The 55,705-nt window shown below is 62.6% G+C and carries 53 protein-coding genes, 1 tRNA gene and 1 pseudogene (2 of these 55 only partly in view); 32 read left to right on the top strand and 23 right to left on the bottom strand.

Translation table 11 applies throughout. The features are described from left to right. Positions 1-698, bottom strand: the 5' portion of a protein-coding gene (locus RR51_RS13100) for an AraC family transcriptional regulator (RefSeq protein ID WP_003258430.1). Its footprint begins 223 nt before the window's first position; the window shows 698 of its 921 coding nt (coding positions 1-698); the start codon lies at positions 696-698; its stop codon lies off the left edge, out of view. A 202-nt stretch (positions 699-900) separates the two neighbouring features. Between RR51_RS13100 and RR51_RS13095 the strand changes: the two genes are divergently transcribed. Further along, positions 901-1,194, top strand: a complete 294-nt coding sequence (locus RR51_RS13095; protein WP_003258431.1) for a putative quinol monooxygenase — start codon at positions 901-903, stop codon at positions 1,192-1,194. Positions 1,195-1,276: 82 nt separating this feature from the next. Further along, positions 1,277-1,510, top strand: a complete 234-nt coding sequence (locus tag RR51_RS13090; protein ID WP_039613762.1) for a hypothetical protein — start codon at positions 1,277-1,279, stop codon at positions 1,508-1,510. On the opposite strand, the gene RR51_RS13085 is transcribed toward RR51_RS13090, so the two are convergent. Together RR51_RS13085 and RR51_RS13080 are read right to left on the bottom strand one after the other, a co-directional pair. Next, on the bottom strand, positions 1,511-2,116 hold the full coding sequence (locus RR51_RS13085) for a flavin reductase family protein (protein ID WP_013974025.1): 606 nt from the start codon (positions 2,114-2,116) through the stop codon (positions 1,511-1,513). A 118-nt stretch (positions 2,117-2,234) separates the two neighbouring features. Further along, positions 2,235-2,639 (bottom strand): hypothetical protein, encoded by a 405-nt coding sequence (locus RR51_RS13080; protein ID WP_003258434.1) that lies wholly within the window; start codon positions 2,637-2,639, stop codon positions 2,235-2,237. Between the two features lie 344 nt (positions 2,640-2,983). Between RR51_RS13080 and RR51_RS13075 the strand changes: the two are divergent. Continuing rightward, a pseudogene (locus RR51_RS13075) lies at positions 2,984-3,497 on the top strand (hypothetical protein). A 267-nt stretch (positions 3,498-3,764) separates the two neighbouring features. On the opposite strand, the gene RR51_RS13070 reads toward RR51_RS13075, so the two are convergent. The 4 genes from RR51_RS13070 to bglX form a co-directional block, all read right to left on the bottom strand. Beyond that, positions 3,765-5,084 (bottom strand): MFS transporter, encoded by a 1,320-nt coding sequence (locus tag RR51_RS13070; protein ID WP_003258436.1) that lies wholly within the window; start codon positions 5,082-5,084, stop codon positions 3,765-3,767. A gap of 278 nt (positions 5,085-5,362) precedes the next feature. Next, positions 5,363-6,697: a sigma-54-dependent transcriptional regulator gene (locus RR51_RS13065; protein WP_039613761.1), complete on the bottom strand. Its 1,335-nt coding sequence runs from the start codon at positions 6,695-6,697 to the stop codon at positions 5,363-5,365. Continuing rightward, positions 6,691-8,448 carry a sensor histidine kinase gene (locus tag RR51_RS13060; protein ID WP_024087686.1) on the bottom strand — a complete coding sequence of 586 codons (1,758 nt, stop codon included), beginning with the start codon at positions 8,446-8,448 and terminating at the stop codon, positions 6,691-6,693. Before RR51_RS13060 ends, RR51_RS13065 begins: the two co-directional genes overlap by 7 nt. 148 nt (positions 8,449-8,596) lie before the next feature. Then, on the bottom strand, positions 8,597-10,888 hold the full coding sequence (gene bglX, locus RR51_RS13055) for a beta-glucosidase BglX (RefSeq protein WP_039613760.1): 2,292 nt from the start codon (positions 10,886-10,888) through the stop codon (positions 8,597-8,599). A gap of 186 nt (positions 10,889-11,074) precedes the next feature. Here bglX and RR51_RS13050 point away from each other — a divergent pair, with 186 nt between their 5' ends. Next, on the top strand, positions 11,075-11,692 hold the full coding sequence (locus RR51_RS13050; RefSeq protein ID WP_013974020.1) for a TPM domain-containing protein: 618 nt from the start codon (positions 11,075-11,077) through the stop codon (positions 11,690-11,692). Positions 11,693-11,947: 255 nt separating this feature from the next. Beyond that, positions 11,948-13,171: a class I SAM-dependent methyltransferase gene (locus RR51_RS13045; protein ID WP_039613759.1), complete on the top strand. Its 1,224-nt coding sequence runs from the start codon at positions 11,948-11,950 to the stop codon at positions 13,169-13,171. Positions 13,172-13,175: 4 nt separating this feature from the next. Here RR51_RS13045 and RR51_RS13040 read toward each other — a convergent pair whose 3' ends face one another. Then, positions 13,176-14,054 carry a response regulator transcription factor gene (locus tag RR51_RS13040; RefSeq protein ID WP_039613758.1) on the bottom strand — a complete coding sequence of 293 codons (879 nt, stop codon included), beginning with the start codon at positions 14,052-14,054 and terminating at the stop codon, positions 13,176-13,178. 449 nt (positions 14,055-14,503) lie between these two features. On the opposite strand from RR51_RS13040, the gene RR51_RS13035 reads away from it, so the two are divergent. The 14 genes from RR51_RS13035 (at position 14,504) to RR51_RS12970 (ending at position 27,311) form a co-directional block, all read left to right on the top strand. Next, positions 14,504-14,704: a Flp family type IVb pilin gene (locus RR51_RS13035; RefSeq protein WP_039613757.1), complete on the top strand. Its 201-nt coding sequence runs from the start codon at positions 14,504-14,506 to the stop codon at positions 14,702-14,704. Between the two features lie 33 nt (positions 14,705-14,737). Next, the gene (locus RR51_RS13030) at positions 14,738-15,253 is read left to right on the top strand and encodes an A24 family peptidase (RefSeq protein ID WP_039613756.1); all 516 of its coding nucleotides are present in this window, start codon (positions 14,738-14,740) and stop codon (positions 15,251-15,253) included. Positions 15,254-15,268: 15 nt separating this feature from the next. Beyond that, the gene (locus tag RR51_RS13025; protein WP_039613755.1) at positions 15,269-16,603 is read left to right on the top strand and encodes an ATPase AAA; all 1,335 of its coding nucleotides are present in this window, start codon (positions 15,269-15,271) and stop codon (positions 16,601-16,603) included. Positions 16,604-16,615: 12 nt separating this feature from the next. Continuing rightward, positions 16,616-17,428, top strand: coding sequence for a Flp pilus assembly protein CpaB (cpaB, locus tag RR51_RS13020; protein ID WP_039613754.1), 813 nt, complete (start codon positions 16,616-16,618; stop codon positions 17,426-17,428). A gap of 87 nt (positions 17,429-17,515) precedes the next feature. After that, on the top strand, positions 17,516-19,003 hold the full coding sequence (locus RR51_RS13015) for a type II and III secretion system protein family protein (protein WP_039613753.1): 1,488 nt from the start codon (positions 17,516-17,518) through the stop codon (positions 19,001-19,003). A gap of 15 nt (positions 19,004-19,018) precedes the next feature. Then, positions 19,019-19,294 carry a hypothetical protein gene (locus tag RR51_RS13010; RefSeq protein ID WP_039613752.1) on the top strand — a complete coding sequence of 92 codons (276 nt, stop codon included), beginning with the start codon at positions 19,019-19,021 and terminating at the stop codon, positions 19,292-19,294. 31 nt (positions 19,295-19,325) lie between these two features. Further along, positions 19,326-20,648 (top strand): TadE/TadG family type IV pilus assembly protein, encoded by a 1,323-nt coding sequence (locus RR51_RS13005; protein WP_082044693.1) that lies wholly within the window; start codon positions 19,326-19,328, stop codon positions 20,646-20,648. 9 nt (positions 20,649-20,657) lie between these two features. Then, positions 20,658-21,128, top strand: coding sequence for a TadE/TadG family type IV pilus assembly protein (locus RR51_RS13000; RefSeq protein ID WP_039613750.1), 471 nt, complete (start codon positions 20,658-20,660; stop codon positions 21,126-21,128). Beyond that, positions 21,128-21,631, top strand: coding sequence for a TadE/TadG family type IV pilus assembly protein (locus tag RR51_RS12995; RefSeq protein WP_015271620.1), 504 nt, complete (start codon positions 21,128-21,130; stop codon positions 21,629-21,631). The genes RR51_RS13000 and RR51_RS12995 overlap by 1 nt, the downstream gene beginning before the upstream one ends. Further along, a complete protein-coding gene (locus RR51_RS12990) occupies positions 21,625-22,842 on the top strand; it encodes an AAA family ATPase (protein ID WP_039613749.1) in 1,218 nt (405 codons plus the stop codon). The genes RR51_RS12995 and RR51_RS12990 overlap by 7 nt, the downstream gene beginning before the upstream one ends. Before the next feature lie 3 nt (positions 22,843-22,845). After that, positions 22,846-24,288, top strand: a complete 1,443-nt coding sequence (locus RR51_RS12985) for a CpaF family protein (protein ID WP_039613748.1) — start codon at positions 22,846-22,848, stop codon at positions 24,286-24,288. Next, positions 24,285-25,271 (top strand): type II secretion system F family protein, encoded by a 987-nt coding sequence (locus RR51_RS12980; protein WP_039613747.1) that lies wholly within the window; start codon positions 24,285-24,287, stop codon positions 25,269-25,271. The genes RR51_RS12985 and RR51_RS12980 overlap by 4 nt, the downstream gene beginning before the upstream one ends. Before the next feature lie 26 nt (positions 25,272-25,297). Beyond that, positions 25,298-26,266 carry a type II secretion system F family protein gene (locus tag RR51_RS12975; protein WP_039613746.1) on the top strand — a complete coding sequence of 323 codons (969 nt, stop codon included), beginning with the start codon at positions 25,298-25,300 and terminating at the stop codon, positions 26,264-26,266. Between the two features lies 1 nt (position 26,267). After that, positions 26,268-27,311 (top strand): tetratricopeptide repeat protein, encoded by a 1,044-nt coding sequence (locus RR51_RS12970; RefSeq protein ID WP_039613745.1) that lies wholly within the window; start codon positions 26,268-26,270, stop codon positions 27,309-27,311. Between the two features lie 77 nt (positions 27,312-27,388). Here the strand turns inward: RR51_RS12970 and RR51_RS12965 are convergent, their stop codons facing one another. The 6 genes from RR51_RS12965 to RR51_RS12940 all read right to left on the bottom strand — a co-directional run bounded on the left by RR51_RS12965 (position 27,389) and on the right by RR51_RS12940 (position 32,860). Then, complete coding sequence (locus RR51_RS12965; RefSeq protein ID WP_039613744.1) at positions 27,389-28,399, bottom strand: DUF4917 family protein; 1,011 nt, start codon at positions 28,397-28,399, stop codon at positions 27,389-27,391. Positions 28,400-28,614: 215 nt separating this feature from the next. Beyond that, a complete protein-coding gene (locus RR51_RS12960; protein ID WP_039613743.1) occupies positions 28,615-30,321 on the bottom strand; it encodes a SulP family inorganic anion transporter in 1,707 nt (568 codons plus the stop codon). A 165-nt stretch (positions 30,322-30,486) separates the two neighbouring features. Further along, positions 30,487-30,560, bottom strand: a tRNA-Gly gene (locus RR51_RS12955). A 110-nt stretch (positions 30,561-30,670) separates the two neighbouring features. Next, positions 30,671-31,558, bottom strand: a complete 888-nt coding sequence (gene phaG / locus RR51_RS12950) for a (R)-3-hydroxydecanoyl-ACP:CoA transacylase (RefSeq protein WP_039613742.1) — start codon at positions 31,556-31,558, stop codon at positions 30,671-30,673. 387 nt (positions 31,559-31,945) lie between these two features. Next, entirely contained in the window at positions 31,946-32,638 is a 693-nt protein-coding gene (locus tag RR51_RS12945; RefSeq protein ID WP_015271612.1) for a pseudouridine synthase, read from the bottom strand. Between the two features lie 9 nt (positions 32,639-32,647). After that, complete coding sequence (locus RR51_RS12940; RefSeq protein ID WP_039613741.1) at positions 32,648-32,860, bottom strand: cysteine-rich CWC family protein; 213 nt, start codon at positions 32,858-32,860, stop codon at positions 32,648-32,650. A 143-nt stretch (positions 32,861-33,003) separates the two neighbouring features. Here RR51_RS12940 and RR51_RS12935 point away from each other — a divergent pair, with 143 nt between their 5' ends. Next, a complete protein-coding gene (locus RR51_RS12935) occupies positions 33,004-33,456 on the top strand; it encodes a hypothetical protein (RefSeq protein ID WP_039613740.1) in 453 nt (150 codons plus the stop codon). A 147-nt stretch (positions 33,457-33,603) separates the two neighbouring features. On the opposite strand, the gene RR51_RS12930 is transcribed toward RR51_RS12935, so the two are convergent. Further along, positions 33,604-34,710 (bottom strand): enoyl-CoA hydratase/isomerase family protein, encoded by a 1,107-nt coding sequence (locus RR51_RS12930; RefSeq protein ID WP_039613739.1) that lies wholly within the window; start codon positions 34,708-34,710, stop codon positions 33,604-33,606. Between the two features lie 126 nt (positions 34,711-34,836). Between RR51_RS12930 and ung the strand changes: the two genes are divergently transcribed. Beyond that, positions 34,837-35,529 (top strand): uracil-DNA glycosylase, encoded by a 693-nt coding sequence (gene ung / locus RR51_RS12925; RefSeq protein ID WP_024087682.1) that lies wholly within the window; start codon positions 34,837-34,839, stop codon positions 35,527-35,529. Between the two features lie 120 nt (positions 35,530-35,649). On the opposite strand, the gene RR51_RS12920 is transcribed toward ung, so the two are convergent. The 5 genes from RR51_RS12920 to RR51_RS12900 form a co-directional block, all read right to left on the bottom strand. Continuing rightward, positions 35,650-36,681: an AbrB family transcriptional regulator gene (locus tag RR51_RS12920; RefSeq protein WP_039613738.1), complete on the bottom strand. Its 1,032-nt coding sequence runs from the start codon at positions 36,679-36,681 to the stop codon at positions 35,650-35,652. Continuing rightward, positions 36,674-38,188 carry a tripartite tricarboxylate transporter permease gene (locus tag RR51_RS12915; RefSeq protein ID WP_013974009.1) on the bottom strand — a complete coding sequence of 505 codons (1,515 nt, stop codon included), beginning with the start codon at positions 38,186-38,188 and terminating at the stop codon, positions 36,674-36,676. The genes RR51_RS12920 and RR51_RS12915 overlap by 8 nt, the downstream gene beginning before the upstream one ends. A 3-nt stretch (positions 38,189-38,191) precedes the next feature. Continuing rightward, positions 38,192-38,650 (bottom strand): tripartite tricarboxylate transporter TctB family protein, encoded by a 459-nt coding sequence (locus RR51_RS12910; RefSeq protein WP_015271606.1) that lies wholly within the window; start codon positions 38,648-38,650, stop codon positions 38,192-38,194. A gap of 137 nt (positions 38,651-38,787) precedes the next feature. Further along, positions 38,788-39,768, bottom strand: coding sequence for a Bug family tripartite tricarboxylate transporter substrate binding protein (locus RR51_RS12905; protein ID WP_039613737.1), 981 nt, complete (start codon positions 39,766-39,768; stop codon positions 38,788-38,790). Between the two features lie 46 nt (positions 39,769-39,814). Continuing rightward, positions 39,815-41,104, bottom strand: a complete 1,290-nt coding sequence (locus RR51_RS12900) for an OprD family porin (RefSeq protein ID WP_003258473.1) — start codon at positions 41,102-41,104, stop codon at positions 39,815-39,817. Positions 41,105-41,304: 200 nt separating this feature from the next. Here RR51_RS12900 and RR51_RS12895 point away from each other — a divergent pair, with 200 nt between their 5' ends. Both RR51_RS12895 and RR51_RS12890 read left to right on the top strand, forming a co-directional pair. Continuing rightward, complete coding sequence (locus RR51_RS12895) at positions 41,305-41,976, top strand: response regulator (protein WP_025340433.1); 672 nt, start codon at positions 41,305-41,307, stop codon at positions 41,974-41,976. After that, positions 41,969-43,348: a sensor histidine kinase gene (locus RR51_RS12890; protein WP_025340432.1), complete on the top strand. Its 1,380-nt coding sequence runs from the start codon at positions 41,969-41,971 to the stop codon at positions 43,346-43,348. Before RR51_RS12895 ends, RR51_RS12890 begins: the two co-directional genes overlap by 8 nt. Before the next feature lie 127 nt (positions 43,349-43,475). On the opposite strand, the gene RR51_RS12885 is transcribed toward RR51_RS12890, so the two are convergent. Next, complete coding sequence (locus tag RR51_RS12885; protein WP_015271603.1) at positions 43,476-44,282, bottom strand: HDOD domain-containing protein; 807 nt, start codon at positions 44,280-44,282, stop codon at positions 43,476-43,478. A gap of 55 nt (positions 44,283-44,337) precedes the next feature. Beyond that, positions 44,338-45,279, bottom strand: coding sequence for a CAF17-like 4Fe-4S cluster assembly/insertion protein YgfZ (gene ygfZ / locus RR51_RS12880; protein WP_039613736.1), 942 nt, complete (start codon positions 45,277-45,279; stop codon positions 44,338-44,340). Positions 45,280-45,412: 133 nt separating this feature from the next. Here ygfZ and RR51_RS12875 point away from each other — a divergent pair, with 133 nt between their 5' ends. Together RR51_RS12875 and RR51_RS12870 are read left to right on the top strand one after the other, a co-directional pair. Continuing rightward, positions 45,413-45,667: an FAD assembly factor SdhE gene (locus tag RR51_RS12875; RefSeq protein WP_003252043.1), complete on the top strand. Its 255-nt coding sequence runs from the start codon at positions 45,413-45,415 to the stop codon at positions 45,665-45,667. Continuing rightward, a complete protein-coding gene (locus RR51_RS12870; protein WP_039613735.1) occupies positions 45,651-46,115 on the top strand; it encodes a protein YgfX in 465 nt (154 codons plus the stop codon). The genes RR51_RS12875 and RR51_RS12870 overlap by 17 nt, the downstream gene beginning before the upstream one ends. A gap of 100 nt (positions 46,116-46,215) precedes the next feature. Here the strand turns inward: RR51_RS12870 and nadB are convergent, their stop codons facing one another. After that, on the bottom strand, positions 46,216-47,820 hold the full coding sequence (nadB, locus tag RR51_RS12865; RefSeq protein ID WP_013974000.1) for an L-aspartate oxidase: 1,605 nt from the start codon (positions 47,818-47,820) through the stop codon (positions 46,216-46,218). A gap of 434 nt (positions 47,821-48,254) precedes the next feature. Here nadB and rpoE point away from each other — a divergent pair, with 434 nt between their 5' ends. The 7 genes from rpoE to rnc form a co-directional block, all read left to right on the top strand. After that, positions 48,255-48,836, top strand: a complete 582-nt coding sequence (gene rpoE, locus RR51_RS12860) for an RNA polymerase sigma factor RpoE (protein WP_003252049.1) — start codon at positions 48,255-48,257, stop codon at positions 48,834-48,836. 31 nt (positions 48,837-48,867) lie between these two features. Further along, on the top strand, positions 48,868-49,455 hold the full coding sequence (locus RR51_RS12855) for a sigma-E factor negative regulatory protein (RefSeq protein WP_039613734.1): 588 nt from the start codon (positions 48,868-48,870) through the stop codon (positions 49,453-49,455). A gap of 12 nt (positions 49,456-49,467) precedes the next feature. Further along, positions 49,468-50,430 (top strand): MucB/RseB C-terminal domain-containing protein, encoded by a 963-nt coding sequence (locus RR51_RS12850; protein WP_039613733.1) that lies wholly within the window; start codon positions 49,468-49,470, stop codon positions 50,428-50,430. A gap of 222 nt (positions 50,431-50,652) precedes the next feature. After that, positions 50,653-52,053: a DegQ family serine endoprotease gene (locus RR51_RS12845; protein ID WP_370290353.1), complete on the top strand. Its 1,401-nt coding sequence runs from the start codon at positions 50,653-50,655 to the stop codon at positions 52,051-52,053. Between the two features lie 181 nt (positions 52,054-52,234). Further along, positions 52,235-54,034, top strand: coding sequence for a translation elongation factor 4 (lepA, locus tag RR51_RS12840; protein ID WP_013973995.1), 1,800 nt, complete (start codon positions 52,235-52,237; stop codon positions 54,032-54,034). Between the two features lie 5 nt (positions 54,035-54,039). Further along, a complete protein-coding gene (lepB, locus tag RR51_RS12835; RefSeq protein ID WP_003258486.1) occupies positions 54,040-54,894 on the top strand; it encodes a signal peptidase I in 855 nt (284 codons plus the stop codon). A gap of 161 nt (positions 54,895-55,055) precedes the next feature. Further along, positions 55,056-55,705, top strand: the 5' portion of a protein-coding gene (rnc, locus tag RR51_RS12830; RefSeq protein WP_003258487.1) for a ribonuclease III. It continues 40 nt past the right edge of the window; the window shows 650 of its 690 coding nt (coding positions 1-650); its start codon is at positions 55,056-55,058; its stop codon lies beyond the right edge, outside the window.

Genomic DNA, 55,705 nt, shown 5'->3' with positions numbered 1-55,705 from the left:
TGCAAGGTCGAGGTGCTGAGGTTGACTTCACGCGCCAGATCCTCGATGCGCAAAGGCCGCTGGTAGTTCTGGTTGAGCCAGGTGATGGCCTGACAAACCCGGTGGGTCTGGCTGTTGGCCAAGGCAATTTCGTACAACCGATAGCCCTGCGGCCCTCGCAGCAGACGGTACAGAATCTCCCGGCGGAACAGCGGCGCCAGCATCGCGATGTCGCGAGGGGTGTCCAGCAGGCGTATCAGCCGCAGCAAGGCGTCGAGCAACGCGGCATCGGTTCTTTCCACATACAAGCCACGACCGGAAGGCCGGTTGGGCACCAGCATCGGCCCGCTTTCGGCGATCAGCTGGCTGATTTCGGCTGGGTCCAGGTCCATGCGCAGGCCAAGGCTTGGGTGCTCGGGGCTGGCGTCGAGCTTTACGCCGCTAAGCGGCAAGGTTACCGAGACCACCATGTAGTGCAGCGGGTCGTAGGCGTACTGCTCGTCACCCAGGAACAGGCTTTTGCTGCCCTGGGCGAGGATGCACAGCGCGGGTTGCGCCAGCGTCGGTACCGAGCGCACGTTTTCGGTGTAGCGCACTAGGTACAGGTCATCGATGGCCGATGCCGGGCCGTGAGGCTCCCCGGCGTGGCGGCGGATCAGCTCGGCCAGTTCCTGGCGTTGCAGTTCCAGGCTTGGGTCGATGGACGTGGCGATGGTCATGATGGCTTTCCTCTGCTGACCGACGCAGCATAGGTTTGGGCAATGGCGGGCGCTAGTCAAAAGCTGCACGCCGATTGCCTGATCCTGCCGCGCTGCAGGATCAGGCAATTGGCGAGCAGTAATGGCCTAACGCGTCGCGCGGGCGAGGCCCTAACCTTGGCAGCCTGGCTTTTTCGTCCGCCTGCTTCAAGGAGATTGTGCAATGACCCCGACACAACCGGTCACCCACCTTGCTTTCATCCGTGCCAGCAGCGGGCGCTCGGCGGAGCTGGGCGCGCGCCTGCGTGACCTGCTCGAGCCCTCGTTGCGGGCACCGGGCTGCCTGAGTTTTTCGGTGCAGCGTTCGCAGGCTGATGCCGATTTATGGTTGCTCAGTGGCAGCTGGCAAGACCAGCAGGCGATGAGTGGCTATTTTGCTTCGCCGACACTGGAAGTGTTTGGTGAGTTGGTGCAAGAACAGGTGGTCAGCAGCCTGGATCTGCATACCTTTGATTGAGGTGTTGCCTGTACCGGCGATAGGGCCTGTACAGGCAAATAGGGTAAAATGCCGGCCCCCGATCAACGAAGCGGATAGCAATATGGCACGTAGGGAATTCCCGCATTTCGAAGCGGTTTCGGCGATGGTCCCGGTGGAAGGTGGCGGCTACAACGCGGCCATCGCGGTCAAGGCCCTGGGCATGGGCGGTGCGCCGCGCTTTCACAAGATTCTCGACGGCCAGGTGTTCCAGGGCGCTGTGGCCGCCGATGAAGCGGCCACGGCCGAGCTGCAACGCCTGCAGGGCGTCAGCGAAGAGGGTGAGCTGATCTGGTGATCAGGCCGGTGGGCGGGCCATCTTGAACAGGTTGCCCAGCTCGAAATAGTCTGCCGGGCCACCACCACGCAGGATCGGCTCGGCGGCAGCGGTATCGTAGATACCGTTCTTCAACAGGTGCTCGGCAATGTGCACCGCCACCACTTCACCCAGGATCAACCAGCTGGGCACCAGTTCCTGGTCGGCCCGCTTGAGCTGGACAATCTGGCTGACCTTGCACTCGAAAGCCACTGGGGTTTCGCCGACACGCGGCACATTGACGATGCTCGATGGCGTGGCGGTGAGGCCGCTCAATTCGAATTCGCTTACCTCGGCGGCAACCGGTGCGCAGCTCTGGTTCATCTGCTCGGCCAACGTGCGAGTGGCGAGGTTCCAGACGAACTCGCCGGTCTGCTCGATGTTGTTCAGGCTGTCTTTGCGCCCGACGCTGCAGAAACCGATGATTGGCGGGATGTAGTTGAAGGCGTTGAAGAAGCTGTAGGGCGCCAGGTTCAGGCGGCCTTCGCGGTCCTGTGAGGAGATCCAGCCGATAGGGCGGGGGCCGACGATGGCGTTGAACGGGTCGTGGGGCAGGCCGTGGCCTTTTGCGGGTTCGTAGTAATACATCTGTGCTGGGCTTGCTGGCCCTACCTCCTGGTGGACAAGGCGCCTAGTGTGCCAAGCCTGTGCCCGCCTGCAAATGATCAAGCCCGGCCGAAGCCGGGCTGGGTGCTCGCATCAGGGATCAGCTGATGCGGTGGGCGTTGGTGCGGTTGAAGCCGTCTTCGGCGAAACGCTGGCCACCAGTGCGGTCGAAGCCGTCTTCGGCGAAACGCTGGCCACCAGTGCGGTCGAAGCCGTCTTCGGCGAAGCGTTGACCACCAGTGCGGTCGAAGCCGTCTTCGGCGAAGCGTTGACCACCAGTGCGGTCGAAGCCGTCTTCGGCGAAGCGCTGGCCACCGGTGCGGTCGAAGCCATCTTCAGCGAAGCGCTGGCCGCCAGTGCGGTCGAAACCATCTTCAGCGTAGGCAGCGGATTGGCTCTGGGTCGCTGCGAAGGTGTGGGCGTTGGTGCGGTTGAAGCCATCTTCGGCGAAGGCGCCAGCAGCGAAAACCGAGAGGGCCAGGGTGAGGATCAGTTTGTTTTTCATGGTCGTTGCTCCAGGGGTTTTTGAGGTTGTTTTGTTTCTATGGGTTTAATCCTACGCCGATTAATTTGATTAAAAAGCGCAAATAGTAGTGCTTAAAAATCGAATTGTTTGATATGTATAGGCGTGCATCTTGTGGCTCGGGCAGCGGTTCTGGCTCAGGATGTGTCCGCCCATGCGCCGACGTTCTGCCAGCCATTTCAGCTTGAGGCGGTGGAATTAATGGGGCGTTAAGGATGAAAAATCTGTCATTGAAGGCTGCTGGACGCATTTTTCATACATCACCAACCGACTTTTCAAATGCTGCTCAGCACCATCGCCGCACCTCAAACCGGAGCGGCACAACAATGAACAAACTTCCGCAAATCACCTTGGCCTTCTGGGTCATGAAGATCTGCGCTACCACCCTTGGCGAAACGGCGGGGGATTTGCTGTCGATGACCCTGAACATCGGCTATGCCCTCAGTTCGTTGCTGCTTATCAGCGTGTTCCTGCTGACCTTGCTCGGCCAGCTGTACTCGCGCCGCTACCACTCGATGCTGTACTGGCTGGTGATCCTCTCCACCAGCACCGCCGGCACCACCATGCGCACTGTTGATCGGCAGTGCCATCGCCTTGGTAGTGGTGGCCCGCTACTGGACACGCATCCCTGGCGTGGTGTTGTTCTGGGTCGCGTTCGTGCTTACCCGCCCGTTCGGCGCCACCTTGGGCGACTTCCTCACCAAGCCCCACGAGAAGGGCGGTTTGGACTTCTGCACGGTCGGCTCTTCGGCGGTGCTGGGAGGGGTGTTGTTGATACTGGTGCTGATGGCCACCTGGTACCAGCGCCGTGAGCCGCGTCAGGCGTTGGAGATGTCCTGACCCTGCTTTCCGATACCAGTGAGCCGATTAATTGGGCTATTCGGCTCACATGGTGAGCCGAACAGGATTTCTAATCGGCTCATCAGAAGGCTTCGGAGGTATGGCTTGATGTTTGCGCTGTTGCTGAAATCGAGCGCCGTCCGCGCGGTGCGTCTCGCATGCGCTGGAGCCCTCAAACCGTACACCTGGATTGCATGACGCATTCGCATGTATGAAAAAAGGCGCCCCGATAACGGGGCGCCCTTCTTGATTACGGCAAGCTCACACTCACTCAGTGGTAATCCGCGAGTGCTGCTTGGTGTCCTTCATGGTTGCGTAAACCAGCAGCGAGCAGGCGATGCAGGCGGTCACGTACCAGTAGAAGCCACTCTCCATGCCGGCGCTCTTGAACCACAGGGCCACGTACTCGGCGGTGCCGCCGAAGATCGACACGGTCAGCGCGTACGGCAGGCCCACGCCCAGGGCGCGGATTTCGGTGGGGAACAGCTCGGCTTTGACCACGGCGTTGATCGAGGTGTAGCCGCTGACGATGATCAGCGCCGCCATGATCAGGAAGAACGCGCCCCACCAGGTCTGGATGGTGTGCAGGGTGCTGAGGATCGGTACGGTGAACAGGGTGCCGAGCACGCCGAAGGCGATCAGGATCGGGCGTCGACCGATCTTGTCGGACAGGCCGCCTATCACCGGTTGCAGGCACATGAACAGGAACAGCGTGGCGGCCGAGATGGTGGTCGAGTCGCTGATGCTCATGCCAACGGTGTTGACCAGGTACTTCTGCATGTAGGTGGTGTAGGTGTAGAAGGCCAGGGTGCCGCCCATGGTCAGCCCGACCACGGTCATCAGCTCCTTGGGGTGGCGCAGCAGGGTGCGCATCAGGCTTTCCTTGGCCTTTTCCTTCTTGGTGAAGGAGGCGGTTTCTTCCATGCCGCGACGCAGGTACAGCGCCACCACGGCGCACAGCGCACCGATCACGAACGGTACGCGCCAGCCCCAGGCATACAGCTGCTCGGTGGTCAGGGTCTGTTGCAGGACGATCAGTACCGCCAGGGCGATGAGCTGGCCGGAGATCAGGGTGACGTACTGGAAGCTGGAGAAGAAGCCACGGCGGTCCTTGCTGGCCATCTCGCTGAGGTAGGTGGCCGAGGTGCCGTATTCACCACCCACCGACAGGCCCTGCATCAGGCGTGCAATGACCAGCAGGATGGGTGCGGCGACTCCGATGGTTTCGTAACCCGGGGTCAGGGCGATGACCAGCGAGCCTGCGCACATCAGCAGTACCGAGGCCATCAATGCGGCCTTGCGGCCTTTGCGGTCGGCGTACAGGCCCATCAACCAGCCACCGATCGGGCGCATGAGGAAGCCCACGGCGAAGATCGCGGCGGTATTGAGCAATTGTGCGGTGGAGTCGCCGGCCGGGAAGAAGGCCTTGGCGAAGTACAGCGAGAATGCGGCGTAGACGTACCAGTCGTACCATTCGACCATGTTGCCGATGGACCCGCTGAAGATCGACTTCAGGCGGCTGGCGGTGGTTTTTTCTGTGGCAGGCGCGGTGGACGCCCCGGCTGGCAGGGAGGTGGCATTATCCATCAGGGATACCTTCTCGTTGTTTTTGTGGAGCGCGCCGTGGCGCAGCTTGCACAGGTGATTGCAGAAGGTGTGCCAAATGGGTGCATTGGGCTTCAAATGGGGGCGCTGCGCGCCCCTTCGCGGGCACGCCCGCTCCCACAGAAGCCGCGTTATTCCTGACGTGGAGCATTTCCTTGTGGGAGCGGGCGTGCCCGCGAAGGGCTGCAAAGCAGCCCCGGAAAATCAGATTAATGAGCGGTTTTTTGCTTGCTGATCGAGCGAGATAAGCGGATTTCCGCTCATTCCCGCCCGATGAAGTCCTCGCGCACCAACCCATGCCGCTGCATCTTTTCGTTCAGCGTGCGCCGCGGCAGCTGCAAGGCCTCCATCACCGCCTTGATTTCGCCCCCGTGCTGGCGCAGCGCCGCGCGCAGGCATTGCGCCTCGAACGCTTCCATCTGTTCGCTCAACGACTGCCCGGCAGGCGTCACCTCGATGTTCGGCGAGCCCAACCCCAATGCATGCCGTTCCGCCGCGTTGGCCAGCTCACGCACGTTGCCCGGCCAGTCATGCGACAGCAGCTGCGCCAGTTGCGCGCCCGACAGTGGCGGGGCTGCGCGACCAAGCTTTTCGCCGGCGGCACGGGCAAAGTGCTCGAACAGCAGTGGAATGTCCTCACGCCGTTCACGCAACGGCGCCAGGCGCAACTCGGCCACGTTCAGGCGATAGGCAAGGTCTTCGCGAAAGCGCCCGGCGCGGGCTTCTTCGAGCAGGTCGGGCTTGGTCGCGGCAATGATGCGCAGGTCGACGCTGATGCTCTGGTTGGCCCCCAGGCGTTCCAGCTTCTGTTCCTGGATCACCCGCAGCAGCTTGGCCTGTTGGGCCAGTGGCATGCTTTCGATTTCGTCGAGGAACACCGTGCCACCGTTGGCGTACTCAAGCTTGCCGATGCGCTTGCCCTGGGCGCCGGTAAAGGCGCCGCTTTCATGGCCGAACAGCTCGGCCTCGAACAGCGACTCGGGGATGGCTGCACAGTTGAGGGCGACGAACGGCTTGTCGGCGCGCGGGCCAAAATCGTGCAGGCAGCGGGCCACGCGCTCTTTGCCACTGCCGGTTTCGCCGCGGATCAGCACATTGACCGGCAGGCTGGCCAGGTCCAGCACTTGCCGACGCAGCTGTTGCAGGCCCTGGGACATACCCAGCAGTGTGCCTTCCAGGCGTGACTTGAGATCGGCCTGCTCGTGCAGCCGGCGGTTTTCCAAGACCAGCTGGCGCTTTTCCAGGGCCCTGCGAAGGCTGCCCAGCAGGTGCTGCGGTGTAAAGGGTTTTTCCAGGAAGTCGTAGGCCCCGCTGCGCATGGCTTCCACTGCCATGGGCACATCGCCGTGGCCGGTCAGCAGGATTACCGGCAAGTCGGGGTCGTCCGCCTGCAGGCGTTCGAGCAACTGCAGGCCATCCATGCCCGGCATGCGTACATCGCTGATGATCACCCCGGGAAAGTGCCGTGGCAGGTGTGCCAGGCATTCTTCGGCGCGGGCGAACAGTTGCACGCTGAAGCCCGACAGGCTCAGCCATTGCTCGACCGCGGTGCGGATACTGGCTTCATCATCGACGACGATCACTGAATTCAACATGCAGGCTCCAGGTCACGGGGGAGGGTAAGGCTCAGGCGCGCGCCGCCAGGCAGGTTTTCGGCCTGCAGCTTGCCGCCGGCCTCGTGGACGATGCCGTAGGAAATGGCTAGCCCCAGCCCAAGGCCTTCACCCACCGGCTTTGTGGTGAAGAATGGGTCGAAGACCTTGGCCAGGTTGGCCTCGGCAATGCCGCCCCCCGAATCCAGCACGCTCAGGCGCCATAGCTCGCCGTCGGGCTCGATGCGGATCTCCAGGCGTTTGTAGCGCTTGTCGGCCATGGCGTCGAGGGCATTGCGCAGCAGGTTGATCAGCACCTGCTCCAGGCGAATGGCATCGCCGCGCACCCAGGCCGGGCGCGCCAGGTACAGGGCTACCTCCACTTCTTCGCTGCGAATACGCGCCTCCAGCAGGTGCAGTGCCTGGTCGACCACGGTGGCCAGGTCGAGGCGTTCGCGCAGGCCGACCGGGCTGTTGCGGGCGAAGGTTTTCAGGTGACTGGTGAGCGCGGCCATGCGAGTGAGCATCTGCTCCAGCGGCTCCAGTGCCTGGCGTGCTTCGTCATATCGGCCATGGTCGAGCAGCAGACGCAGGGTTTCCAGCTGCATGCGCTGGGTGGTCAGCGGCTGGTTGATTTCATGGGCCATGGCCGCCGACATCTGCCCAAGCGCCGCCAGCTTGGCCGATTGCACCAGCCCCTCCTGGGCGGTGCGCAGCTCACGGGTGCGTTCCTCGACCTGGCGCTTGAGCTCCTCCCGGCTACGCTGGCGCAGGCGGGCAAGGCGCAGGCGCTGGCTGACGAACAGCGCAGCGAACACCAGGCTCAGCCACACGGCGGCGGCGCCGAGGGCGGCATTGCGACCGTCGGCGGCCACCTGCGGCTTGCGCAGCAGATGCAAGGTCCAGTTTTCACTTTCCAGCGGCAGGCTTTCCCACAGGTACTCGGCGCTACCCTCCGGGCCTTGCACGCGGCTGAGGGTGCTGTTGGCGGCAAAGCGGGTCAGCACCTGGTGCTGCAGCGGCACCAGCGGTTGCTTGTCGTACTGACGGGTTTCGGCCAGTTCGGCACGGTCGGCACCATTGAGCGGCTGCAGCTCACGGTAGCGCCAGCCGTCCTGGTTGGCGATGAAGGTGATGCCACGGGCATCGCTGACCAGCAGGATGTCGCTGCCCTGGCGCCACTCGCGCTCCAGTTCGGGGAACTCCAGCTTCACCACCATGGCGCCGAGGAAGCGGCCATGCTCGTCGTTCACCGCGCTGGCGAGGAAATAGCCCGGCACGCCACTGGTCACACCCACTGCGTAGAAGCGGCCACTGCCTTGGCTTCGGGTTTGCTTGAAGTAGGGGCGGAAACCGTAGTTGGAGCCCACATAGCTGCTAGGCAGCCGCCAGTTGCTGGCGGCGATGGCCAGGCCGGTGCGGTCGAGCAGTTCGAGGGTGGAGGAGTTGGCAGCGCCGTTGATGCGTTCGAGCTTGCGGTTCAGGGCGTCCTGCATCGGTTCGCTGACCGGGCCGCGCAGGGCGGCGATCAGTTCCGGGTCCAGCGCCAGCACGGCGGGCAGGGCGCGGTAGCGGTCGATCAGCGTGTGCAGGGCATTGGCGTACAGGCCCAACTGCTGGCTGGCACGCTGGGCGTCGGCTTCCATGGCCTGGCGCTTGGCCTGGTGCATGGCCCAGCCGGCGCTGAGGGCGGTGCCCAGCACGATCAGCAGGGAGATCAGCCCCAGACGCAGGGCGCGAACGGAAAAGGGCATGGGGCGGATCCGGATGAATGGGGTATCAGGGCTGGCCTATTCGCGGGCTTGCCCGCTCCCACAGAAGATTCACAGCCCGATGGACCTGTGCATTACCTGTGAGAGCGGGCAAGCCCGCGAGGGGGCCGGTACAGGCATAACCTGTCAGTTACAGCAGTTCGAAGCTCTGCTGTTGCACCGCCTGGGAATCCAGCCCGACCTGGACATTGAATTCCCCTGGCTCGGCAACCCGTTGCAGTTGGCCATTGTAGAACTTCAGGTCTTCTTCGCTGATGCGGAAGCTCAACGTGCGCGACTCGCCAGGCTTGAGCATCAGCTTCTGGAAGTTCTTCAGTTCCTTCACCGGGCGGCTCATCGATGCCGATACATCCTGCAGGTACAACTGCACCACGGTCTCGCCTGCCACCTTGCCGGTGTTCTTCACTGTCACCTTGGCCTCCAGCGTGTCGCCACGCTTGAGGTCCTTGTTCGACAGCTTCAGCCCCGACAGCTCGAAGCTGCTGTAGCTCAGGCCATAGCCGAACGGGTACAGCGGGCCATTGGGCTCTTCGAAGTACTGCGAGGTGTAGTTGCCCGGCTTGCCCGGTGTGAAGGGCCGGCCAATACGGGTGTGGTTGTAGTACATCGGGATCTGCCCGACCGAACGCGGGAAGGTGATGGCCAGCTTGCCGGACGGGTTGTAATCGCCGAACAGTACGTCGGCGATCGCGTTGCCGCCTTCGGTACCGGCGAACCAGGTTTCCAGAATGGCGTCGGCCTGCTCGCGTTCCCAGGCAATCGACAGTGGGCGGCCGTTCATCAGCACCAGCACCAGCGGCTTGCCGGTGGCCTTCAGGGCCTTGATCAGCTCCCGCTGGCTGGCCGGGATTTCCAGGGTGGTACGGCTCGACGACTCGTGGGACATGCCGCGGGATTCGCCGACCACTGCCACCACCACATCGGACTGCTTCGCCGCCTTCACCGCCTCGTCGATCAGCACCGCGGGCGGGCGCGGGTCGTCGACGATTTCCGGGGCATCGAAGTTGAGGAAGTTCAGGTAATCGAACATCGCCTTGTCGCCGGTGACATTGGAGCCTTTGGCGTAGACCAGCTTGGCCTTGCCCTCCACGGCGCGGCGCAGGCCTTCGCGCACGGTCACCGAGTGCACCGGTTTGCCGTCGGCAGCCCAGCTGCCCATCATGTCGATCGGGGCATCGGCCAGCGGGCCGACCAGGGCAATGGTGCCGGCCTTTTTCAGCGGCAGGGTCTGGTTGTGGTTTTCCAGCAGTACCAGGCTGCGGCGCGCCACGTCACGCGCGGCGTCGCGGTGCAGGCGGTCGTTGCCGTAGTAGTCCTTCAGGTCGGTTTCGGCCTTGCCGATGCGCACGTACGGGTCCTTGAACAGGCCCATGTCGTACTTGGCACCCAGCACTTCGCGCACTGCCTGGTCCAGTTCGGCCTGGGTCACTTCGCCAGACTTCAGCAGGCCTGGCAGCTCTTCGCCGTACAGGGTGTCGTTCATGCTCATGTCGATGCCGGCCTTGATCGCCAGCTTGGCGGCTTCGCGCCCGTCGCGGGCGACGCCATGGCGGATCAGCTCCTGGATGGCGCCGTGGTCGCTGATGGTCACGCCTTTGAAGCCCCACTCCTTGCGCAGCAGGTCGTTCATCAGCCAGGTATTGGAGGTGGCCGGCACGCCGTTGATCGAGTTCAGCGCCACCATAACCCCGCCGGCACCAGCGTCGAGCGCGGCGCGGTAGGGTGGCAGGTAGTCGTTGTACATTTTCGGCAGGCTCATATCGACCGTGTTGTAGTCGCGCCCGCCTTCCACCGCGCCGTACAGGGCGAAGTGCTTGACGATGGCCATGATGCTGTCGGGGTTGGCCGGGCTGCTGCCCTGGAACGAGCGGACCATCACCTGGCCGATCTTCGAGGTCAGGTAGGTATCCTCGCCGAAGCCTTCACTGGTGCGGCCCCAGCGCGGGTCGCGGGCGATGTCGACCATCGGTGCGAAGGTCATGTCCAGGGCGTCGGCCGCGGCTTCGATGGCGGCGGTGCGGCCGACCTTGGCGACGGCGTCCATGTCCCAGGTCGCGGCCATGCCCAGGCCGATCGGGAAAATGGTGCGTTCGCCGTGGACGGTGTCGTAGGCGAAGAACATCGGAATCTTCAGCCGGCTACGCATCGCCGCGTCCTGCATGGGGCGGTTCTCGGGGGCCGTGCGTGAGTTGAAGGTACCGCCGATGCGCCCGGCGGCAATTTCCTCGCGGATCTTATCCTTGGGCATTTCCGGCCCGATACTGATCAGGCGCAGTTGGCCGATCTTCTCGGCTTCGGTCATCTGGCTGATCAGATGGTCGATGAACGCCTGCTTGTCCTGCAGGGGCGGGGCGGAGGGGGCGGCGAGTGCCGCCTGACTGGCAAGGCCCATGGCCAGGCCCAGCAAAGACAGTTTCATCATCAATTCCGTTGTGAGGCCTGTGCCGTATCCACGGTGATACGCGCGCGGCCGAAGTTTTCAGGCGGCTATTGTTGTACGATTTGCAGGCATTTCTTCCAGCGGCGGATTATGCCTGAATATGTCGCCTGCGGATGAAGCCCCGAATGCCGGGACAACAACTATAAGAACGCTCAAGAGACCGACGGCATGACCCCCCTCGACGAATACCATCAGCGCCAGATCGCCGAAGCCATTGCCCGTGCCGAACGGCGCACCGATGCCGAACTGGTGACGGTGCTGGCCCGCCGGGCCGACGATTATGCCTACTGGCCGTTGTTCTGGGCCGCCGTGCTGGCGCTGGCCGTGCCGGCCCTGTTGCACTGGCTGCTGGGTTGGCCCGGAGTGCGTGGCTTGCTGGTGGCCAATGTGCTGCTGTTCGTAGGCTTGTGCCTGCTGCTGCGCAGCCCGCGCCTGGCCGGCTGGCTGATCCCCCGAGCCCTGCGCCGCTGGCGTGCTTCGCGCCTGGCCCGCCAGCAGTTTCGCGAACAGAACCTGCAGCGCACTGCTGGTGCCACGGGCGTACTGATCTTCGTCAGCGAGGCGGAGCGGCATGTGGAGATCCTGGTCGACCGCGGTATCGAGCGCCATCTGGATGCCACCGCCCGCGCGGCCATCGTCGCCCGCCTTGCCGAACAGGTACGCCAGGGCCGCACCTTGCAGGGGTTTGTGGAGTGCATAGAAGCGTGCGGCGAACTGCTCAGCGAACATGTGCCGCCTACCCATGCGCGTAACGAGTTGCCCAACCGGTTGGTGATTCTCGATTGAGCCGAACCCGATGGCTTGACGCGCCCCCTGTAGGAGCGGCTTTAGCCGCGAACACCGGCGCAGCCGGTGCCATACCGCGTTGGACTCTTCGCGGCTAAAGCCGCTCCCACAGGGTACGCGTACCGCTTGCGAATTCGGTTCCCTACGCGACAGCGCAGCCCAAAGGACTGGGCGATCTCCCACAGGAAGTTAGCCACCCTGTAGAATGCGTGCATTGCGCCATGCGCTCCCCGCTACCCGAGGCACCGTTTTTCCATGTCCGCCAGTTCTTCTGCCCCATCCGCGCCGGATGCGCGCACCCAGTTTCTCGACCTGCTGAACGCCGCCCTGCATGGCAATACCCTGGTCAAACTGGTATTGGCGCGCCATGTCGGTGCCGACCAGACCCTGCAACGGATCATTGCCAAGCCGCTGCAGGTCAAGGGCCAGCCGTGCCTGTCGCTGGTCTATCGCCACCAGACCCGCGACATCACCCGCAATCTGGCGCTGGAGCAGGCACAGGCGCTGGTCGCCGAGCTGCTACCGGACAGCTTCCGCAACGCGCACTTGTTCGATGCCGACGGTGAAGTGCAGTTGACCTTCAGCAAGAAGGGCAAGCCCATGCTCCAGCGCCACGGCGCACAGGCGCCACGCGAAGCTTCCAGTAGCAGCGGCCATGACCGCGAGAAGAAGCGCTATCTGGAGCTTTCACGGCCGTTCCTGCGTGACCTCGGCGTTACTGACGCACAAGGCGCGCTGATCCCGTCGATGTCGCGCAAGTGGAAGCAGATCAACAAGTTCATCGAAGTCTTCGACCACGCCCTGGCCAGTGCACCGGTGCCGGCGGAGCAGGCGCTACGGGTGGCCGACTTCGGCTCAGGCAAGGGCTACCTGACCTTTGCCATGCACGACTACCTGCGCAATAGCCTGGGCCGCGAAGCACAGGTAACGGGCGTCGAGCTGCGCCAGGACATGGTCGACCTGTGCAACGCCGCCGCCTTGCGTCTGGAGCACCCGGGCCTGGAGTTCCAGTGTGGTGACGTGCGTAGCGTGGTGCCCGAGGCCATCGAAGTGATGATTGCCCTGCATGCCTGCGACATTGCTACTGACTACGCGATCCACACCGGCATCCGCTGCAACGCCGCGATCATCATGTGCTCGCCGTGCTGCCACAAGCAGATCCGCCCGCAATTGCACAGCCCGGGGTTGTTGCAACCGATGCTGCAGTACGGCCTGCACATGGGCCAGCAGGCCGAAATGCTGACCGACAGCCTGCGCGCGCTGTACCTCGAAGCCTGCGGGTACGAGACCAAGGTGTTCGAGTTCATTTCGCTGGAGCACACCAACAAGAACAAGATGATTCTTGCGGTGAAGCGGCGCCAGGCAGGGGACAACGGCGCGTTGCTGGAGAAGATCGGGCAGCTCAAGGCGTTCTATGGGGTGAAGGAGCATTGCCTGGAGACGCTGTTGCGTGCGGATGGGTTGCTGCCTGGCGTGTGATTCTTCAGCGGCTCTTGTGAAATGTCGCACTCGGTAACACGTTATCCATCAGTGGCGCCTCTGGACCTTTCAGAGCCTCGGTTTCGCTGACCGACGCTCCGAGCTGGCGGGCATGTCGGTATTCGCTGGGTGTGCAGTTGCTGACCTGCTTGAAGGCACGGGCGAAGTAGGATGGGTCCTTGAAGCCGGCCTCATAGCCGATGCTGGTAATCGGCATCTGGCTGTTGACGAGCAGGTCCATGGCCAGGTTCATGCGCTTGCTCAGGATGTAATCCAGAAACCCAACGCCGTTGACTTCCTTGAACAGGCGGCTGAAGCGGGCCGTGGTCATGCCGCAGCGCTGTGCGATGTCCTTTTGGTCGATGCATTCGCGAAAATGCTGGTCGATGTATGGCATGACCTTGCTGAGCGCCTGGTGCTTGTGGTGTTCACCGGTCAGGCGAATGCTGTCCGGCAAAGAGGGAAGGTGGTCGATGCGCTGCGCATTGCCTGAGGTCTTGCTGGCGCGGCGTATGTCGCAAAGCTGCTTCAGGACATCGATGTAGCGACTTTTCTCACCGCTTGTCAGCGGCAATACCAGATACTCCCAGACCCGCGAACGCATGGCCCAGACAGCCAGCTCTTCGGAGTGCTGCACGGTGAACATGGTGATCGGTATGGACGGTGAGTTGCGTTTCACTTCCAGCAGCAGGTTGAGGTTGAGGGTGTCGGGGCGATCGAAATGCATGCAGATCATGTCTGCCTGCTGGCGTTCGGAATGCGCCACGGCCTTCGCCAGTTTGCAATCGCAGACATGACTGAACTGTGCCATCAGCGCTTCGGTGGAATGATCGCGTGTCAGATCGAACCACAACAGCAGCGGCTTTGTGCCCGGGTTAGACATCGTGACTTAACCTTATGCTGGGGAGTTTCCCTACGAGCAGCAGTATTGCCAAAACACTATTAACTCGCCGAGCAATTTGGTTATTACCTTAGATCTTTTTTGATTACGGCGATCTAAGCATTTCGTAAAACCCTGATGTTAGACAGGTTCCGTTTTTCGTCACGTTCTGATGTATGACGACCGTTTGTCGGCTTTGGACTAACGTGCCGGAACTTTTTCCTGGGTCGGCTGCAAATGCGTACGAAAGTGCTTCTCATATTCGGGATTCTTGCCTGTTTTCCTGGTGGCCGCGTCCCCTTTTTGATGCTGGCTAATGGCCGCAAAAAAGTCCTAGCGATTCGCAAAAATCTCCTAACCACTGGTGTCACCCTCTGACTAGCATTCGCAACAGGTAGTGCAAAACACCACTGCCTGGGAAGAAAAATAAAGTCCTTAGCGAGGTGAGCGAAATGACACTGCAAACTATCAAGACTTCGGTAATGAATTTCGTCAAAGACGAAGATGGTCTGACCATTGTGGAATATGCGGTGGCTGGTGGGCTGGTGGCTCTTGCCGTAGTTACTGCATTCACTGACTTGGGGGATGCAGTTGGCGATAGGATCAATGAGCTGAAAGACGCTATTAGCGGCACGGCTGCTCCTGCTCCTTAATTAATAATTGGGCACGCACTAGGGGAAGCAGCAATGTTCGAAGAATATATGTTCGCCATTGTCGTGCTGCTTGTGCTGCTGGGGACCGCGGTGGTGGGCGATCTTCGTCGCCATCGCATTCCCAACATACTAATTTTGCTGGGGCTGGGTTTGGGCTTGGCGGGCCAGGCCTCCTCAGGACTCGCCGGGTTGGGGTATGGCGTTCTGAGCATCTTCACAGGCTTTGTCGTTTTCCTTCCGATGTACACACTGGGAGGAATGGCCGCGGGTGATGTTAAGTTGATGGCTATGGTTGGTGCCTTTCTAACACCGCTGGATACGCTTTCAGCTGCACTTTCAAGTCTTATAGCCGGTGGCATTTTCGGTATCCTGATAATGCTTGTGCGCCGTCAGTTGCATATTACTTTAGAGCGCTACTGGTTGATGTTAAGAGCACGGGCCTATTTGGCTCCCGCGACAGATGAAGTTGCAGCCAAGCCTTTTCCTTATTCAGTCGCAATTTTGTCCGGAACACTTGTCAGCCTTTTCGGGCTACCGCTTGGCCTATAGCCTGGGAGGCTAACCATGTACGCACTAAGAGACAGTGGTGCCTGCGCCTGTGACAAGGACGCAGTGCAGAGCCTGGCACCTCAGCCACGTACAGTTCGTGAGACTGGCCTGGCGGAAAGCTTTCTCGGTGATTTGCTGTGCAAGCACCTGCACGACGCCGGTACGCTGGACCTGTCGCGCCTGGTCGAGCGCCTGGCACTGACCGGTGCGGTGGTAGAAGAAGTGCTGGCCTTTCTGCGCAAGGATGGTCGCGTTGAAGTGCTGGGCCAGGTCGGTGTGCAAACGGGGGGGCAGGTGCTGCGATACGGCTTGACCGAGCGCGGCCGCGGTACCGCCCGGGATGCACTGGCGCGCAGCGGCTACATCGGCGCGGCACCCTTCCCGGTAAGTGCCTACCGTGACCTGCTCAAGCTGCAGACCATTCACCATGGCCGCATCAGTACGCAGGACATGCACGCGGCGTTCGCTGGCGTAGTGCTCTCGGAGAGCATGCTCGATCAACTGGGCGTAGCGTTGAACTCCGGGCGCGCCATCATGATTTACGGCCCTGCAGGCACCGGCAAGACCTACGTCAGCAGCCGGTTGATTCGACTGTTCGCCGAGTCCATCTGGGTACCCCATGCCATCGAGATCAACGAGTCGGTCATCGAGGTGTATGACCCCCAGGTGCATCAACGCCTGGAGGAGGAGAGTCAACCCACCAGCCTGTTGCTGAACGAAGGCATCGATCGCCGGCTGGTGCGCTGCAAACGCCCGGTTGTGATCACTGGCGGTGAGTTGGGCATGGAGCAACTGGACGTCCGCTTCGATCCCAGTACCCGTCAATATCAGGCCTCCCTGCAACTCAAGGCCAGCAACGGCCTGTTCATCATCGACGACATGGGGCGCCAGCGCATGGCCCCGGCCGAACTGCTCAACCGCTGGATCGTGCCGATGGAAGAGAAGCGCGACTTCCTCAACCTGGGTGGCGGGCGCCATTGCGAACTGCCGTTCGATCTGGTGCTGGTGTTCTCCACCAACCTCAATCCCCTGGAGCTGGCCGATGAAGCCTTCTTGCGGCGCATCGGCTACAAGCTGCAGTTCAGCTACCTGAAGGTCGATGAATACGAACGTATCTGGCGCCAGGAGTGCGAGCGCCTGGGCCTGGCTTACGACCCGTCGCTGTTGCGCCATGCGCTACAGGCGCTGTACGAGGCCGAAGGCGTGCCGCTGGTGCCCTGCCACCCGCGCGACCTGCTGAGCATGGCGCTCGACCGCCAGCGCTATCTGGGGGGCGAGGGGGCGCTGTCGCCGCAGGAGCTGGATTGGGCCTGGCGTAGCTACTTCGTCCAGATCGACTTCCTAGGATAAGGAGATGCAGACATGAGTGCCCGTACGCTGATCCTCATTGCCGTTTCCCTGACCCTGGGGCTCGGTGCCGCCTTGATGGCCAACAACTGGCTTGATGGCCGGCTCAACGCGGCCCCGGATGACAAGATGAAGAACGTAGTGGTGGCCACAGTGGAAATCCCGTTCGGGCAGATGATCGAGGCCCAGCAGGTCGCCATTGTGCGCATGCCCAAGGATGCGGTGCCTGACGATGCCTTCGACAGCAATGAAAAGGTGATTGGCAAGATCGCCACCTTCGCCCTGCTGCGCGGCGACGTGCTGCGCAGCGCTCGCGTGGCTGAGCACCTGGGGGGCAGTACCCTGGCTTCGCTGATCGCCCCGGAAAAACGAGCCATTTCGGTGCGTGTGGATGACGTGGTCGGGGTGGGGGGGTTCCTGTTGCCGGGCAATCGGGTTGATGTACTGGCGACCAAGCGCAGCGACGGTAGCAGTAATGACTCAGAGTCCAGGACCATTCTCCAGGACTTGCGCGTACTGGCCGTGGACCAGACGGCAGGGACGGACAAGACACAACCTGTAGTGGTGCGTGCCGTGACCCTGGAAATGTCGGCCAAAGAGGCCGAGGTACTGGTCAAGGCGCAATCGGAAGGGAAGTTGCAACTGGCCCTGCGTAACCCGCTGGATGCTCAGAAGCAACCGCAAGCCGTTGCCGCTGCCGCACCGGTCCAGGCCGCGCCGCCAGTAGCCAAACCCCAACCAAAACCGGTGGCAAAGGGTAACGGTGGAGTAGGCGCGGTCACCATTATCCGGGGGACTGAAGTTGAAGTAGCGAAAGCAAGGTTTTAAGGCGGCAGGCGTCCGAATGGCTAACGTTCGGCAGGAACAAGAATACCTAGCAAGGAGTTATGTATGAATACTTTGCAGAGACTAGGGATGTACCTGTTGTGCGGGCTGGGTACGCAGCTGCTGTTCGTCGGCGTGACGCAGGCTGCAGAACCGGGATCGGGATACAGCGCCATGCCGGCGGCCAACGCCAACATGGTCCAGGTGCCCATCTACAAGTCGCGGACGATCAGCGCTCGTACGCCGGTGAGGAAAATTTCGGTCGGCAACCCGGATATCGCCGATATCCTGATCACCAGCCCGACCCAGCTCTACCTGCTCGGCCGTTCCCTCGGCACTACCAACGTATTGCTGTGGGACAGCAATAACCGCTTGATCGAGACCATGGATGTGGAGGTCGTGCATGACCTCACCGGGCTCAAGACCAAACTGCACCAGTTGCTGCCCGAGGAGAACATCGAGGTGTTCAGCGCACAAGGCGCGTTGGTACTGCGTGGCCAGGTGCGCAGCGCCGCAACCATGGACACAGCGATGAAAGTGGCCAAGACCTATGCCGCACAAACCTCGAGTGTGGTGCAAGGCAAGGGTGAAGCCGCCGAGGCGGCACCAGCCCAGTCGCTGGAGGTGATCAACCTGCTCAGCGTCGGTGGCAGCCAGCAGGTGATGCTGGAAGTGAAAGTGGCAGAGATGCAGCGCAGCCTGATCAAGAACCTCAACGTGCGCTTCAATGCCCTTGGCTCATCCGGCAACTGGAGCGGTGGCGGGTTCAACAATGGTCAAGGACTGGGCCTGACTCCAGGCGGCGGGTCGATCCTTTCGCCAGGTTCGCTGATTGGTGGCGGCAAAGGCTTGTTCGCCCAGTTCCTGTCCGACGATTTCCTCTTCAATGTGGTGCTGGAAGCGTCCAAGGACAATGGTTCGGCCAAGGTGCTGGCCGAGCCCACCCTCACCACTCTTACCGGCCAGCAGGCGGAGTTCATTTCCGGTGGCGAGTTCCCGATCCCGATCACCGAGGATGATGGCATCACCATCGAATACAAGGAATTCGGTGTCGGCGTGAAGTTCCTGCCGGTGGTGCTCGACTCCGGGCGTATCAACCTCAACCTGAATGTCTCGGTGAGCGAGCTTTCCAACGTCAACTCGCTGGTACTCGACACTGGCCTGAACAGCATTCTGGGCGATGGTGTTACCCAGGTCATTCCTTCGCTGACCAAGCGCAGCGCCGAGTCCACGGTCGAACTTGGCAATGGCCAGACCATCGCCATTGCCGGTCTTATCAGCGAAAACACCCGCGATTTCGTCAGCCGTTTCCCTGGGCTGGGGGACCTGCCGATACTCGGACACCTGTTCCGCAGCCAGTCGTTCATCAACGGTGAAACCGAACTGGTGATCCTGGTGACGCCGCACCTCGCCAAGCCGGTGGATGCCAAGGCGGTGCGCCTGCCCACCGAGAAGTTCGTCGAGCCCAGCGACCTGGACTTCTACCTGCTCGGCAAGACCAAGGGCAGCGAGCCGGGGCGCGCGGTGCCCGTCAGCCTAGGGGTCAGCGGTGGCAACTTTGGCCATGACCTGAACTGATCGGAGAGAACCAGCATGAGAACCATGATCGTGTGTTGCGCGCTGCTGTCGGGGTTGTCGGGTTGCATGTCGTACGACGAAGGGCGCGTTGGCCCGCTGGGCTACAGCGTCTACCAGACCACCTACCAGCAGATTGCCGATAAGCAAGTGGCCGCCAACCCAGGCACTGAGCTGCCGCCCGCAGGCCCTGATGGGCCGCTGCTGGAGAAGGTGATCAATGGTTATCGGGGGGCGACCGGCGATGCCCAGCAGGTCGGTCAGCCGATTCAGATCCAACTGAGTAATGATTGAGGGCGTGACCATGACTCCTCGAGCTCAACGGATGTTCACCGCGCCGCCAGGTCAACAGCGGGGGGCAGTGACTGTCATCATCGTGATCGCTCTGGTTGCGATTTTGATGATGGCCGCGTTGGTGCTCGATGGCGGTCACATGTTGTTGAACAAGACCCGGCTGCAGAATGCCGTGGACGCCGCTGCCCTCAGTGGCGCAAAAACCCTTAGTCAGGTGATGGGCACTGGCAATGCTGCCAGTACCACGCGTGATGCCGCGCTCTCCACTCTGCAAAAAAATGCCAGTGCCACCGGCAACCAGGAGCTGGCGGCGGCAATCGGCGGCAACCCTGGCGGATTCGCGGTGGTGGAGTTGGCAGATAATGTTTATGGGCCCTTCTCCTACCCGGGACCGGCCAATGCCACCTACGTACGGGTCTCGGTGGCGAATTATTCACTGGCGGGATTTTTCTGGAACTTTGCCCAATCATTCACCGAGGGCGCCGCTACTACCAAGAGTGTGACGGCAATTGCCACCGCCGGGCCGAGCCCGACCAGCCCCTGTGATCTTGCACCACTGCTGGTCTGTGGCAACCCGGCTCAATACAACCCGGATACAGGCATGTTCTGGGGGTATCGCTTTGGTGACCTGGAGGTCTTGAAATCGGCTGCCAAGAACAGCGACCCGATTGGCCCGGGCAACTTCCAGCTGCTCGATTTCGGCGCTGGTGGCAAGACCGTTGGCGACCTGATGGCCGGCGGCGGTTCGGTTTGCCGCAATGTCGGTGACAACGTGGACACCAAGCCTGGCAACACGGTTGGCCCGTCCGTCAAAGGTCTGAATACCCGATTCGGCGAGTACTCCGGGTCGTTGAAGAGTTCGGATTATCCACCCGACCTGGTGACGACCTATAGCAACCCGGTGATGAAGTACAACGACAAGACCACGCCTCACCAGGTGGAGCAGCAGGGGCAAGTCGTCACTTCGAGCAATGGCAACCTGTCTGCTGGCGGTACACCGCTGTTCGACTACAACGACTATGCCGCGCAGACCGCCGCATGTGTCGCCGGCGGGGGGGCGGGGTGCCAGTCGAACGGGGTTTTCGAGCGGCGCATGTTGAAGATCGTGGTGGGGGACTGCTCCGGCAAGAACTCGGGAGCCTCGTCGATTCCGGTCATCGGTTTCGGTTGTTTCTTCGTGGTGCAGCCGGCCGACAACTCGGGTGGGGATTCGCAGATATTCGGCCAGTTCGTCAAGCAATGTGAAGGCGACGGTGTGCCCGGGCCTACGCCGCAGGACGATTCCGGCCCGCAGATCATCCAGCTGTACAAAACCTTTATCAGTGGCAGTGGCACACCGAGCACCGACTCCTAGGAGCGCGTCATGGAACTCTATCGGCTCAAGCGTGCGCAGCGTCAGCAAGGGGTGGCAATCGTCGAATTCACCATCACCCTGCCGCTGTTGCTCCTGACCTTGCTGGCCTTCGGCGAATTCGGCCGAATGCTTTACCAGTACAACAGCCTGCTGCAGGGCAGCCGTGATGCCGCGCGCTTCGTCGCCAGCCAGGCCTGGAACTCGACCCTTGGCAAGGTCGAGGTTAGCGCCGACCTCGAGTGCATGACCAAGAAAGTGGCAGTGTACGGTGCACCTTCCGCACCGCCCTGCAGCCTGACCGGGATGCCGGCCAATACCACCGTGCAGGTTGCCAAGGTGGCGGGTACCAACGACCACGTGCAGGTGACCATCAGCGCGGTCTTTTCCCCGCTGATCGCCAACGGCATTCCGGCCTTTATCGGCAACGGCACCGCGTTGAACTTCCCGTTGGTCGCTACCACCGTGATGAGGGCACTGTGATGAAGCGCAGAAGCATGCAGGGCGTTTACGTGGTGGAGTTCGCCATTGTCAGTGCGTTGATGTTCACGCTGCTGTTCGGGGTGCTGGAAATAGGCCGGCTGTACTACACCGTGAACGTCTTGAATGAGTCCGTGCGGCGTGGCGCACGCCTGGCTGCGGTGTGCAATATCAGCGATCCAGTGGTGCTGCGCAGGGCCATATTCAACAGTGCGGGCGACAGTGGTGCCAGCACCCTGCTGGCCGGCCTGGACACCTCGGACCTGACCCTGCGTTACCTGGACAAGAACGGTGCACAGGTCGCCAACCCCGGTGATCTGGTAAGTGCCACCGGGTTTGCCGCCGTCCGCTATGTGCAGCTGACGCTGCAGAACTTTCAATTCAGCCTGTTTATTCCAGGTTTTGGGGTGCCCATTACCCTGCCAGTATTCAAGGCGACCTTACCTCGAGAGAGCCTCGGGCGTCATACCGAGGCGGATGTCGTACCGGAGATCACGCCATGCTGAATCTTAGGGAATCTTCCGTATCCGCTACCTCCATCAAACCCGGGATGCGTCTGTTGATCAGCAGCTCCGACGCCTTGGCCTTGCGCCAGCTGCAAGAAATTTGTCAGCGCATCGCCGGTCTGGAGGTGAATGTTCGTCAGGTGAGCAATGGGCATTGCGACCCGCTTTATGGGTTGGATCGGATGCCCGATTTCCTGCTGCTGCGCGTTGGCCAGCTGTGGCGTGAGGAACTGGCGGCCCTGTTGCAACGCCCGGCCCATGAGCGCCCGCCGCTGTTGGTGTGTGGCCTGCTGGATGATCGGGAAGGCATGCGCCTGGCGATGCAGGCCGGTGCGCGCGATTTTCTGCCGGAGCCTATCGTTGCCACGGAGCTTATCGCTGCCTTGAACCGTATGGTCATGGAAACCCAGACCAACAGCACGGCAACAGGCAAACTGGTTGCGGTGATGAATGCCAAGGGTGGCTCCGGCGGCACGGTGCTGGCCTGTAACCTGGCGCATCAGCTCAGCCTCAAGGGCAACGCGCTGCTGCTTGACCTGGACCTGCAGTTTGGCAGCGTGTCGCATCATCTGGATGTGGCGCAGTCGCACAGCCAACTGGACGTGTTGCAGCAGATAAAGGAAATGGATGGTGTTGCACTGCGCGGCTTCTGCAGCCATTTCAGCCCGTCCTTGCATGTGCTTGGCAGCCGCGCCAATGAGCTGTGCCTGCCGCAGGATGTCCAGGCTGAACAGCTCGATGCGCTGCTGCAGCTGGCGCGGGCCAACTATCACTGGGTGGTGGCGGACTTGCCGCGGCAGATCGATCACATCACCGCCTCGGTGCTGGAGCAGGCCGACCGGGTGTACGTCGTGATGCAGCAGAGCGTCAACCACCTGCGCGACGCCAGTTCCCTGGCGCGCATTCTGCGCGATGACCTGGGCGTGCGCGGCAATCAGCTGGAGGTGGTGGTCAACCGCTACGACAAGGCGGCGCCGGTCAGCCTCAAGGATATCGGCGAGGCGCTGCGTTGCACCAATATCGTGAAACTGCCGAATGACTTCAGCGTTATCAATCAGAGCCAGAACACAGGTGTGCCATTAGGCCTGCAAGCACCTCGCTCGGCGATCACCCAAGCGCTGCGTGGGCTGGCCGAGGAATTGGTGGGCAAGCAGGTGGCCACAGACAGCGGACTGTTCAAACGCGCCTTCAAACGTGTTTTTCGGGGGTGAACCATGCTTAGCGATTTCCGTAACCGTTTGCGCAAACAGGCAGTCACCCCCGAGGCATCGACGCCGTCGAAGCAGGGTGGCGGCGCTAAGGACCCGGCAGAGGCGCTGATGGCGTGGGAACATTCGGCACCGGATGTTCTGTTTGAAACGAAAAGCCAGGTTACATCGGTGGAAGCCGAGTGGCGGGAAAAAACCTATGCGCAACTGCTCAAGGTCATGGACCTGTCCTTGCTCGACTCGCTCGAGCAGGCCGAGGCCGTGCGGCAGATCCGCGATATCTGCCAGCGTCTGCTTGACGAGCATTCGGCGCCGGTGAGCTCTGCCAGCCGCCAGTTGATCATCAAGCAGATCACTGACGAAGTGCTTGGCCTTGGCCCGCTGGAGCCGCTGCTGGCCGACCATACGGTGTCCGACATTCTGGTCAACGGCCATGACTCGGTGTACGTCGAACGGTTCGGCAAGTTGCAGCGCACCGATGTGCGTTTTCGCGATGATCAGCACCTGCTGAACATCATCGACCGCATCGTCTCCAGCCTCGGCCGGCGTATCGACGAGTCTTCGCCGTTGGTCGATGCACGCCTCAAGGACGGTTCACGGGTCAATGCGATCATCCCGCCGCTTGCCATCGACGGGCCAAGTATCTCGATACGCCGCTTTGCGGTGGACCTGCTCAACGTCGACAGCCTGATCCAGGCGGGCGCCCTGACCCCGGCCATCGCGTTGCTGCTCAAGGCGATCGTGCGGGGGCGGCTGAACGTGCTGATCTCCGGCGGCACCGGCTGCGGCAAGACCACCATGCTCAATGTGCTGTCCAGTTTCATTCCCCACAACGAGCGCATCGTCACCATCGAGGACTCGGCCGAGCTGCAGTTGCAGCAGCCGCATGTGGTGCGATTGGAAACAAGGCCTGCGAACATCGAGGGGCGCGGCGAGGTGGGCCAGCGTGAGCTGGTGCGCAACAGCCTGCGGATGCGCCCAGACCGTATCGTGATCGGTGAGGTGCGTGGCGCCGAGGCGCTGGACATGCTGACGGCGATGAACACCGGACACGATGGCTCACTGACTACCATCCACGCCAACACCGCGCGCGATGCGTTGGGCCGGGTCGAGAACATGGTCTTGATGTCTGGCGCTACATTCCCGATCAAGGCCATGCGCCAGCAGATCGCCTCGGCCATCGATGTGGTGATCCAGCTGGAACGGCAGGAAGACGGCAAGCGGCGGTTGGTCAGTGTGCAGGAGATCAACGGCATGGAGGGTGAAATCATCACCATGACCGAGATCTTCTCTTTTGTTCGCAGTGGTGTGGGCGAGCAGGGCCAGGTGCTTGGTGACTTTCGGCCAAGTGGCATGGTCCCGGCCTTTCGCGATGCCTTGGCCAAGCGCGGGATCGAGTTGCCTTTGTCGATGTTCAGGCCTGAATGGATGGAGGCTCGTCAATCATGAGCCAGATACCTGGTGAATACATCCTGATATTTCTTGGCATGGTGTTCGTTGCCGTGTTTCTTCTCAGCCAAGGCCTGGTGGTCCCGGTGTTCGGCGAGGCGGGCAAGGTACGCAAGCGTATCCGCAGCCGACTTGTGCTCCTGGAGCGGGCAAGCCATCTGCCGAACATGCAGACCGTGCTGCGGCAGAAATACCTGACGCGCTTGTCGCCGCTGGAGGCGCGGCTCGAGCAATTGCCCTTCATGGCGACGCTGACGCAACTGATCGAGCAGGCCGGCCATGAGTACCGGGCCTATCGGGTACTGCTGCTGGGGTTGGCTCTGGCAGCGGCTGCCGGGATGCTGGCCTGGATGTTCTTCCCTTACTGGTGGCTGGCGCTGGCGGCAGCGTTCGTGGCGTTCTGGCTGCCACTGCTGAAAATCTCCCATGACCGTGGCAGGCGTTTCGCCAAGTTCGAGGAGGGCTTGCCCGATGCGCTGGAAGCCATGTGCCGGGCGTTGCGCGCCGGGCACCCCTTCAATGAAACCCTGCGTTTGGTGGCAGATGAACACAAGGGACCTGTTGCGCATGAATTCGGTCTGACTTTCGCCGATATCAACTACGGTAATGATGTACGCAGGGCCATGCTTGGCCTTCTGGAGCGGATGCCAAGCATGACGGTGATGATGCTGGTCACCTCGATCCTCATTCACCGTGAGACTGGCGGCAACCTGACGGAAGTACTGGAACGGCTGAGCAATTTGATACGCGGGCGTTTCCGGTTTCAGCGCAAGATCAAGACAATGTCGGCTGAAGGGCGAATGTCGGCTTGGGTGTTGGTGGCCATACCCTTCCTGTTGGCGGCAGCGATCATTATTACCAGCCCGGACTATCTGACGTTGCTGATCAAGGATCCCACTGGGCAAATGTTGGTCATGGGGGCTTTTGGCTCCATGTTGGTGGGGATTTTCTGGATTCGTAAAATCATTCGTATCCAGATCTAGGCAGTTCTCGCACGGGGGCGTCGGTCATGGACTATTTGCTCGGTTTGTTGAGTGGGGTGACGGACAGTGAGGCATTGGCACGCCTGCTGATCGTTGGTGCGATCGGGATGAGCACGGTCATTGCGGTTATTACCGTGACGTTGCTGGTGCTGGGGCTGCAGAGCCCACTGCAACGCCGTCTTGCATTGATCAAGCGTGACCACTCCAGCGCCGCGGCCGGTCGGGAGCCGCCAGGAAGCCTGCAGCTTCTACTGGAGCGTGTAGGTCGGCGCGTTACCCCGTCTACGGAGGGGCAAGTGTCAGCCACCCGAGCCCTGTTGACCCATGCTGGATATGGCTCGGCTTCAGCGGTACAGGTGTACTGGGCGGTGCGTTTGCTGCTGCCGTTGATGCTGATGGGTATCTCGTTGTTGATACTGCCGCTGATTCCCAATCTTTCCCCGCTCAAGATCATGGGACTGGTAGCCATGGGCGCTGCTGTCGGATGGCTGCTGCCGGCCGTGTACATCGACAAGCGCAAGAATGCTCGGCAGGGCCGGTTGCGCGCGGCCTTTCCTGATGCCCTGGACTTGATGGTGGTTTGCGTGGAATCGGGCCTGGCGTTGCCCCAGGCTATCGAACGAGTGGCCGAAGAAATGGCGGTCAGCCAAGCCGAACTGGCCGAGGAGCTGGCGTTGGTCAATGCGCAGATCCGCGCCGGCATTTCCAGTACCGAAGCGCTCAGGCAACTGGCAGATCGCACTGGCCTGGAAGACATTCAGGGCCTGGTCAGCCTGTTGGCCCAAAGCATCCGCTTCGGCACCAGTGTAGCGGCTACCTTGCGCATCTATGCCGAGGAGTTTCGTGACCGGCGCATGCAGGCCGCAGAAGAAATGGGCGCGAAAATCGGAACGAAGCTGGTTTTTCCGCTAATTTTCTGTTTGTGGCCAAGCTTTTTTCTGGTTGCCATCGGCCCGGTGATCATCGGGATACTTAGAACGTTCGGGAATCCATGACATGAACAGGATCAGTTTGCTGTTGACCATGATAGCCGTGCTTTCGGGATGCCAGAGCACTGGGCCTGACCTGAATGGGGTGCGTTCTGTCTACTCCGGTGGCAATTCGGTGCTCTACCAGGTGCAGTCGCAGAGCAACTCGCCCGACCAGGCAATGCAGATGGCCGCGATGGCTTACCAGGCCGGTGACCTGGACCAGGCACTGTACCAGTACCTGCGCGTCCTTGAGCTGGAGCCCGAACGTTATGAAGCCCTGGTCTGGGTTGGCCGTATTCACCGCGAGCGCGGCAATAACCAGCTTGCCGAGATGGCCTTCACCGAGGTACTGGGCAAGGCGCCTGATAACCCCGATGCCCTGACGGAAATGGGCCTGCTGAACCTGTCCATGCGTAAACATGAGCAGGCCAAGGCAATGCTGTTGAAAGCAGTTGCCGTGGATCAGAAACGCTTCGTCAAGGACCCGGCCAACAGCCAGACAGGGGCGGCTGCGCTCAGGGTCGACGGCAAGTCACCGCTCAAGGCCTATAACGGGCTGGGGGTGTTGGCGGATCTGGCCGACAACTTCGCCGAGGCGCAAACCTATTACCGCCTGGCCGAACTCATCGATCCACGTTCGGCGTTGGTGCAGAACAGCCTGGGGTATTCCTACTACATGGCCGGGCAATGGTCTGAAGCCGAACTCAGGTACAAGCGTGGGGTGAGCTACGACGGCACCTACAAGCCGCTGTGGCGCAACTATGGACTGCTGCTGGCTCGCATGGGGCGCTATGAGGAGGCTGTGTCTGCCTTCGAACAGGTCGAAAAGCGTGCCGAGGCCAGCAATGATGTCGGCTATGTCTGCCTGGTGGAAGGCAAGCTGGATGTGGCCGAGCAGTTTTTCCGCAGCGCGATCGAGTTGTCGCCGGGGCACTACCCCGTCGCCTGGGAAAACCTGAACAGGGTCCAGCAGATTCGGCAAATCCGCCAGCTGGGCGGCGATGTAGCGATGCCCGAGCCGGTTGCAGTTGGCCCGGCCGTGCAGGTGACAACCGCGTCGGCGCCTTGATGGGGTTCCGCGGGCAAGCGCTGTTGCCTGTCAGATAGCGTAAACGGGGCCGCAACGCGGCCCCCAACTGGTCCACTTCACCTGTGGGTGAGCGGTGCTTCAATAGCCAACGCTGCTTGCCCCAACGGATGCGTACTGGCATCAAAGAAGTGCAGCACTGTCCCCGGCATATCCCCGAACCTGTCGACAAAATGCTGCTTCTGGTTGATCACCGATGCCTCGCTCAATGGCCGTATGGCAATCGACAGATGCTTTGGCCGGGCCTGTCGGATGGCTTCGAGCAGATGCTGGTCACTGCTGTCCAGGTGCAGCCCGAACAGGCATAGCCCCTGGCTTTCCCGCGCCAGTTGCCCCAGGCACCAGCCTAGGTAGTCAGAGTTGCGGATGGCGCGCAGCTTCTCGTCGCTGCGGTCTTCGTTGACGAACAGCGGCACTTCGCCCGGGATGTTCACGGCAAAACCATCGAGCAGTTCGGCGCTGTCGGCGCTGCGTTGGCGGGTGGTGCCGTCGGGCAGCTTGAGCAGGTGCAGGCCGCCATGCAGGTGCAGTACCCGCGTGCCTTCGCCGTTGGTGCGGCGCACGTCGAAGAAGCCTTGCTCGTCGAACAGTTCGGCGAAACCCTGCGGGGCGTGTTGCACGGCCCACGGTAGCAGCAGGTCGTAGTTGCTGGTGTAGACGCTGCGGTAGCCGCGCAGGGCCTGGTTGAGGGTTGCCAGGGTCGTGGCCGGCATGAGTGGCCACGGCAGATGCACTGTGCGTACGGCGTGGATCAGCGCTTCCTTGATCGAGTAGTAGCGGTTCAGCGGCGCGGTGGAGTTGATGGCCAGCGCGGCGTTGGTGCGCACGGTGGTGTTGAGGGCGCTGAGCACCGGCTCGAACAGTTCCGTACCCAGTGACTTGAACAGTGCCTGGTCGCTGACGGCCAAGCCTTTCTTGCGCCCGGCACGTTGCGCTTCCTCGAACAGCGAGAAGTAGCCGAACGGCTTCCACAGCACGCGGCTGGCGCCGTTGCCCAGCAGCAGGGCGTCGCAAGGGTGGCGGGCGGCGAGTTCCGGCCAGGGGGTGAGGGTGGCGTCTAGTGCGGGCATGCTGGGGTCCGTTGGGTGGAGCGGGAACGGGGGCGACTTTAGCATGTCATGCAAAGTGTGCGAGGGTTGGTGTCCAGGCAACTGCTTTGTGCAGCCTGTACTGGCCCTATCGCCGGCAAGCCAGCTCCCACGGTTCGCCACAGGCCTTGAGAGCAGTGCAGTACTTGTCGGAGCCGGCTTGCTGGCGATATGGCCAGTAGCAACGACGCAATGCTTCAACCTTGTTCAGCCCGTTGCTCAACGCGACTCCTGTTACGCCAAACCCGATAGGCGCGAATGCCCGCCCGCACCGAGCCGAACAGCAGTTTGTCTTCCATCTCCCGGGCCATCCCCGAGCGCACCAGCATGCGCAGGAAGGTGCCGCGGGCGCGGGCGATGGCGAAGAAGATGCCCTGGGCGGCCAGGGTGTCGCGCACTTCGCGCAGGGCGGCGATGCCGCTGACGTCGATGCTGGTCACCGCCTCGGCATCGAACAGCACGGCCTTGGGCTGTTCCTGGCTTTGTACCGCTTCGAGCAGGCGCATCTTGAAGTAGTCGGCGTTGAAGAACAGGATCGCGTCGTCGAAGCGGTACACCACCAGGCCTAGCACGGTGCGGGCATCCTTGTGTTTGCGGATGTCCACCTGGCCTTCGGTGCCGGGCAGCCAGCCCAGCACTGCGTCGGTGGGCTGATAGATGCTGTACAGCAGGCGCAGGATCGCCAGGGTCACGGCAAACACGATGCCGGGCAGCACACCCAGGCTCAGCACACCGACCGTGGTCAGCAGGCACAGCCAGAACTCGAAGCGGCTCAGGCGGCGGATATGCTTCAGCGACTTGATGTCGATCAGCCCCCAGCCTGCCATCAGCAGCACGGCACCCAGCGCGGCCTGCGGGATCCACGCCATCGGCGCGGTGAAGAACAACAGGATCAGGGCGATGACCAGTGCTGCGATGATGCCCACCAGTTGGCTCTTGCCACCGACCATGTCGTTGACCGCAGTGCGCGAGTCTGCACCGCTGATGGCAAAGCCCTGGGAAACCCCGGCAGCCAGGTTGCTTACGCCCAAGGCGACGAATTCGTGGTTGGCGTTGATCGCGTAGCCGTGCCGGGCGGCAAAGCTGCGTGCGGTGAGCATGGCGCTGCAGAAGCTGACGGTGGCGATACCCAGGGCGTCGCGCAGCAGGCTTTTCATTTCTGCCAGGTTACTGTGTGGCCAGGCCAGCTGGGGGATGCCGGCAGGTACCGGGCCGAGAATGGCGACGCCAAAGCGGTCAAGGCCGAGCAGGCCGACCAGCAGCATGAACAGCACCACTACAGTTAGCGCCGCAGGCAGGTGGGGGTAGCGTCGTGGCAACCAGATCAGCAGGCCCAGTGCGGCGATGCCGATGAGCAGCGTCACCCAGTGGATTTCGCCCAGGCGCTGGAAGAAGTTGATCAGGCTGAGGATGAAACCGTCGCCCTCGATCTTGAACCCCACCACCTTGGACAACTGCCCAGCGATCAGGCTCAGGCCGATACCGTTGAGATAACCGATCAGGATCGGCCGCGAGAAGAAGCTGGCGATGAACCCGGCCCGGGCCACCCCAGCCGCGATCAGCATTACCCCGACCAGCAAGGTGACGATCACCGACAGCTCGGCAATCCGGTGCGGCTCGCCCATGGCCAACGGCGCCACGGCGCCGGCGATCATCGCGCAGGTAGCGGCGTCTGGGCCGACCATCAGCTGTCGCGAGCTTCCGATCAGGGCATAGACCATCATCGGCAGCACACAGGCATACAGGCCGTACTGCGGCGGCAGGCCGACGATCTGCGCGTAGGCGATGGCAATGGGAATCTGGATCGCCGCCACCGAGAGGCCGGCCTGCAGGTCGGCGTGGAACCACTCGCGGCGGTAGTGCAGCAGGTTGGCAAGGCCCGGTAGCCAGCGGGAGAGAAACATGCGTCGTCCTTTCGAAATGCTTCACGAATCCATCCACGCATTGAAGCGGATCGGCAGGCAAATGGCCATGGGGCAGGTCAAAGGGAGGGGGGAGAAACGAAAAAAGGAGCCTGGGCTCCTTTTGACAGCGATGACGTTGCTGGAACGCCATGCGGGAATGCGATGTGGAGCGGGTAGAGGGAATCGAACCCTCAACTAAAGCTTGGGAAGCTTTCGTTTTGCCACTAAACTATACCCGCGTTTGCGCAGCACTTTTTACCAGAACCCTCAACGAATTAGAAGCTCAAGTTATTAAAAAGCTTGTCGGCGCCCCATGGTTGCGGGTTTGAGCCACAGGACGCCGAGTTGCTCAGATGGCCAATGCATGCTGCCCCTGTTTTACAGGCTGGTAACGTTGACGAGGTTCACGCACGGTTGGCTTCAGGAACCCCAGCATGACACTGCGAGTGTCCTCGCAAGCGGCCTTGTTTTCCATATCCAGGAAGTGGCCTGCATCGCGGATCACGCTGAAGTGGCTTCGGCCCACGTGCTTGCTGAACTGCCGTGCATCTTCGACCGTGGTGTACTCGTCGCGGTCACCATTGATGAAAAGTACCGGGATGTCGATATTGCGTGCACCATCCAGCGCCCGCCCCAGGTCATGTTGCAGCACCTCGTTGATGTGGAAGTGCATCTGCGCATACTCGTGGCTGTCCAGGCTGCTGACATGGCGGTAGTTGAAGCGCTTGAACAGTGACGGCAGGTGCTTGCCGATGGTGTCGTTGATCAAGTTGCCGACCTGATAACGGTCGCAGGCGGCCAGGTACTGGCAACCACGGTCCAGGTAGTCGCGCATCGGTTCGTTGATCACCGGTGAGAACGAACTCACCACTGCCTTCTTCACGCCCCGCGGCTGGTGCGCCAGCGCCAGCAGCGTACTTGCGCCACCCCACGAGAACGACATCACGTGGTCTGCCTGGAAGTGTTCGATCAGCTCGAGGAGAATATGCGCTTCGGTCTCCTTGCTGATAAAGCGTTCCTGGCGATTGTGCGGCTTGGATTTGCCAGCGTATGGCTGGTCGAACAGTACAACGTTGAACTGCGGGTGCAGGTTACGTACCGTCTGGGCGAACGAGGCCGTGGTGGCAAGCGAGCCATTGATCAGGATGATCGTATTCTCGGCCGCATCCGCGCGATAGAACTCCGTGTAAACCCGATACTGACCTTGGATATCAAGTACAGCGATTTCTGGCCTCATGTCATCGACTCCTGGCGCAAAAAGGGTATTCGCGTCACCTAGGGTGCACGTTCTTTATGACAGGTAGGCATTTGCCTGAAGAGAAACCGGGGGGCCCTGTGTCGATCCTTGGCACGTGCGTCGACGGTATTGTTTTTGGCGGGCAATTCGCCGTGCCCCAAGGCATCGAGGCCTTGGGTGGCCGGCAAAAAGTGTCTTCGCCTGCGGGCGTGACTTGGTAGTCACATGCAGACTGACGATTTGGATTCAAGCAGTGGGTCGGGAATCCCGCAAGTGCCGTTCGGGGGAAAATGTGACTTTTGTCGCTGAGCGGTCGTATGACGACCCCTGATCTGTCTGCTCCGGCCTCTTCGCGGGCTCGCCCGCGAAGAGGCCGGTACAGGCTGATTAGACCGTCGCTATTTCATCCGCCGTCAGCTCACGAAACGCCCCAGGCGCCAACCCCGGGTCCAGCCGGATCGCCCCCATGCTCTCCCGATGCAACCCCACCACCTTGTTGTCGAAATGGCCGAACATGCGCTTCACCTGGTGATAGCGCCCTTCGACGATCGACAGCCGTGCCTGGCGCGGCCCGAGGATGTCCAGCTGGGCGGGCAGGGTGGTGAGGTCTTCGAAAGCGAAGTAGAAGCCCTCGAGGAACTTGGCCACATAGTGCTCGCCAATCTCGTCCTCGGTTTGCACCAGGTAGTGCTTGGGCAGCTTGGTCGCGGGCTGGGTAAGCCGGCGTGACCATTGGCCATCGTTGGTCAGGATCATCAAGCCCGTGGTGTTGAAGTCCAGCCGCCCGGCAATGTGCAGGTCCTCACGCAAACCGGCTGGCAGCAGGTCGAGCACGGTGCGGTGTTGCGGGTCCTGGGTGGCGCTGACGCAGCCTGCCGGCTTGTGCAACATCAGGTAGCGTGCCGGGCGGCCAGCCTGCAGCAGCTGATCATCCAGCTCCACGCGGCTGAATTCGCGCACTTCGGCCAGTGGGTCGCTGACCACTTGGCCATCCACCCGCACACGGCGTTGCGCCAGCATCAGACGGACTTGCTGGCGGTTGTGGCTGGGCAGGTTGGCGAGGAAACGGTCGAGGCGCATGGCAAACGGTCAGTCGGAAGCGGGGGAGCGAAGTTGTTCTTCGACGGCGGCGCAGCGCGGGCACAGGCAGGCTTTGTCGCGCAGCTCGGCGGGCAGGGCCTTGAGCACGGCAGGGTCGATGGTCACGCTGTAACACCAGCAGGCCTGGGTGGCCCGGCGCGGGTCGGCCAAGCTGCACTGGTTGAGGGCGCCACAAGCGGGGCAGTGCTGGTTGTCGGGCATGGCTGCCACTCACCTGTATCAAATTGTTGCAGAAATGGCACTGCACCTTGGCGGCACTGTCTTATTCAGTGTCGATGATCGCATTTCGCATCGACGCTCGCCAGCGCCGCTGTTCGGGCACTCCAGCGGTCCAGGAGGCCGCCATGTCCTATCGAATCCTGTTGATCGCCCTGCTGGGGCTGATGACTTCCGCCTGCGTTCCGTACTACGAGAGCGGGGGCTATTACCGATCGGACCACTACTACTCCGACCGTTATGTGTCACCGGATTATTACCGCTATGACCGCTATTACGTAGCGCCGCAGCCCCGTTATTACTATCAGCCTGCACCACGTTACTACTACCGCTCGGCGCCCGCGCCTCACTACCGGTCTCATCCGCAGCCGGGGATGAAGCAATGGTATGGCAACCCACGCAACGACTATGGCAACCGCCAGCGGTATGACTATGGGCGCGACCGGGATCGTCATGATTATCGCGATGGCAGCCAGCGCTATCAGCAGAAGGACCGTTGGCACTCCAACGGGCGGGGGGATGGTGACCGGCGCGGGGACGGGCGGCGTGGGCACGGGCAAGGGGGGAACTGGCAGCGGTAGGTGAATTGAAAACCGGGGGCGCGTTGCGCCCCTTTCGCGACGCAAGGCCGCTCCCACAGGTACGGCGCAGCATTGGAAACCATCGCTGTACCTGTGGGAGCGGCCTTGTGTCGCGATGGGCTGCAATGCAGCCCCAACTTCTCGAAGCTACCCGAGATCCGCCAGCGGATGCCGCCCCTCCCACACCTTGGCAAAATGCGCCTCCACCACCGCCGCCGGCACTTGCGCCACATCGGGCCAGTGCCAGTGCGGCTGGTTGTCCTTGTCCAGCAGGCGCGCACGCACGCCTTCGCTGAATTCCGGGTGGCGGCAGCAGTTCAGGCTCATGTTGTATTCCATCTGGAATACCTGCGCCAACGACAGGTGCCGTGCCCGACGGATCTGTTCCCACACCAGGTGTGCGGTCAGCGGGCAACCTTCATGCAACCGTTGGCCGGCATATGCCAGCAGCGGGTCGTCGTGGTGCTTGAGCCCCTCCAGCGCACGCCAGGCGGCAGCTGCGTCGGCCACGTCGAGCAACTGATCGATCACCTGTCGCCTTGGTAGCCACTGGGCCTCGGGCAACTCGGCGCAGACGCGGTGCTGTTCGGCCTTGAGCAGGCTGTTCAGTTGCAGGGCGGTCTGTTCCTGCCAGTTCAGTTGCAGCAGTTCCTCGATCAGTGCCTCTTGCTGGTACTCGCCCAGAAATCGGTCGGCCAGGCCCAGGTCCAGGGCGTCGTGGGCATTGATCGGCGCACCCGTCAGGCCGAGGAACAACCCCAGCTTGCCCGGCAGGCGGGCAAGGAACCAGCTGGCGCCCACATCCGGATACAGGCCGATGCTGATTTCCGGCATGGCCAGCCGACTGCTGGGGGTGACAATACGCACATTGGCGCCCTGCAGCAGGCCCATGCCACCACCCAGCACATGCCCGTGCCCCCAGCACAGCAACGGCTTGGGATAGGTGTGCAGGGCAAAGTCCAGGCGGTATTCGGCGGCGAAGAAGGTGGCGGCCAGCGGGGGTACGCTACCAGGGTGGTCGCGGCAGGCTTGTACCAGCGCACGCACATCACCGCCGGCACAGAAGGCCTTGGCACCGTTGCCGCGCAGCAGCACGCAGACGATTCCCGGGTCGCGAGCCCAGGCGTGCAACTGTTCGCCCAATACCTCGATCATCGGCAGGCTCAGCGCATTGAGCGCCTTGGGCGCATCCAGGGTGGCGATGCCGATGCGGGCGCCATCGGCGCCGGTGAGTACCTCGCAATGAATGGCCATGGACTACCTCGCGCAAGTCATCGCCCAAGTATGGCTTGCCTGGCCGAACATGCCGGTCGTCGGTCGGATCGTTTGACAAGCGGGAAGGGCTTACCTAGTGTCGCGCCATTGTTTATGGAAGGCCCCATGACTGACGACGATCGCATCAAACTCGAACCCAGCTGGAAGGCCGCCTTGCGCGCGGAATTCGACCAGCCCTACATGCATCAGTTGCGCGAGTTCCTGCGCAGCGAGTACGCCGCCGGCAAAGAGATCTACCCGCCAGGGCCGTTGATCTTCAACGCACTCAACTCGACGCCGCTGGACCAGGTGAAGGTGGTCATCCTTGGCCAGGACCCTTACCACGGGCCGGGCCAGGCGCATGGCCTGTGCTTCTCGGTGCAGCCGGGCGTGGCCACGCCACCGTCGCTGGTCAACATCTACAAGGAGCTGCAGCGCGACCTGAACATCCCGATTGCCAGTCATGGCTACCTGCAGAGCTGGGCCGAGCAGGGCGTGCTGTTGCTCAACACGACCATGACCGTGGAGCGCGCCAATGCCGCGTCGCATGCCAAGAAGGGCTGGGAGTTCTTTACCGACCGGGTCATCCAGGTGGTTAGCGAGCAGTGCCCGAACGTGGTGTTCCTGCTGTGGGGCTCGCATGCGCAAAGCAAGCAGAAGCTGATCGACGGGACCAAGCACCTGGTGCTGAAATCGGTGCATCCATCACCGTTGTCGGCTTACCGTGGGTTCCTGGGGTGCGGGCATTTCAGCCGGGCCAACAGTTTCCTCGAGCAGCGCGGGCTGGCGCCGATCAACTGGGCATTGCCACCCTTGTAAAGGCCTGAAATGTCGCGTTGCCTTCTTCGCGGGTGAACCCGCTCCCACAGGTTCTGCACTACCCTCAGGGCTTGTGTGGTCCCTGTGGGAGCGGGTTTACCCGCGAAGAGGCCGTCACAGTCATTCCGGGGTTGCGTTCCACACCCGGAACAACGGCTCTGCCAGAAACAGCACAAACAACAAGCGCATCACCTGCAGCGCCGTCACCAGCGGCACCGACAGCTGCAGGGTCTCCGCCGTCAGGCTCATCTCGGCAATTCCGCCCGGCATCATCCCCAATGTCAGCGAACGCAGATCCAGCGCGGTCATCATGCTCAGCACCCATGCGGCACTGCCGGCAATCGCCATGCACAACGCCGTGGCCACCAGGGTGCGGCCCAGGAACGACGGTGCGCGTCGGAAGAACGCGCGGTTGAAGTGGCAGGCCAGGCCGCTGCCGATCAACCACTGGCCGATCTGGCTGGCGCCATTGGGCAGGGTTATCTGCAGGTCGTCCGCCAGGCTCACGGTGGCTGCGACCAACAATGGCCCGAACAACCACGGGTTGGGCTGGCGCAAGCGCTGCCACAGCAGGGCGACGGCAACGCCCAGCGGTGCAATCAGCGCCAGCCAGCCCCAGCTCACACTGCCGGTGTGATTCAGCGGTACCCCGTCACCCAGCAGGAACTTGAACAGCGCCGGCACGCACAGTACCACCGCCAGTACGCGCAGGCTTTGCGCCGCCGCCACCTGGCTGAGCACTGCGCCATTGCGGGCGCCAAGGTTGACCATCTCCCCCGAACCGCCCGGCATGCTGGCGAAGAACGCCGTGGCACGGTCTTCACCGGTGCGCCGCAGCAGCCATACGCTGATCACGCTGGACAAGGTGGTGAACAGCGCGCCGAAGAAGATCAGTGCGAAATGGCTGGCCACCTGCTCGATCACCGCCGGGGTGAAGTGCAGGCCAATGCCGATGCCGATGATGCATTGCCCGCATTTGCGGCCATTGGGGATTTCCGGCAGCTGCCAGGGTGTCAGGCAGCGCACCAGGATGATCGCCAGCAACGAGCCGACCATCCACGGCAAAGGCCAGCCGACCTTGCTGGCGGCAAAACCGCCAGCAAGGCCGACCAGCCCGGTCGCGACAAACAACGGCAACGAGCGATCAGGCATCGGCCATCGCCCGGCGCTGCAGGCTGCGTTTGCGCCAGATGCGCAGCAGCGGCAGGGTCAGCATGCAAATGGTCAGTACCCATACCGACATGCTGATCGGGCTCGACCAGAGGATGCCCAGTTCGCCGTTGGAGATCGACAGCGCCCGGCGCAGGTTCTGCTCCATCAAGCCACCGAGGATGAAACCGAGCAGGATCGGCGACAGCGGGAAGTCCAGCTTGCGCAGGATATAGCCCATGATGCCGATACCGACCATCAGGAACAGGTCGAAGGTAGTGGCATGCACGGCGTAAACGCCGATCGCGGTGATGATGGCGATCACCGGTACCAGCGCCCAGTTTGGTACGGCGAGGATGCGGGTGAAGATGCGGATCATCGGGATGTTGAGGATCACCAGCATGATGTTGGCGACGAACAGCGAGGCGATCAGGCCCCAGACGATGTCTGGCTGCTGTTCGAACAACAGCGGGCCCGGGGTGATGTTGTACAAGGTCAGCGCGCCGATCATCACCGCGGTGGTGCCCGAGCCAGGTACGCCCAGGGTCAGCATCGGTACCAGGGCGCCACAGCAGGAGGCGCCGATGGCGGTTTCCGGTGCGGCCAGGCCGCGGGCGTCGCCCTTGCCGAACTTGCCCTTGTCGCCCGCCAGGCGTTTTTCGGTCATGTAGGCCACGGCGCTCGCCAGTGTTGCACCGGCACCAGGCAGCACACCCATGATGAAGCCAAGCAGGCCGCAGCGGATATTGACCACGAACACCGAGGCCGCTTCCTTGAAGTTGAACAGCATGCGGCCGGTGGCTTTGACTGCCTGGTGGCCATGGTGTGTCTTTTCCAGCAGCAGGAGGATTTCGCTGATGGAGAACAGGCCCAGCACCAGTACCACGAACTGGATGCCGTCGGCCAGGTGCACGCTGTCGCCGGTGAAGCGGTACACGCCACTGTTGGCATCGATGCCGACTGCCGACAGGAACAGGCCGATCAATGCGGCAATGAAGGTTTTCAGCGGCTTGTCGCCGGCCATGCCGCCGAGCGCGACGATGGCAAACACCATCAGCACGAAGTACTCCGCCGGGCCGAAGGCGATTGCCCATTTCGCCAGCAGCGGTGCGAACAGCACCATGCCGCAGGTGGCGATCAGCGCACCGATGAACGAACTCCAGGCCGACAGCGACAGCGCTACGCCAGCCAGACCATTGCGGGCCATCGGGTAGCCATCGAGAGTGGTCATCACGGTCGAGGCTTCGCCGGGGATGTTCAGCAGGATCGAACTGATGCGTCCGCCGTACTCGCAGCCCAGGTACACCGCTGCCAGCAGGATCAGCGCCGATTCCGGCGGCAGGCCGAGGGCGAAGGCGATGGGGATCAGCAAGGCCACGCCGTTGATCGGGCCCAGGCCCGGCAGCAGGCCGACCACGGTACCGATCAGCGTGCCGGTGAGGGCGGTGACCAGGTTGTAGGGGGACAGGGCGACGCCGAAGCCCTGGCCCAGGTAGCTCAAGGTATCCATGTGTCAGTTCTCCAGTACGCTCAGCAGGCCAAGGGGCAGGGGCACGTCCATCACGCGGTCGAACAGCCAGTAGAGAAACAGGCTCATGCCCGCCACCACGATGGCGCTGTGCAGCCAGCGGCCGCCGTACAGGCGGGCCATGGGCACGCCGACCAGGATGGCGCTGAGGATGAAGCCCAGGGCTTCGAAGGTGCTGGCGAACACGATCAGCAGGCCGACGCAGGCGGCGATCTTGATCAGGGTCTCGCGGTCCAGTTCCGGTTCGTCGTCCTTGCGCACGATGGGGGTGGGGCGGAACACCAGGTACAGCAGGCCCAGGCCGAGCAGGCCGAGCGTCAACAGCGGGTAGGCGCGCGGGCCCACCGGTTCATAGGAAAACGCCGCCTGGTAAGGCCAGGCCATCACGGCCAGGGCGGCGCACACCGCCAGCAGGGCCAGGGCGAAGATGCGTTGCAGGATCATCAGAGAGTCCTCATTGAGCACGGACCCTGTGGGAGCGGGCATGCCCGCGAACACCGGCAACGCCGGTGCCAGGCACCGCGGTGTCTTCTTCGCGGGCGCACCCGCTCCCACAGGGTCGGTGAAAGGGCGTTGGCGTGTTACTGGATCAGGCCAAACTCCCTGGCCAGTGTCTTGTAGTCAGCCACTTGCTTCTTCACATAGCCGTCCAGCTCTGCACCGGTCATGGCGAACGGGAACAGTTCGCGCTGGTCACGCAAGTTGGCGAAGTCTTCCGAAGCCAGCATCTTGTCGAATGACTGCTTCCACCAGGCGTATTCCTCGTCGCTCACCTTTGGCCCCAGGTAGAAGCCGCGTACCACTGGCCAGACGATGTCGTAACCCTGTTCCTTGGCGGTGGGGATGTCTTTCATCTCGGGCTCGTCCAGGCGCTTTTCCGAGAACACCGCGAGGATGCGCATGTTGCCGCTCTGAATGTGCGGCATGGAGTCGGAGATGTCGGTCGAGCCTACCTGGATATGCCCGCCCAGCAACGCCGTGGCGATCTCGCCGCCACCTTCCAGGGCGACGTAGCGCAGGTCACGCGGGTTGATGCCGGCGGCCTTGGCAATCAGGGCGGTCTGCATCCAGTCCTGGCTGCCGACGGTACCGCCGGAGCCGATCACCACCTTGCTCGGGTCTTTCTTCAACGCTGCGACCAGGTCGTCGAGAGTCTTGTAGGGCGAGTCGCTTTTCACTGCGATGGCGCCGTAGCTGGTGCCGACGGCGGCCAGCCATTTCACCGCGTTCTCGTCGAAGCGGCCGAACTTGCCCTGGGCCAGGTTCAGCAGCGAACCGCTGGACCAGGCCACCAGGGTGCCGGCATCGGCCGGGCGCTGGGCGACCACGGCGTTGTAGGCCACCGCACCAACACCGCCGGGCATGTAGGTGACGCGCATCGGCTTGGTGAGGATTTTTTCCTGCACCAGGGCGCTCTGCACCAGTTTGCAGGTCAGGTCGAAGCCGCCGCCGGGCGAGGCGGGGGCAATGCATTCGGGGCGTTTCGGTTCGGCAGCGAGGGCGTTGCCGGCCAACAGCAGGCAGCCGGTAGCGAGGACGAGGCGGCGCAGTGAGTAGGTCATCGTCTTTCTCCGTGAGCGTTGTTGTTATCAAGTTATCGCTATGGGGTTACCACAGCGCCACGCTGTAGCTCACCAGCAGCCGCACCTCGTCCGCGTCGCGGGCGAAGTTGGAGCGGAAGGTGGCGTTGCGCAGGCGCACGGCGACGTTCTTCAACGGGCCGCTTTGTACCACGTACTTCATTTCGGTATCGCGTTCCCACTCCTTGCCCTCGCCACCGGCGGCGCGGCTGACGTTGTCGCCGCTGATGTAGCGGGTCATGAAGGTCAGGCCGGGCACGCCGAGCGCGGCGAAGTTGTAGTCGTAGCGCGCCTGCCAGGAGCGCTCGTCGGCGCCTGCGAAGTCGTTGATCTGGACGAAGTTGACCAGGTACGGGTCGGCACCATCGACGTACGGGAAGGCGCTGTCGCCTGACAACTGCTGCCAGGCGGCGCTGACCTTGTGCCCGCCCAGGGCGTAGCTGAGCATGCCGTTGACGGTGGTGTTGTCGATGTTGCCGGCCTTGGCGGCGCCGGCGTCGTCACTCACGGCCAGGCGCAGGTCGGCGCCGAAGGTGCCCGGGCCCCATGGCTGGGTGGCGACCATGCCGATGAAGTGCTGGCGGTAGATATCGTCGAGCTGGGCAAAGTGGTAGCTGCCGGTGATGCGATCGGTGAACTGGTAGTCGAGGCCGGCCAGGTCCAGGTTGTCGGCGCTGAACGAGCCACCGAAGCGGCCGTTCTTGTTGTTCAGGGCCAGGTCTTCCCAGTTGGTGTCGTTGCGGTCCTTGGCCTTGTCCAGTCGGCCTCCGGTGAAGGTCAGGCCCTTGACCTCCTTCGAGGTGAGCAGGCCGCCTTCGAAGGTTTGCGGCAGGATGCGCCCATCGTTGGGCTGCAGGGTCGGCAGTTCGGGGATCAGCGTGCCGATCTTCAGTTCGGTCTGCGACACCTTCACCTTGCCGGTCAGGCCGAGCTTGGAGTACTCGTCGGCGGCCTTGCCGTCATCGTGCGTCGGCAGCAGGCCGGTGTCGGTGCGGTCGGGGCTGGAGTCGAGCTTGATGCCGAGCATGCCCAGCGCATCCAGGCCGAAACCCACGGTGCCATCGGTGTAGCCAGACTCGAAGTTGAGCATGAAGCCCTGGGCCCACTCGTCGCGCTTGGATTGCTGCGCACTGGTGCCGTCGCGGAAATCGCGGTTGAAGTACATGTTGCGGGTTTCGAAGGTGGCCGTGCTGTCTTCGAAGAAGGCGGCCTGACTCATCGGCGCGACACCGGCAAGCGCAAGGGCGCTGACGATGGCGGAGGGGCGTGCGGCAAAGGAACGGGTAGGCGCGAACGCCTGCGGCTGCGATGACAGCATCACTGATGGCTCCGTTTATTGTTCTTATTCGTCGCACCTTGCTGGTGCTTTTTTTCGGCGCGTAGGGCGACCGTGGTGCGATGCTAGGTAACCAACCTTTCGCTAACCTTTCAGCGTGAAAGGTTTGTCGACAGGGCTTCACAGGCCTGCCGACAGCGGTACACTCCGCGCCACCGTCCCACCCGAGCAGGGAGAATCCGATGCGTGTGCTGCTGGTCGAAGACCACCTGCAACTGGCTGAAAGCGTGGCCCAGGCCTTGAAAAGCCATGGCCTGACCGTGGATGTGCTGCATGACGGCGTGGCCGCCGACCTGGCCCTGGCCAGCGAGGAGTACGCCGTGGCCGTGCTGGATGTCGGCTTGCCGCGCATGGACGGCTTCGAGGTGCTGGCGCGCCTGCGCGGCCGTGGCAAGACCCTGCCGGTGCTGATGCTGACCGCGCGTAGCGACGTCAAGGACCGGGTCCACGGCCTGAACCTGGGCGCCGACGACTACCTGGCCAAGCCGTTCGAGCTGACCGAGCTGGAAGCGCGGGTCAAGGCCCTGCTGCGGCGCAGCGTGCTCGGTGGCGAGCGCCAGCAACGCTGCGGGCCGCTGGTGTACGACCTGGACACCCGGCGCTTCGCCCTGGGTGGCGAAAACCTGACCCTGACCTCGCGCGAACAGAGCGTACTGGAAGCGCTGATCGCCCGACCGGGCCGGGTGATGAGCAAGGAGCAACTGGCCGCCCAGGTGTTCGGCCTGGACGAAGAAGCCAGCCCTGACGCCATCGAAATCTACATCCACCGCCTGCGCAAGAAGCTCGACGGCCACCCGGTGGCCATCGTCACCTTCCGTGGCCTGGGCTACCTGCTCGAGCACCGCGATGCGTGATAACGGCAGCCTGCGTGGGCGCTTGCTCGGCAACCTGGCCTTGCTGCTGGTGGTGCTGATGCTGGCCAGCGGCCTGAGCGCCTACTGGAACGGCCGCGAGGCCGCCGATACTGCCTACGACCGGACCCTGCTGGCCTCGGCAAGGACCATTGCCGCGGGCCTGTCCCAGCGTGACGGTTCGCTGAGCGCGGATGTGCCCTACGTGGCCCTGGACACCTTCGCCTACGACAGTGCCGGGCGCATCTACTATCAGGTGCTGGACATCCAGCAGCGGCTGATTTCCGGCTACGAGAACCTGCCAGCGCCACCGCCGGGCACGCCGCGTACCGACGACTACCCGGCGCTGGCGCGGTTCTACAACGCCACCTACCTGGGCCAGGACGTGCGCGTGGTCAGCCTGCTGAAGCCGGTGAGCGAGCCGAACATGAACGGCATGGCGGAAATCCGTGTGGCCGAGACCGAGGAAGCGCGGGTGCGCATGGCCCGTGGCCTGATGGCCGATACCCTGCTGCGCCTGGGGATGCTGGCGCTGGGCGCGCTGGTGATGGTGTGGTTTGCCGTGAGTGCCGCGTTGCGGCCGCTGGAGCGCCTGCGCACGGCGGTGGAAGAGCGCCAGCCGGACGACCTGAGGGCCTTGCCGGTGGTGCAGGTGCAGCGTGAGCTGGGCCCACTGGTGCGGGCTTTGAACCATTTCACCGAGCGTTTGCGCGGCCAGTTCGAGCGCCAGGCGCAGTTCATCGCGGACGCTGCCCACGAGTTGCGCACGCCACTGGCCGCGCTGAAGGCACGTGTCGAACTGGGTCTGCGTTCGGCCGAGCCGCAGGAGTGGCGGCAGACACTGGAGTCCGCGGCCCAGGGCACTGACCGCCTGACCCATCTGGCCAACCAGCTGCTGTCGCTGGCGCGGGTCGAGAACGGTGCGCGCGCGATTGCAGAAGGTGGCGCGCAGCGCCTGGACCTGAGCCAGTTGGCTCGTGAGCTGGGCATGGCCATGGCACCGCTGGCGCACAAGCGCGGGGTGGCGCTGGCCCTGGAGGCCGAGGCGCCGGTGTGGCTGAAGGGGGAGCCGACGCTGCTCAACGAACTGTTGAGCAACCTGGTGGACAATGCCTTGGCGCATACGCCGGCTGGCGGCAACGTGATCTTGCGAGTGCTGGCGCCGGCGGTGCTTGAGGTGGAAGACGACGGGCCGGGGATACCCGAGGCCGAGCGTGAGCGGGTGTTCGAGCGCTTCTACCGGCGCAGTGCGCAGGGCAGTGGGCTTGGCTTGGCGATTGTCGGCGAGATCTGCCGGGCGCACCTGGCACAGGTGAGCCTGCATGACGGTGCGAAGGGCGGGTTGCGGGTGCGGGTGAGTTTTATCGCGGATTGATGTGTTGCCTGTACCGGCCCTTTCGCGGGTGAACCCGCTCCCACAGGTACAGCGCAGCCTTCAGCAGCGGCGCGGTCCCTGTAGGAGCGGGTTTACCCGCGAAGAGGGCCGAACAGGCTGACACCGGTCAGCGCAACATGCTCCGCGCCTCGATCAGTTCACCCACTTCAAGCTCGGTGCCGTACGGAAGGCCCAGGTGGCGGTATGCCGGCAGTGCCGCCAGCGGTCGGTGACGGCCTCGCTGGCTGATGCAGCGGGCGATCTGCACGATGTCGATGTAGTCGATCTTGTCAGTCTGCCGGTCCAGATCCTGCACCTGGCTCGGCAGGTTGACCAGTTGCTCCGGAAACTCCCAGGCCTTGAGGATCTTGTCGCCGAGCACTGGCTGGATCTGTTCGATCACGTAGTGTAGGCACACCGGGTCGGACAGCAGTTCGTTGTGCTCTTCGGCGTAGATCAGTACCGGCAGCGCGCCAATCTGGTTGACCAGCCCGCCAAGGGTGGCCTGGTCGGGTTTGAGTTGTGTAAAGCGCCGGCAGATTTCGTAGCTGATGCCCGCCACATCCAGGCTGTTGGCCCAGATATCGCGTAACTTCTGCTCCACAGCCGGCGCCCGTGCATGGAAAATCTGCTCGATCACCAGGCCAATGGCCAGGTTGCAGCTGTAGTTGATGCCCAGCCGCGTGATGGCAGTGTGCAGGTCGGTGACCTCGACCGCCGCGCGCAGCAGTGGGCTGTTGACGACTTTGATCAGGCGCGCTGAAAGGGCCGCATCGCGACCGATCACCTTGCTCAGGGCCGCTACGCTGATCTCGCTGTCTTCCGCCGCCTCGCGGATGCTCAAGGCAACCTCGGGCAGGGTCGGCAGGACCAGGTCATCCTTTTCGATGGCATCGAGCAACTGTGCTTGAACCATCTCGGCCAGCTTGTTCATGGGCGTGTCTACCGCAGTGGTGGTGCGGCCCCGCCATGTAGGCGGGGCAGGCTGGTCAGCGCTGGATTTCCCGGTCGCGGTCCAGTTCGTAGGGCAGGGTCAACACCTGCAGGCGCGGGCCTTCGAGGCTGCCCAGGTGCAGGTTGTCGTCTTCCACCGCTTCGGCGCTGAGCACCGCGAGCAGTTCGCAGCCTGTGCCGTTGCTGGCAGCAATGACCACTTCACCGACCGACGAACCATGGGTAGGCGAGAAGATCTCGACGCCCGGGGCCGGAATGGCCTGCTGGTCCAGTGCCAGGCGGTACTGGCGGCGCTTGAGCTTGCCCAGGTACTGCATGCGGGCAACGATTTCCTGACCGGTGTAGCAGCCTTTCTTGAAGCTGACGCCGTCGACGGCCTGCAGGTTGATCATCTGCGGGATGAACAGCTCGCGGGTCGGCCCCATGACCTGGCCTATACCGGCGCGAATCTGCCCCAGCAGCCAGTCGTCCAGGCTGCCTTCGGGCAGCGCGGTGGCCAGCGCCTGGCGAACGCGGTCGGCGTTGTCTGCCGGTACCCACAGTTCCACGCGGTCGGCGGACACGGCGATGGCGATCAACCCGTCGTGGCGCACGGTGCTACCGGCTGCCGCAGGCACATCGAGCCCCAGGGCCTGCAGCGCCGCATCGCCGCCTTGCAGGCCGAAGCGTGCCCAGGCAGCGCTTTCATCGGTCAGCGTGGCCTTGGAGAACACGGCGTACTTCTTGAGGTCGGCCAGCTGGGCGTCGAGCAGCTCGCTGGCCATGGCCAGCAGGTAGCCGTTGCCTTCGGGCAGGATGCGGAAACTTGACTGCATGCGCCCCTTGACCATGCAGCGGGCGCCGAGGCTGGCGTGTTCCGGGCTGAGGTAGTTGATGTTGCAGGTCAGCTGGCCTTGCAGGAACTTGCCTGCATCGGAGCCGCGGACGGCGAGGATGCCCTCGTGGGACAGGGGGCAGAAGAAAGCGGAATCGGCCATGGGTCATCGCGGTGGCTAAAGACTGGCGGCCATCATAGAACGCCGGTAACAAAATAGGTAGTTGACTAGACCAACGCCCGGTGTCGCTTCGCTCGCCTGGCTGTATACTGGCGGGCCATTCGAGGAGGGCCCCATGGTCGAACAAACTGAACTCAACCGGCTTTTCTGGCACAGCCGCCGCGGCATGCTGGAACTGGACGTACTGCTGGTGCCTTTCACCCAGGAAGTCTACCCCACGCTCAACGAAACCGACCGCGAACTCTACGTGCGTCTGTTGAGCTGCGAGGATCAGGACATGTTCGGCTGGTTCATGGAGCGCACCGAGTCCGAAGACCCGGAGCTGCAGCGCATGGTCCGCATCATCCTGGACCGTGTCCAGCCCAAGTGAGTGCTTCGAGTGCCGCTGGCAAGGCTCGCGCCTGCTGCTGGCGGCCTACCTGGGTTGCCAGGTACTGGCGTGGTTCGCCGTATGGGCGAGCCCGCTGCCCGGGTGGTCGGCCCTTGCAGTTGTCGCCGCCTGTATTGCCCACGCTGGCTGGGCCATTCCCCGACGTATTCTGCTGACGCATGAGCATGCCGTTGTCGGCCTGCGCCGTGATGTGCGCGGCTGGCAGGTGTTCAGGCGTGCCCGTGGCTGGCAGCCGGTGCGCTTGTGCCGGGACAGCGTGGCGTTGCCGGGGGTGGTGGTGTTGCGCTTTGTGCGGGCGGGGTGCTGGTTGGGGGAGAGCCAATGTGTGCCGCGTGATGCGCTGGGGGCTGATGAGCACAGGCGCTTGCGGGTGCGGTTGAAATTCAGCCGGCGCAGGTGGGCAGGGGTGGGGGCGAGTCAGGGCTGACAGGTGTTCGTCGTGGCAGCTTCAGCGCCTGCGAGATCGAGCGCCGCGCGGGCGGCGCTCGATCTCGCAGGCGCTGAAATTGCCGCGCCAGGGGTCGGACTTAGATCGGACTAAGGATGGTGTCCTTGGCCTCGTCCAGCATCCCCGGGTAATCCAGTGTGTAATGCAGTCCTCGGCTTTCCTTGCGCTGCATGGCCGACAGGATCATCAACTCGGCCACCTGCGCCAGGTTGCGCAATTCGATCAGGTCGCGGCTGACCTTGTAGTTGCTGTAGAACTCGTCGATTTCGTCCAACAGCAGGCGAATGCGGTGCTGCGCTCGCTGCAGGCGCTTGCTGGTGCGCACGATGCCGACGTAGTCCCACATGAAACGCCGCAGTTCGTCCCAGTTGTGCGCAATGATCACGTCCTCGTCCGAATCGGTTACCTGGCTGGCGTCCCAGCCGGGCAAGGCCTTGGGCATGGTCACCTCATCCAGGTGCGCCTGGATGTCGGCGGCGGCGGCACGGCCATAGACGAAGCATTCCAGCAGCGAGTTGCTGGCCATGCGGTTGGCGCCGTGCAGGCCGGTGAAGCTGGTTTCGCCAATGGCATACAGGCCCGGCACGTCGGTGTGGCCGCGGTCGTCGACCATCACCCCTCCGCAGGTGTAGTGCGCCGCTGGCACCACCGGGATCGGCTGACGGGTGATGTCGATGCCGAAGGCCAGGCAGCGCTCGTACACGGTGGGGAAGTGGCTCTTGATGAAGTCGACCGGCTTGTGGGTGATATCCAGGTATACGCAGTCCACGCCCAGGCGCTTCATCTCGTGGTCGATGGCGCGGGCCACGATGTCGCGCGGCGCCAGTTCTTCGCGCGGGTCGAAGCGTGGCATGAAGCGTTCGCCATTGGGCAGGCGCAGCAGGGCACCTTCGCCACGCAGGGCTTCGGTGATCAGGAAGCTCTTGGCCTGTGGGTGGTACAGGCAAGTCGGGTGAAACTGGTTGAACTCCAGGTTCGCCACCCGGCAGCCAGCCCGCCAAGCCATGGCGATGCCGTCGCCGCAGGCACCGTCGGGATTGCTGGTATACAGGTACACCTTGGCCGCACCGCCAGTGGCCAGCACGGTGAAGCGCGCACCGAAGGTGTCCACCTCGCCGGTGTTGCGGTCGAGCACGTAGGCACCCAGGCAGCGCTCGCCGGGCAGGCCGAGGCGGCGTTCGGTGATCAGGTCGACCGCCACGCGCTGCTCCAGCAACTGGATATTCGGGCGTTTGCGGGCCTGCTCCAGCAGCGTGGTGAAGATGGCTGCGCCGGTGGCGTCGGCGGCGTGGATGATGCGCCGGTGGCTATGGCCGCCTTCGCGGGTCAGGTGGAACTCGAAGCCGCCGTCGTCGACGCTGTAGTGCTCGTCGCGGGTAAAGGGCACGCCTTGCTCGATCAGCCACTCGATGGCCTCGCGGCTATGCTCGACGGTAAAGCGCACGGCGTCTTCATGGCAAAGGCCGCCGCCGGCATTGAGGGTGTCCTCGACATGCGACTGCACGGTATCCGTATTGTCCAGCACCGCCGCGACACCGCCCTGGGCCCAGAAGGTCGAGCCGTTGGCCAGGTCGCCCTTGCTGAGTACGGCGACTCGAAGGTGGCTGGGGAGGTTCAGTGCCAGGCTGAGACCGGCGGCACCGCTGCCGATCACCAGGACATCATGTTGGAATTGTTGGCTCATGTCGGGACACTAGTATTCTTTGGAAGGGGCGCGGCACAATAGTCACGCGCCGATGGCATTGTGAAACTATCGTAAAAGCTGGCCGGGTTGCCTTTATAGCAGCCCCGGGTGGCCAATTTCCATGCCACTTGCCTGGTCGCGACAACCTTTGTGGGAACTTTCCGACATGGCCGGAAATCCTATGAAGGCTGCCCACGCGCCACAACTTGCCGCGGCGACGCAGGGCGGCAGGCCTGTCCGGGCTGTCCCTGCGTACTCGAAACCTGATTATCGACGTAGCCGGCCGTGACCGTGCCGCGTCTTTCGTGCAAGCCGACCAAGGGCTGCAGGAAACTTGCTTGGAGGGGAGAACTTTTGCGCAAAGCCCGAGTCTATGGTTGCAAGCCTGAACGATGGCTGATGCAACGCTCCTTTGAGTTCACTGAGGAGTGTTCATGCTAACCCAGGAAGAGGATCAGCAGCTTGTCGAGCGCGTTCAGCGTGGTGACAGGCGAGCGTTCGATCTGTTGGTGCTGAAGTATCAGCACAAGATTCTCGGGTTGATCGTGCGGTTCGTTCACGACACCCACGAGGCCCAGGATGTAGCACAGGAAGCCTTCATCAAGGCCTACCGTGCGCTTGGCAACTTCCGCGGAGACAGTGCGTTCTATACGTGGCTGTACCGCATCGCCATCAACACGGCGAAGAACTACCTGGTGTCCCGTGGAAGACGGCCGCCAGACAGTGATGTGAGCTCCGAGGATGCGGAGTTTTACGACGGCGATCATGGTCTCAAGGATCTCGAGTCCCCAGAGCGCTCGTTGTTGCGGGATGAAATCGAAGGCACTGTCCATCGCACCATCCAGCAACTGCCTGAAGACCTGCGCACGGCGCTGACCCTGCGCGAGTTCGACGGGCTGAGTTACGAAGACATTGCCAGTGTCATGCAATGTCCGGTGGGTACCGTGCGCTCTCGAATCTTCCGCGCTCGGGAGGCAATAGACAAAGCCCTGCAACCTTTGCTGCAGGAAACCTGAGACAGCGGCGACAGCCAAGAGAGGAACCGCCATGAGTCGTGAAGCTTTGCAGGAATCGCTGTCCGCGGTGATGGATAACGAAGCGGACGAGCTTGAACTGCGTCGTGTGTTGAACGCCGTAGACGATGCTGAAACCCGTGCCACCTGGTCGCGTTACCAGGTAGCCCGCGCAGCCATGCACAAGGAGCTGCTGCCTAACCTGGATATCGCCTCGGCGGTGTCTGCAGCGCTGGCTGACGAAGCCGTGCCGGCCAAGGTCAAGAAAGGGCCATGGCGCAGCATTGGCCGCCTTGCGGTAGCTGCCTCGGTCACCGTAGCCGTGCTGGCCGGTGTGCGCATGTACAACCAGGACGAGATCACTGGCGCCGAGCTTGCTGCCCAGCAACCTGCCCAGCAAGGCCTGAGTGTGCCACAAGCACAAGGCCCTGCCGTTTTGGCAGGCTATAGTGAGAGCAGTGAGCAACCGACCGGGCCGATGGCCAACGGCGTGCTGCAGAACCAGGCCGGCTGGGACCAGCGTCTGCCAGGCTACCTGCGCCAGCATGCCCAGGAATCTGCGCTCAAGGGCACTGAAACCGCATTGCCGTATGCCCGCGCCGCCAGCCTGGAAAACCGTTAAGTAAGGAGGATCATGCGCGCGCTACCTCTCCTGTCGCTGCTGATTGGCAGCTGCGTGACGGTGCCAGCATTGGCGGCCAATTCTTCGCCCGAGGCGAGCGAGTGGCTGAGCAAGCTGGCACAGGCCGAGCAAAAGCAGAGCTACCAAGGCTCTTTTGTCTACGAACGGAACGGCAGTTTCTCTTCCCACGAGATCTGGCACAGGGTCGACGACGGCAAGGTCAGCGAGCGGCTGTTGCAGCTCGATGGTGCCGCTCAGGAGATCGTGCGCGTGGATGGCAAGGTGGAGTGCGTCAGCGGGGCCTTGGTCAGTGGAGTGACGACGCCCCCGAACACTACGCAGCGTGTACTTGATCCGCTGAAACTGATGGGCTGGTATGACTTGGGCGTGGCGGGCAAGTCACGGGTCGCCGGGCGCGATGCCGTGATTGTGACGCTCACCCCGCGCGACCAGCACCGCTATGCCTTCGAATTGCACCTGGACCGCACTACTGGCCTGCCGCTGCGCTCGTTGATGATCAACGACAAGGGGCAGTTGCTGGAGCGCTTCCAGATGACCCGTCTCGATACTGACGCACCCAGCGATGATGACCTGCGCGCCAGTGCTGCATGCAAGCCGGTGCAGCATGTGGCTGCTGCCGCCAATGACACGGTCGCCGGCTGGCGTTCGGACTGGCTGCCGCCCGGCTTCGAGCTGGTCAACAGCTCGGTACGCCGCGACCCCAAGAATGACAGCACGGTCAGCAGCCTGATGTATGACGATGGCCTGGCGCGCTTCTCGGTGTTCCTCGAGCCGGTAAAGGATGAGGGCGGGACCGACATGCGCACCCAGCTTGGCCCGACCTCGGCGGTCTCGCGTCGGCTGAACACGCCCAAAGGCAAGGTGATGGTCACTGTGGTCGGCGAGATTCCGCTGGGTACCGCAGAGCGTGTGGCGCTGTCGATGCGCCCCCAGGATGGCCAGGCGCGCCAGTGATGGCGTGCATTTGCGGGCATGGCGTGCAGGCCATGCCAAGGCGTGCGGACATGCCGCTGAAATGAAATTAAAGCATTGTCATTTGCAATCCATCGGCAAATTTTCTATAGGTCAGGCTTCTAGGAGCCTGGCCTTTCCTGTTTTGTGCAGGGGCCTTTCTAAACTACCGCTCGTTGTGACGGGAGCCGTATGTCAATACCACGCTTGAAATCCTACCTATCGATGTTCGCCGCCGTGCTGATGCTCGGCCAGGTGCTCAGCGCCCAGGCCGAGGAAGCCCTGCCGGACTTCACTACCCTGGTCGAGCAGGCCTCGCCAGCCGTGGTCAACATCAGTACCAAGCAGAAACTGCCGGACCGCCGCATGGCCGCCGGGCAGATGCCCGACCTGGAAGGCCTGCCGCCGATGTTCCGCGAGTTCTTCGAGCGCAACATGCCGCAGCAACCGCGCTCACCGCGTGGCGACCGCCAGCGCGAGGCTCAGTCGCTGGGTTCGGGCTTCATCATTTCCAGTGATGGCTACGTACTGACCAACAACCACGTGGTAGCCGATGCCGACGAGATCATCGTCCGCTTGTCGGACCGCAGCGAGCTGCAGGCCAAACTGGTCGGCACCGACCCGCGCACCGACGTGGCCCTGCTCAAGGTCGAGGGCAAGAACCTGCCGACCGTCAAGCTGGGTGATTCCGAGAAGCTCAAGGTGGGCGAGTGGGTGCTGGCCATCGGTTCGCCGTTCGGCTTCGACCATTCGGTGACCAAAGGTATCGTCAGTGCCAAGGGCCGTACCCTGCCCAATGACACCTACGTACCGTTCATCCAGACGGACGTGGCCATCAACCCCGGCAACTCCGGCGGCCCGCTGTTCAACATGAACGGCGAAGTGGTGGGTATCAACTCGCAGATCTTCACCCGTTCCGGCGGTTTCATGGGCCTGTCGTTCGCCATCCCGATCGATGTGGCGATCGATGTCTCCAATCAGCTGAAGAAAGACGGCAAGGTCAGCCGCGGCTGGCTGGGCGTGGTGATCCAGGAGGTCAACAAGGACCTGGCTGAATCGTTCGGCCTGGACAAGCCGGCCGGTGCCCTGGTGGCACAGGTGCTGGAAAACGGCCCAGCAGCCAAGGGCGGCCTGCAGGTGGGTGACGTGATCCTGAGCATGAACGGCCAGCCAATCATCATGTCGGCCGACCTGCCGCATCTGGTTGGCAGCCTCAAGGATGGCGAAAAGGCCAAGCTGGAGATCATCCGCAACGGCAAGCGCCAGAACCTCGACATCAGCGTTGGCGCACTGCCCGACGAAGATGCTGACATCGGTACCGGCGCCGAAGGCAGCGCCGAGCGTAGCAGCAACCGCCTGGGCGTGTCGGTTGCCGACCTGACCGCCGAACAGAAGAAAGCCCTCGAACTCAAGGGTGGTGTGGTCATCAAGGAAGTTCAGGATGGCCCGGCCGCGATGATCGGCCTGCGTCCGGGTGACGTGATCAGCCACCTGAACAACCAGGCCATCGGTTCGGCCAAGGAATTCACCGAAATCGCCAAGGAATTGCCGAAGAACCGTTCGGTGTCGATGCGTGTGCTGCGTCAGGGCCGTGCCAGCTTCATTACCTTCAAGCTGGCTGAATAAGCGGCTTGGCAAGGAGAAAAGGGCAGCTTCGGCTGCCCTTTTTCATGAAAATTCACAATTGCAGGGGCGAATGCTGTGTACAGCCCGATAGAGGAATCTCCCATATCCCGGCGGCTTAAGGTACAATTCCCGGCTATTTTTCGGCGGGCGTCCGGCTCGCAGCCTTTTCGAGTGTTGACCCGTGAGTGATTTGAGTCATATCCGCAATTTCTCCATCATCGCCCACATCGACCATGGCAAGTCGACGCTGGCCGACCGTTTCATCCAGATGTGCGGTGGCCTGTCGGCACGCGAGATGGAAGCCCAGGTGCTCGATTCCATGGACCTGGAGCGTGAGCGCGGTATCACCATCAAGGCCCACAGCGTCACGCTCAACTACAAGGCGCAGGACGGCAAGGTCTACCAGCTGAACTTCATCGATACTCCTGGCCACGTCGACTTCACCTACGAAGTCTCGCGTTCGCTGGCGGCCTGTGAGGGCGCGCTGCTGGTGGTGGATGCCGGCCAGGGCGTCGAGGCCCAGTCCGTGGCCAACTGCTATACCGCCATCGAGCAGGGCCTTGAGGTCATGCCGGTACTGAACAAGATGGACCTGCCCCAGGCCGATCCGGATCGCGTCAAGGACGAGATCGAGAAAATCATCGGCATCGACGCCACCGACGCCGTGGCCTGCAGTGCCAAGAGCGGCATGGGCGTGGACGAGGTGCTCGAGCGCCTGGTGCAGACCATTCCCGCGCCGGAAGGCGATATCGAGGCGCCGCTGCAGGCGCTGATCATCGACTCCTGGTTCGACAACTACCTGGGCGTGGTCTCGCTGGTGCGCGTGCGACACGGTCGCGTCAAGAAAGGCGACAAGATCCTGGTCAAGTCCACCGGCAAGGTGCACCTGGTCGACAGCGTGGGCGTGTTTACCCCGAAGCACACCCAGACCGCCGACCTGAAGGCCGGCGAAGTGGGCTTCATCATCGCCAGCATCAAGGACATTCACGGTGCCCCGGTCGGTGACACCCTGACTCTGTCCGCGACCCCTGAGGTCGAAGTGCTGCCAGGCTTCAAGAAAATTCAGCCGCAGGTCTACGCCGGCCTGTTCCCGGTCAGCTCCGACGACTTCGAGGACTTCCGCGATGCGCTGCAGAAGCTGACCCTGAACGACTCGTCGCTGCAATACATGCCTGAAAGCTCCGACGCCCTGGGCTTCGGCTTCCGTTGCGGCTTCCTCGGCATGCTGCACATGGAGATCATCCAGGAGCGCCTGGAGCGCGAATACGACCTGGACCTGATCACCACCGCGCCAAGCGTGATCTATGAGCTGGAATTGAAAACCGGCGAGACCATCACCGTCGACAACCCGTCGAAGCTGCCGGACGTCTCGGCGGTCGCCGATTTCCGCGAGCCGATCGTCACCGCCACCATCCTGGTGCCGCAGGAGCACCTGGGCAACGTCATCACCCTGTGCATCGAGAAGCGTGGCGTGCAGCGCGACATGCAGTTCCTCGGCAGCCAGGTGCAGGTGCGCTACGACCTGCCGATGAACGAAGTGGTGCTGGACTTCTTCGACCGCCTCAAGTCCACCAGCCGCGGCTATGCTTCGCTGGACTATCATTTCGATCGCTACCAGTCGGCCAACCTGGTCAAGCTGGATGTACTGATCAACGGCGACAAGGTCGATGCCCTGGCATTGATCGTGCACCGCGACAACGCGGCCTACAAGGGCCGTGCGTTGACCGAAAAGATGAAGGAACTGATCCCTCGGCAGATGTTCGACGTGGCGATCCAGGCAGCTATCGGCGGCCAGATCATTGCGCGGACAACCGTCAAGGCGCTCAGAAAGAACGTACTGGCCAAGTGCTACGGTGGCGACGTCAGCCGTAAGAAGAAGCTGCTGGAGAAGCAGAAGGCCGGTAAGAAACGCATGAAACAGGTGGGTAACGTGGAAATTCCACAGGAAGCCTTCCTCGCCGTGCTCAGGTTGGATAGCTAGGTCCTATGTCGCTAAATTTCCCGCTGTTGCTAGTCATCGCCGTCTTCGTCTGCGGCCTGCTGGGCTTGATCGACCTGCTGTTCCTGGCCCCGCGCCGGCGCGCGGCAATCGCCAACTACCAGGGCAGCGTCAGCCAGCCCGAGATGGCGGTGGTCGAACGCCTGGGCAAGGAGCCGTTGCTGGTCGAGTACGGCAAGTCGTTCTTCCCGGTGCTGTTCATCGTGCTGGTGCTGCGTTCGTTCCTGGTCGAGCCGTTCCAGATCCCTTCGGGGTCGATGAAACCGACCCTGGAAGTGGGCGACTTCATCCTGGTGAACAAGTTCTCGTACGGCATTCGCTTGCCGGTGATCGACAAGAAGGTCATCGAGGTGGGTGACCCGCAACGCGGTGATGTGATGGTGTTCCGCTACCCGAGCGACCCGAACGTCAACTACATCAAGCGTGTGGTCGGCCTGCCGGGCGACCAGGTGCGCTACACCAGCGACAAGCGGTTGTTCGTCAACGGCCAGCCGATTGCCGAACAACTGGTGGGCACCGAGCCGGGCACTTTGGGCAGCGCCGAGCTGTACAAGGAAAAGCTCGGCGAGGCCGAACACCTGATTCGCAAGGAAATGAGCCGTTATCGCATGCCGCCGGACCAGCAATGGACCGTGCCGGCAGGCCATTACTTCATGATGGGCGACAACCGCGACAACTCCAACGACAGCCGTTACTGGGATGACCCGAACATCCCGAAGGAACTGCACGGCATGGTTCCCGACCGGAACATCGTCGGCAAGGCCTTCGCGGTGTGGATGAGCTGGCCAGAGCCCAAGCTCAGCCACCTGCCCAACCTGTCGCGGGTCGGTCTGATCCATTGATACCCATCGGCGCTGGCCTGCAGGCAGCGCCGAATGCATTTCTGACATAGGCTGTGTTCTCAGGGATCGGGAGATTCGTCGCACATCGCGGCGGGCCACAGCCAAACAGTCTTTCAGGATGTTGATTTGAACAACGCGTTGAACAACGAACGGGTGGCTGCATGAGTGCTCCCCTTGCCCGTCTGGAGCGAAAGCTCGGTTATACCTTCAAGAACCAGGACCAGATGCTCCTGGCACTGACCCATCGCAGCTACGCCGGGCGCAACAATGAGCGCCTGGAGTTTCTCGGTGACGCCATTCTCAACTTCGTCGCCGGCGAAGCGCTGTTCGAGCGCTTCCCGCAGGCCCGCGAAGGCCAGCTGTCGCGCCTGCGCGCGCGCCTGGTCAAGGGTGAGACCCTGGCCCGCCTGGCCCGTGGTTTCGACCTGGGCGATCACCTGCGCCTGGGCTCGGGTGAGCTCAAGAGCGGTGGCTTCCGCCGCGAGTCGATCCTGGCCGACGCCTTGGAGGCGCTGATTGGCGCCATCTACCTGGACGCCGACATGGAAACGGCCCGGGAGCGCGTGCTGGCCTGGCTGGCCGATGAATTCGAAGGCCTGACCCTGGTCGATACCAACAAGGACCCGAAAACCCGCCTGCAGGAGTTCCTGCAGTCGCGCAGCTGTGAACTGCCGCGTTACGAAGTGGTGGATATCCAGGGCGAACCGCACTGCCGGACCTTCTTCGTCGAATGCGAAGTGGTGCTGCTGAACAACAAGAGCCGTGGCCAGGGCGTTAGCCGGCGTATCGCCGAGCAAGTCGCCGCCGCGTC

The organism is Pseudomonas sp. C5pp, assembly GCF_000814065.1.
In the GTDB taxonomy this organism is placed as follows: domain Bacteria; phylum Pseudomonadota; class Gammaproteobacteria; order Pseudomonadales; family Pseudomonadaceae; genus Aquipseudomonas; species Aquipseudomonas asiatica.
Note: the sequence above shows the minus strand (reverse complement) of the source record. Positions and strands in the feature narration are given on the sequence as shown.

What these genes read in the sequence shown, in the direction of transcription:
- RR51_RS13030 (WP_039613756.1), top strand. Translation starts at nt 14,738, where the DNA reads ATGTTCGAAGAATATATGTTCGCCATTGTCGTGCTGCTTGTGCTGCTG.
- phaG (WP_039613742.1), bottom strand. Translation starts at nt 31,558, where the DNA reads ATGAGGCCAGAAATCGCTGTACTTGATATCCAAGGTCAGTATCGGGTT.
- ygfZ (WP_039613736.1), bottom strand. Translation starts at nt 45,279, where the DNA reads ATGGCCGATTCCGCTTTCTTCTGCCCCCTGTCCCACGAGGGCATCCTC.
- bglX (WP_039613760.1), bottom strand. Translation starts at nt 10,888, where the DNA reads ATGATGAAACTGTCTTTGCTGGGCCTGGCCATGGGCCTTGCCAGTCAG.
- RR51_RS13065 (WP_039613761.1), bottom strand. Translation starts at nt 6,697, where the DNA reads ATGTTGAATTCAGTGATCGTCGTCGATGATGAAGCCAGTATCCGCACC.
- RR51_RS12980 (WP_039613747.1), top strand. Translation starts at nt 24,285, where the DNA reads ATGAGCCAGATACCTGGTGAATACATCCTGATATTTCTTGGCATGGTG.
- nadB (WP_013974000.1), bottom strand. Translation starts at nt 47,820, where the DNA reads ATGAGCCAACAATTCCAACATGATGTCCTGGTGATCGGCAGCGGTGCC.
- RR51_RS13080 (WP_003258434.1), bottom strand. Translation starts at nt 2,639, where the DNA reads ATGAAAAACAAACTGATCCTCACCCTGGCCCTCTCGGTTTTCGCTGCT.
- RR51_RS12915 (WP_013974009.1), bottom strand. Translation starts at nt 38,188, where the DNA reads ATGGATACCTTGAGCTACCTGGGCCAGGGCTTCGGCGTCGCCCTGTCC.
- RR51_RS13085 (WP_013974025.1), bottom strand. Translation starts at nt 2,116, where the DNA reads ATGTATTACTACGAACCCGCAAAAGGCCACGGCCTGCCCCACGACCCG.
- RR51_RS13070 (WP_003258436.1), bottom strand. Translation starts at nt 5,084, where the DNA reads ATGGATAATGCCACCTCCCTGCCAGCCGGGGCGTCCACCGCGCCTGCC.
- RR51_RS12985 (WP_039613748.1), top strand. Translation starts at nt 22,846, where the DNA reads ATGCTTAGCGATTTCCGTAACCGTTTGCGCAAACAGGCAGTCACCCCC.
- RR51_RS13045 (WP_039613759.1), top strand. Translation starts at nt 11,948, where the DNA reads ATGTCCGCCAGTTCTTCTGCCCCATCCGCGCCGGATGCGCGCACCCAG.
- RR51_RS12855 (WP_039613734.1), top strand. Translation starts at nt 48,868, where the DNA reads ATGAGTCGTGAAGCTTTGCAGGAATCGCTGTCCGCGGTGATGGATAAC.
- RR51_RS12885 (WP_015271603.1), bottom strand. Translation starts at nt 44,282, where the DNA reads ATGAACAAGCTGGCCGAGATGGTTCAAGCACAGTTGCTCGATGCCATC.
- RR51_RS12965 (WP_039613744.1), bottom strand. Translation starts at nt 28,399, where the DNA reads ATGCCCGCACTAGACGCCACCCTCACCCCCTGGCCGGAACTCGCCGCC.
- cpaB (WP_039613754.1), top strand. Translation starts at nt 16,616, where the DNA reads ATGAGTGCCCGTACGCTGATCCTCATTGCCGTTTCCCTGACCCTGGGG.
- RR51_RS12930 (WP_039613739.1), bottom strand. Translation starts at nt 34,710, where the DNA reads ATGGCCATTCATTGCGAGGTACTCACCGGCGCCGATGGCGCCCGCATC.
- RR51_RS12920 (WP_039613738.1), bottom strand. Translation starts at nt 36,681, where the DNA reads ATGCCTGATCGCTCGTTGCCGTTGTTTGTCGCGACCGGGCTGGTCGGC.
- RR51_RS12990 (WP_039613749.1), top strand. Translation starts at nt 21,625, where the DNA reads ATGCTGAATCTTAGGGAATCTTCCGTATCCGCTACCTCCATCAAACCC.
- RR51_RS12995 (WP_015271620.1), top strand. Translation starts at nt 21,128, where the DNA reads ATGAAGCGCAGAAGCATGCAGGGCGTTTACGTGGTGGAGTTCGCCATT.
- RR51_RS12970 (WP_039613745.1), top strand. Translation starts at nt 26,268, where the DNA reads ATGAACAGGATCAGTTTGCTGTTGACCATGATAGCCGTGCTTTCGGGA.
- RR51_RS13010 (WP_039613752.1), top strand. Translation starts at nt 19,019, where the DNA reads ATGAGAACCATGATCGTGTGTTGCGCGCTGCTGTCGGGGTTGTCGGGT.
- RR51_RS13090 (WP_039613762.1), top strand. Translation starts at nt 1,277, where the DNA reads ATGGCACGTAGGGAATTCCCGCATTTCGAAGCGGTTTCGGCGATGGTC.
- ung (WP_024087682.1), top strand. Translation starts at nt 34,837, where the DNA reads ATGACTGACGACGATCGCATCAAACTCGAACCCAGCTGGAAGGCCGCC.
- RR51_RS12905 (WP_039613737.1), bottom strand. Translation starts at nt 39,768, where the DNA reads ATGACCTACTCACTGCGCCGCCTCGTCCTCGCTACCGGCTGCCTGCTG.
- RR51_RS12945 (WP_015271612.1), bottom strand. Translation starts at nt 32,638, where the DNA reads ATGCGCCTCGACCGTTTCCTCGCCAACCTGCCCAGCCACAACCGCCAG.
- RR51_RS12940 (WP_039613741.1), bottom strand. Translation starts at nt 32,860, where the DNA reads ATGCCCGACAACCAGCACTGCCCCGCTTGTGGCGCCCTCAACCAGTGC.
- RR51_RS13095 (WP_003258431.1), top strand. Translation starts at nt 901, where the DNA reads ATGACCCCGACACAACCGGTCACCCACCTTGCTTTCATCCGTGCCAGC.
- RR51_RS12960 (WP_039613743.1), bottom strand. Translation starts at nt 30,321, where the DNA reads ATGTTTCTCTCCCGCTGGCTACCGGGCCTTGCCAACCTGCTGCACTAC.
- RR51_RS13040 (WP_039613758.1), bottom strand. Translation starts at nt 14,054, where the DNA reads ATGTCTAACCCGGGCACAAAGCCGCTGCTGTTGTGGTTCGATCTGACA.
- RR51_RS12895 (WP_025340433.1), top strand. Translation starts at nt 41,305, where the DNA reads ATGCGTGTGCTGCTGGTCGAAGACCACCTGCAACTGGCTGAAAGCGTG.
- RR51_RS13050 (WP_013974020.1), top strand. Translation starts at nt 11,075, where the DNA reads ATGACCCCCCTCGACGAATACCATCAGCGCCAGATCGCCGAAGCCATT.
- RR51_RS13000 (WP_039613750.1), top strand. Translation starts at nt 20,658, where the DNA reads ATGGAACTCTATCGGCTCAAGCGTGCGCAGCGTCAGCAAGGGGTGGCA.
- RR51_RS13015 (WP_039613753.1), top strand. Translation starts at nt 17,516, where the DNA reads ATGTACCTGTTGTGCGGGCTGGGTACGCAGCTGCTGTTCGTCGGCGTG.
- lepB (WP_003258486.1), top strand. Translation starts at nt 54,040, where the DNA reads ATGTCGCTAAATTTCCCGCTGTTGCTAGTCATCGCCGTCTTCGTCTGC.
- RR51_RS13035 (WP_039613757.1), top strand. Translation starts at nt 14,504, where the DNA reads ATGACACTGCAAACTATCAAGACTTCGGTAATGAATTTCGTCAAAGAC.
- RR51_RS13025 (WP_039613755.1), top strand. Translation starts at nt 15,269, where the DNA reads ATGTACGCACTAAGAGACAGTGGTGCCTGCGCCTGTGACAAGGACGCA.
- RR51_RS13060 (WP_024087686.1), bottom strand. Translation starts at nt 8,448, where the DNA reads ATGCCCTTTTCCGTTCGCGCCCTGCGTCTGGGGCTGATCTCCCTGCTG.
- RR51_RS12935 (WP_039613740.1), top strand. Translation starts at nt 33,004, where the DNA reads ATGTCCTATCGAATCCTGTTGATCGCCCTGCTGGGGCTGATGACTTCC.
- RR51_RS12875 (WP_003252043.1), top strand. Translation starts at nt 45,413, where the DNA reads ATGGTCGAACAAACTGAACTCAACCGGCTTTTCTGGCACAGCCGCCGC.
- RR51_RS13005 (WP_082044693.1), top strand. Translation starts at nt 19,326, where the DNA reads ATGTTCACCGCGCCGCCAGGTCAACAGCGGGGGGCAGTGACTGTCATC.
- RR51_RS12900 (WP_003258473.1), bottom strand. Translation starts at nt 41,104, where the DNA reads ATGCTGTCATCGCAGCCGCAGGCGTTCGCGCCTACCCGTTCCTTTGCC.
- RR51_RS12975 (WP_039613746.1), top strand. Translation starts at nt 25,298, where the DNA reads ATGGACTATTTGCTCGGTTTGTTGAGTGGGGTGACGGACAGTGAGGCA.
- RR51_RS12845 (WP_370290353.1), top strand. Translation starts at nt 50,653, where the DNA reads ATGTTCGCCGCCGTGCTGATGCTCGGCCAGGTGCTCAGCGCCCAGGCC.
- rpoE (WP_003252049.1), top strand. Translation starts at nt 48,255, where the DNA reads ATGCTAACCCAGGAAGAGGATCAGCAGCTTGTCGAGCGCGTTCAGCGT.
- RR51_RS12910 (WP_015271606.1), bottom strand. Translation starts at nt 38,650, where the DNA reads ATGATCCTGCAACGCATCTTCGCCCTGGCCCTGCTGGCGGTGTGCGCC.
- RR51_RS12890 (WP_025340432.1), top strand. Translation starts at nt 41,969, where the DNA reads ATGCGTGATAACGGCAGCCTGCGTGGGCGCTTGCTCGGCAACCTGGCC.
- RR51_RS12850 (WP_039613733.1), top strand. Translation starts at nt 49,468, where the DNA reads ATGCGCGCGCTACCTCTCCTGTCGCTGCTGATTGGCAGCTGCGTGACG.